Annotated in this window: 62 protein-coding genes, 3 tRNA genes and 1 rRNA gene (1 of these 66 running past the window's edge); 20 read left to right on the forward strand and 46 right to left on the reverse strand. The window is 33.1% G+C overall.

What is annotated here, in order from left to right:
* Positions 1-782, forward strand: the 3' portion of a protein-coding gene (gene rpoN, locus ACHRVX_RS22325; protein ID WP_395336451.1) for an RNA polymerase factor sigma-54. 679 nt of this gene lie to the left of the window's left edge; only the last 782 of its 1,461 coding nucleotides appear in the window; its start codon lies off the left edge, out of view; its stop codon occupies positions 780-782.
* A 508-nt stretch (positions 783-1,290) separates the two neighbouring features.
* On the opposite strand, the gene ACHRVX_RS22330 is transcribed toward rpoN, so the two are convergent.
* Both ACHRVX_RS22330 and ACHRVX_RS22335 read right to left on the reverse strand, forming a co-directional pair.
* The gene (locus ACHRVX_RS22330) at positions 1,291-1,719 is read right to left on the reverse strand and encodes a hypothetical protein (RefSeq protein ID WP_395336453.1); all 429 of its coding nucleotides are present in this window, start codon (positions 1,717-1,719) and stop codon (positions 1,291-1,293) included.
* 30 nt (positions 1,720-1,749) lie between these two features.
* Positions 1,750-2,340, reverse strand: a complete 591-nt coding sequence (locus ACHRVX_RS22335) for a thymidine kinase (protein ID WP_395336455.1) — start codon at positions 2,338-2,340, stop codon at positions 1,750-1,752.
* A gap of 237 nt (positions 2,341-2,577) precedes the next feature.
* Here ACHRVX_RS22335 and ACHRVX_RS22340 point away from each other — a divergent pair, with 237 nt between their 5' ends.
* From ACHRVX_RS22340 to ACHRVX_RS22375, 8 genes are all read left to right on the forward strand, one after another.
* Complete coding sequence (locus ACHRVX_RS22340; protein WP_395336457.1) at positions 2,578-3,615, forward strand: hypothetical protein; 1,038 nt, start codon at positions 2,578-2,580, stop codon at positions 3,613-3,615.
* Between the two features lie 112 nt (positions 3,616-3,727).
* Entirely contained in the window at positions 3,728-4,468 is a 741-nt protein-coding gene (gene rsmI, locus ACHRVX_RS22345; RefSeq protein WP_395336459.1) for a 16S rRNA (cytidine(1402)-2'-O)-methyltransferase, read from the forward strand.
* A 90-nt stretch (positions 4,469-4,558) separates the two neighbouring features.
* Positions 4,559-4,903, forward strand: coding sequence for a HopJ type III effector protein (locus ACHRVX_RS22350; RefSeq protein ID WP_395336461.1), 345 nt, complete (start codon positions 4,559-4,561; stop codon positions 4,901-4,903).
* Positions 4,904-4,930: 27 nt separating this feature from the next.
* Complete coding sequence (locus ACHRVX_RS22355) at positions 4,931-5,416, forward strand: hypothetical protein (protein WP_395336463.1); 486 nt, start codon at positions 4,931-4,933, stop codon at positions 5,414-5,416.
* Between the two features lie 60 nt (positions 5,417-5,476).
* On the forward strand, positions 5,477-7,177 hold the full coding sequence (gene recJ, locus ACHRVX_RS22360; protein ID WP_395336465.1) for a single-stranded-DNA-specific exonuclease RecJ: 1,701 nt from the start codon (positions 5,477-5,479) through the stop codon (positions 7,175-7,177).
* Positions 7,167-8,447: an MFS transporter gene (locus tag ACHRVX_RS22365; RefSeq protein WP_395336467.1), complete on the forward strand. Its 1,281-nt coding sequence runs from the start codon at positions 7,167-7,169 to the stop codon at positions 8,445-8,447. The genes recJ and ACHRVX_RS22365 overlap by 11 nt, the downstream gene beginning before the upstream one ends.
* 175 nt (positions 8,448-8,622) lie before the next feature.
* A complete protein-coding gene (locus ACHRVX_RS22370; protein ID WP_395336469.1) occupies positions 8,623-8,979 on the forward strand; it encodes a hypothetical protein in 357 nt (118 codons plus the stop codon).
* Between the two features lie 83 nt (positions 8,980-9,062).
* Positions 9,063-10,274, forward strand: coding sequence for a cytochrome c3 family protein (locus ACHRVX_RS22375; protein WP_395336471.1), 1,212 nt, complete (start codon positions 9,063-9,065; stop codon positions 10,272-10,274).
* A 3-nt stretch (positions 10,275-10,277) separates the two neighbouring features.
* On the opposite strand, the gene ACHRVX_RS22380 is transcribed toward ACHRVX_RS22375, so the two are convergent.
* The 3 genes from ACHRVX_RS22380 to ACHRVX_RS22390 all read right to left on the reverse strand — a co-directional run bounded on the left by ACHRVX_RS22380 (position 10,278) and on the right by ACHRVX_RS22390 (position 12,487).
* A complete protein-coding gene (locus ACHRVX_RS22380; protein WP_395336473.1) occupies positions 10,278-11,018 on the reverse strand; it encodes a UDP-2,3-diacylglucosamine diphosphatase in 741 nt (246 codons plus the stop codon).
* Positions 11,019-11,139: 121 nt separating this feature from the next.
* Positions 11,140-11,592 (reverse strand): 6-pyruvoyl trahydropterin synthase family protein, encoded by a 453-nt coding sequence (locus tag ACHRVX_RS22385; protein ID WP_395336475.1) that lies wholly within the window; start codon positions 11,590-11,592, stop codon positions 11,140-11,142.
* Positions 11,593-11,722: 130 nt separating this feature from the next.
* A complete protein-coding gene (locus tag ACHRVX_RS22390; RefSeq protein ID WP_395336477.1) occupies positions 11,723-12,487 on the reverse strand; it encodes an enoyl-CoA hydratase/isomerase family protein in 765 nt (254 codons plus the stop codon).
* Between the two features lie 106 nt (positions 12,488-12,593).
* Here ACHRVX_RS22390 and ACHRVX_RS22395 point away from each other — a divergent pair.
* Positions 12,594-12,667: transfer RNA gene (locus tag ACHRVX_RS22395), tRNA-Ala, on the forward strand.
* A gap of 543 nt (positions 12,668-13,210) precedes the next feature.
* Here ACHRVX_RS22395 and ACHRVX_RS22400 read toward each other — a convergent pair.
* Positions 13,211-13,387 (reverse strand): hypothetical protein, encoded by a 177-nt coding sequence (locus ACHRVX_RS22400; RefSeq protein ID WP_395336479.1) that lies wholly within the window; start codon positions 13,385-13,387, stop codon positions 13,211-13,213.
* 161 nt (positions 13,388-13,548) lie between these two features.
* Between ACHRVX_RS22400 and ACHRVX_RS22405 the strand changes: the two genes are divergently transcribed.
* The 4 genes from ACHRVX_RS22405 (at position 13,549) to ACHRVX_RS22420 (ending at position 15,768) form a co-directional block, all read left to right on the forward strand.
* Positions 13,549-14,148: a hypothetical protein gene (locus tag ACHRVX_RS22405; protein WP_395336481.1), complete on the forward strand. Its 600-nt coding sequence runs from the start codon at positions 13,549-13,551 to the stop codon at positions 14,146-14,148.
* A gap of 10 nt (positions 14,149-14,158) precedes the next feature.
* A complete protein-coding gene (locus ACHRVX_RS22410; RefSeq protein ID WP_395336483.1) occupies positions 14,159-14,611 on the forward strand; it encodes a hypothetical protein in 453 nt (150 codons plus the stop codon).
* Between the two features lie 47 nt (positions 14,612-14,658).
* Complete coding sequence (locus ACHRVX_RS22415; protein WP_395336485.1) at positions 14,659-15,012, forward strand: hypothetical protein; 354 nt, start codon at positions 14,659-14,661, stop codon at positions 15,010-15,012.
* Positions 15,013-15,375: 363 nt separating this feature from the next.
* Complete coding sequence (locus tag ACHRVX_RS22420) at positions 15,376-15,768, forward strand: helix-turn-helix domain-containing protein (protein WP_395336487.1); 393 nt, start codon at positions 15,376-15,378, stop codon at positions 15,766-15,768.
* 618 nt (positions 15,769-16,386) lie between these two features.
* Here the strand turns inward: ACHRVX_RS22420 and ACHRVX_RS22425 are convergent.
* From ACHRVX_RS22425 to ACHRVX_RS22435, 3 genes are read right to left on the reverse strand one after another with little or no spacing between them, the layout of a single operon-like run.
* Complete coding sequence (locus tag ACHRVX_RS22425; protein WP_395336489.1) at positions 16,387-17,343, reverse strand: lipid A deacylase LpxR family protein; 957 nt, start codon at positions 17,341-17,343, stop codon at positions 16,387-16,389.
* A complete protein-coding gene (mtgA, locus tag ACHRVX_RS22430) occupies positions 17,333-18,109 on the reverse strand; it encodes a monofunctional biosynthetic peptidoglycan transglycosylase (protein WP_395336491.1) in 777 nt (258 codons plus the stop codon). The genes ACHRVX_RS22425 and mtgA overlap by 11 nt, the downstream gene beginning before the upstream one ends.
* Positions 18,109-19,221 (reverse strand): NAD(P)/FAD-dependent oxidoreductase, encoded by a 1,113-nt coding sequence (locus ACHRVX_RS22435; RefSeq protein WP_395336493.1) that lies wholly within the window; start codon positions 19,219-19,221, stop codon positions 18,109-18,111. Before ACHRVX_RS22435 ends, mtgA begins: the two co-directional genes overlap by 1 nt.
* A gap of 347 nt (positions 19,222-19,568) precedes the next feature.
* Here ACHRVX_RS22435 and ACHRVX_RS22440 point away from each other — a divergent pair, with 347 nt between their 5' ends.
* The gene (locus ACHRVX_RS22440) at positions 19,569-21,470 is read left to right on the forward strand and encodes an alpha/beta fold hydrolase (protein ID WP_395336495.1); all 1,902 of its coding nucleotides are present in this window, start codon (positions 19,569-19,571) and stop codon (positions 21,468-21,470) included.
* A 174-nt stretch (positions 21,471-21,644) separates the two neighbouring features.
* A complete protein-coding gene (locus tag ACHRVX_RS22445) occupies positions 21,645-24,083 on the forward strand; it encodes a hybrid sensor histidine kinase/response regulator (RefSeq protein ID WP_395336497.1) in 2,439 nt (812 codons plus the stop codon).
* Here ACHRVX_RS22445 and ACHRVX_RS22450 read toward each other — a convergent pair.
* The 27 genes from ACHRVX_RS22450 to ACHRVX_RS22580 form a co-directional block, all read right to left on the reverse strand.
* Positions 24,080-25,429, reverse strand: a complete 1,350-nt coding sequence (locus ACHRVX_RS22450) for a sigma-54-dependent transcriptional regulator (protein WP_395336499.1) — start codon at positions 25,427-25,429, stop codon at positions 24,080-24,082. The genes ACHRVX_RS22445 and ACHRVX_RS22450 overlap by 4 nt on opposite strands.
* 130 nt (positions 25,430-25,559) lie before the next feature.
* Positions 25,560-25,856 carry a hypothetical protein gene (locus ACHRVX_RS22455; protein WP_395336501.1) on the reverse strand — a complete coding sequence of 99 codons (297 nt, stop codon included), beginning with the start codon at positions 25,854-25,856 and terminating at the stop codon, positions 25,560-25,562.
* A gap of 11 nt (positions 25,857-25,867) precedes the next feature.
* Positions 25,868-26,173 carry a hypothetical protein gene (locus ACHRVX_RS22460; protein WP_395336503.1) on the reverse strand — a complete coding sequence of 102 codons (306 nt, stop codon included), beginning with the start codon at positions 26,171-26,173 and terminating at the stop codon, positions 25,868-25,870.
* A gap of 45 nt (positions 26,174-26,218) precedes the next feature.
* The gene (locus ACHRVX_RS22465; RefSeq protein WP_395336505.1) at positions 26,219-26,515 is read right to left on the reverse strand and encodes a PepSY-like domain-containing protein; all 297 of its coding nucleotides are present in this window, start codon (positions 26,513-26,515) and stop codon (positions 26,219-26,221) included.
* 26 nt (positions 26,516-26,541) lie between these two features.
* A complete protein-coding gene (locus tag ACHRVX_RS22470; RefSeq protein WP_395336507.1) occupies positions 26,542-26,832 on the reverse strand; it encodes a hypothetical protein in 291 nt (96 codons plus the stop codon).
* Positions 26,833-26,859: 27 nt separating this feature from the next.
* Positions 26,860-27,156, reverse strand: a complete 297-nt coding sequence (locus ACHRVX_RS22475) for a hypothetical protein (protein WP_213299656.1) — start codon at positions 27,154-27,156, stop codon at positions 26,860-26,862.
* 72 nt (positions 27,157-27,228) lie between these two features.
* Positions 27,229-27,525 (reverse strand): hypothetical protein, encoded by a 297-nt coding sequence (locus tag ACHRVX_RS22480; protein WP_395336509.1) that lies wholly within the window; start codon positions 27,523-27,525, stop codon positions 27,229-27,231.
* A 327-nt stretch (positions 27,526-27,852) separates the two neighbouring features.
* Positions 27,853-29,202 carry an acetyl-CoA carboxylase biotin carboxylase subunit gene (accC, locus tag ACHRVX_RS22485; RefSeq protein ID WP_395336511.1) on the reverse strand — a complete coding sequence of 450 codons (1,350 nt, stop codon included), beginning with the start codon at positions 29,200-29,202 and terminating at the stop codon, positions 27,853-27,855.
* A gap of 84 nt (positions 29,203-29,286) precedes the next feature.
* Positions 29,287-29,766: an acetyl-CoA carboxylase biotin carboxyl carrier protein gene (gene accB / locus ACHRVX_RS22490; RefSeq protein ID WP_395336513.1), complete on the reverse strand. Its 480-nt coding sequence runs from the start codon at positions 29,764-29,766 to the stop codon at positions 29,287-29,289.
* Positions 29,767-29,789: 23 nt separating this feature from the next.
* Complete coding sequence (locus ACHRVX_RS22495; protein ID WP_395336516.1) at positions 29,790-30,788, reverse strand: beta-ketoacyl-ACP synthase III; 999 nt, start codon at positions 30,786-30,788, stop codon at positions 29,790-29,792.
* A 173-nt stretch (positions 30,789-30,961) separates the two neighbouring features.
* Positions 30,962-31,156, reverse strand: a complete 195-nt coding sequence (gene rpmF / locus ACHRVX_RS22500) for a 50S ribosomal protein L32 (protein WP_007137315.1) — start codon at positions 31,154-31,156, stop codon at positions 30,962-30,964.
* A gap of 9 nt (positions 31,157-31,165) precedes the next feature.
* A complete protein-coding gene (locus tag ACHRVX_RS22505; protein WP_348079567.1) occupies positions 31,166-31,708 on the reverse strand; it encodes a DUF177 domain-containing protein in 543 nt (180 codons plus the stop codon).
* A 106-nt stretch (positions 31,709-31,814) separates the two neighbouring features.
* A complete protein-coding gene (gene pdxA, locus ACHRVX_RS22510) occupies positions 31,815-32,864 on the reverse strand; it encodes a 4-hydroxythreonine-4-phosphate dehydrogenase PdxA (protein ID WP_395336520.1) in 1,050 nt (349 codons plus the stop codon).
* A gap of 262 nt (positions 32,865-33,126) precedes the next feature.
* Positions 33,127-34,125 (reverse strand): TerC/Alx family metal homeostasis membrane protein, encoded by a 999-nt coding sequence (locus ACHRVX_RS22515; protein ID WP_395336522.1) that lies wholly within the window; start codon positions 34,123-34,125, stop codon positions 33,127-33,129.
* 32 nt (positions 34,126-34,157) lie between these two features.
* Positions 34,158-35,669, reverse strand: a complete 1,512-nt coding sequence (locus ACHRVX_RS22520; RefSeq protein WP_395336525.1) for a helix-hairpin-helix domain-containing protein — start codon at positions 35,667-35,669, stop codon at positions 34,158-34,160.
* Position 35,670: 1 nt separating this feature from the next.
* On the reverse strand, positions 35,671-37,080 hold the full coding sequence (locus tag ACHRVX_RS22525) for a PP2C family serine/threonine-protein phosphatase (protein ID WP_395336527.1): 1,410 nt from the start codon (positions 37,078-37,080) through the stop codon (positions 35,671-35,673).
* A gap of 3 nt (positions 37,081-37,083) precedes the next feature.
* Entirely contained in the window at positions 37,084-38,136 is a 1,053-nt protein-coding gene (locus tag ACHRVX_RS22530; RefSeq protein ID WP_395336529.1) for a TerY-C metal binding domain-containing protein, read from the reverse strand.
* Positions 38,137-38,411: 275 nt separating this feature from the next.
* Positions 38,412-39,047 carry a VWA domain-containing protein gene (locus ACHRVX_RS22535; RefSeq protein ID WP_395336531.1) on the reverse strand — a complete coding sequence of 212 codons (636 nt, stop codon included), beginning with the start codon at positions 39,045-39,047 and terminating at the stop codon, positions 38,412-38,414.
* A 123-nt stretch (positions 39,048-39,170) separates the two neighbouring features.
* Positions 39,171-39,830: a TerD family protein gene (locus ACHRVX_RS22540; protein ID WP_395336533.1), complete on the reverse strand. Its 660-nt coding sequence runs from the start codon at positions 39,828-39,830 to the stop codon at positions 39,171-39,173.
* Positions 39,831-39,850: 20 nt separating this feature from the next.
* The gene (locus tag ACHRVX_RS22545; RefSeq protein ID WP_395336535.1) at positions 39,851-40,402 is read right to left on the reverse strand and encodes a TerD family protein; all 552 of its coding nucleotides are present in this window, start codon (positions 40,400-40,402) and stop codon (positions 39,851-39,853) included.
* 14 nt (positions 40,403-40,416) lie between these two features.
* Positions 40,417-41,382 carry a hypothetical protein gene (locus ACHRVX_RS22550; protein ID WP_395336537.1) on the reverse strand — a complete coding sequence of 322 codons (966 nt, stop codon included), beginning with the start codon at positions 41,380-41,382 and terminating at the stop codon, positions 40,417-40,419.
* A gap of 22 nt (positions 41,383-41,404) precedes the next feature.
* Positions 41,405-42,493 (reverse strand): toxic anion resistance protein, encoded by a 1,089-nt coding sequence (locus tag ACHRVX_RS22555; protein ID WP_395336539.1) that lies wholly within the window; start codon positions 42,491-42,493, stop codon positions 41,405-41,407.
* Positions 42,494-42,501: 8 nt separating this feature from the next.
* A complete protein-coding gene (locus ACHRVX_RS22560; RefSeq protein ID WP_395336541.1) occupies positions 42,502-43,110 on the reverse strand; it encodes a TerD family protein in 609 nt (202 codons plus the stop codon).
* Positions 43,111-43,113: 3 nt separating this feature from the next.
* Positions 43,114-43,668: a TerD family protein gene (locus ACHRVX_RS22565; RefSeq protein ID WP_395336543.1), complete on the reverse strand. Its 555-nt coding sequence runs from the start codon at positions 43,666-43,668 to the stop codon at positions 43,114-43,116.
* 4 nt (positions 43,669-43,672) lie between these two features.
* The gene (locus ACHRVX_RS22570; protein ID WP_395336545.1) at positions 43,673-44,479 is read right to left on the reverse strand and encodes a phosphoribosyltransferase family protein; all 807 of its coding nucleotides are present in this window, start codon (positions 44,477-44,479) and stop codon (positions 43,673-43,675) included.
* Positions 44,480-44,481: 2 nt separating this feature from the next.
* Complete coding sequence (locus ACHRVX_RS22575; RefSeq protein WP_395336547.1) at positions 44,482-45,147, reverse strand: HAD family hydrolase; 666 nt, start codon at positions 45,145-45,147, stop codon at positions 44,482-44,484.
* Between the two features lie 171 nt (positions 45,148-45,318).
* Entirely contained in the window at positions 45,319-45,894 is a 576-nt protein-coding gene (locus ACHRVX_RS22580; RefSeq protein ID WP_395336551.1) for a TerD family protein, read from the reverse strand.
* A gap of 330 nt (positions 45,895-46,224) precedes the next feature.
* Here ACHRVX_RS22580 and ACHRVX_RS22585 point away from each other — a divergent pair, with 330 nt between their 5' ends.
* Positions 46,225-46,815 (forward strand): riboflavin synthase, encoded by a 591-nt coding sequence (locus ACHRVX_RS22585; protein WP_395336554.1) that lies wholly within the window; start codon positions 46,225-46,227, stop codon positions 46,813-46,815.
* A gap of 35 nt (positions 46,816-46,850) precedes the next feature.
* Here the strand turns inward: ACHRVX_RS22585 and ACHRVX_RS22590 are convergent, their stop codons facing one another.
* From ACHRVX_RS22590 to ACHRVX_RS22620, 7 genes are all read right to left on the reverse strand, one after another.
* A complete protein-coding gene (locus tag ACHRVX_RS22590) occupies positions 46,851-47,039 on the reverse strand; it encodes a hypothetical protein (protein ID WP_395336557.1) in 189 nt (62 codons plus the stop codon).
* 377 nt (positions 47,040-47,416) lie between these two features.
* The gene (locus tag ACHRVX_RS22595; protein WP_395336560.1) at positions 47,417-48,319 is read right to left on the reverse strand and encodes a leucine-rich repeat domain-containing protein; all 903 of its coding nucleotides are present in this window, start codon (positions 48,317-48,319) and stop codon (positions 47,417-47,419) included.
* A 54-nt stretch (positions 48,320-48,373) separates the two neighbouring features.
* Positions 48,374-50,551, reverse strand: coding sequence for an alkaline phosphatase PhoX (locus ACHRVX_RS22600; protein WP_395336563.1), 2,178 nt, complete (start codon positions 50,549-50,551; stop codon positions 48,374-48,376).
* 129 nt (positions 50,552-50,680) lie between these two features.
* Complete coding sequence (locus ACHRVX_RS22605; protein WP_395336566.1) at positions 50,681-52,513, reverse strand: cytochrome-c peroxidase; 1,833 nt, start codon at positions 52,511-52,513, stop codon at positions 50,681-50,683.
* A 769-nt stretch (positions 52,514-53,282) separates the two neighbouring features.
* Positions 53,283-53,444, reverse strand: coding sequence for a transposase (locus ACHRVX_RS22610; protein WP_395336569.1), 162 nt, complete (start codon positions 53,442-53,444; stop codon positions 53,283-53,285).
* Complete coding sequence (locus ACHRVX_RS22615) at positions 53,441-53,683, reverse strand: hypothetical protein (RefSeq protein ID WP_395336571.1); 243 nt, start codon at positions 53,681-53,683, stop codon at positions 53,441-53,443. The genes ACHRVX_RS22610 and ACHRVX_RS22615 overlap by 4 nt, the downstream gene beginning before the upstream one ends.
* Before the next feature lie 44 nt (positions 53,684-53,727).
* Entirely contained in the window at positions 53,728-53,892 is a 165-nt protein-coding gene (locus tag ACHRVX_RS22620; RefSeq protein ID WP_395336574.1) for a hypothetical protein, read from the reverse strand.
* A gap of 86 nt (positions 53,893-53,978) precedes the next feature.
* Here ACHRVX_RS22620 and ACHRVX_RS22625 point away from each other — a divergent pair, with 86 nt between their 5' ends.
* The 3 genes from ACHRVX_RS22625 to ACHRVX_RS22635 all read left to right on the forward strand — a co-directional run bounded on the left by ACHRVX_RS22625 (position 53,979) and on the right by ACHRVX_RS22635 (position 55,307).
* Complete coding sequence (locus ACHRVX_RS22625; RefSeq protein WP_395336577.1) at positions 53,979-54,344, forward strand: transposase; 366 nt, start codon at positions 53,979-53,981, stop codon at positions 54,342-54,344.
* A gap of 145 nt (positions 54,345-54,489) precedes the next feature.
* The gene (locus tag ACHRVX_RS22630; protein ID WP_395336579.1) at positions 54,490-54,759 is read left to right on the forward strand and encodes a transposase; all 270 of its coding nucleotides are present in this window, start codon (positions 54,490-54,492) and stop codon (positions 54,757-54,759) included.
* Positions 54,708-55,307, forward strand: coding sequence for a transposase (locus ACHRVX_RS22635; RefSeq protein ID WP_395336581.1), 600 nt, complete (start codon positions 54,708-54,710; stop codon positions 55,305-55,307). Before ACHRVX_RS22630 ends, ACHRVX_RS22635 begins: the two co-directional genes overlap by 52 nt.
* Positions 55,308-55,433: 126 nt before the next feature.
* Here ACHRVX_RS22635 and ACHRVX_RS22640 read toward each other — a convergent pair.
* The 3 genes from ACHRVX_RS22640 to rrf all read right to left on the reverse strand — a co-directional run.
* Positions 55,434-55,519, reverse strand: a tRNA-Leu gene (locus ACHRVX_RS22640).
* A 10-nt stretch (positions 55,520-55,529) separates the two neighbouring features.
* Positions 55,530-55,602 (reverse strand) — tRNA-Phe (locus ACHRVX_RS22645).
* Positions 55,603-55,644: 42 nt separating this feature from the next.
* Positions 55,645-55,734, reverse strand: a 5S ribosomal RNA gene (rrf, locus tag ACHRVX_RS22650); the annotation flags it as partial.

Consider the following 55,734-nt stretch of genomic DNA (forward strand, 5'->3'; position numbering starts at 1 on the left):
CCAAAAAACACTACGATAAATTATTGCAGAAATATGCCGTTTCAAACGAACAGCTTAAAAAAGCAATTCATGAAATCGAAAGATTAAATCCAAAACCGGGTGGATCTTTTACAGGAAACAATAAAGTAACGGAAAATGTGGTTCCTGATTTCGCAATCAGAATTATTGACGGCGAACTGGAATTGACTTTAAACGGAAGAAATGCGCCTTCACTGCACGTTTCTAAGGATTATCAGGAAATGATGCAGACGTATAAAGATTCACGTGATAAATCGTCAGCTCAAAAAGATGCCGTTCAGTTTATTAAGCAAAAGCTGGATTCGGCAAAATGGTTTATCGATGCGATCAGACAACGTCAGGAAACCCTTTTTGTAACCATGAATGCAATTATGCATTATCAGGAAGAATTCTTTTTAGACGGAGACGAAACCAAGCTAAAACCAATGATCTTAAAAGACATTGCAGATATGGTTGGCTTGGATATCTCAACAATTTCTCGTGTAGCCAACAGTAAATATGTTGAAACACCATACGGAACAAAACTGATCAAGGAATTTTTCTCTGAAGCAATGAAAAATGATCAGGGTGAAGATGTTTCGACTTTAGAAATCAAAAAGATTCTTAAAAACACCATTGAAGAAGAAGACAAAAAGAAACCTTTACCAGACGATCAATTGGCAGATATCTTAAAAGAAAAAGGATATCCAATTGCCAGAAGAACGATTGCAAAATATCGCGAACAACTTGATATTCCGGTCGCAAGAATGAGAAAAAAGATTTAAAATCTAAACATTTAAATTTATTTTTTTTAACCATTAAGAGATTAAGAAAAATTAAGTTTTGAGTTTATAACATAGCAAACCCGACAGGTTTTAAAACCTGTCGGGTTTATTTTTTTATATTATTTCGTCTTAAACCGGCCTAAAGTCCGGCCCTACAAATAGTTCGAGCCGAAGGCTCTTTTGTAGTTCCGAAGGAACCAATTATATTGTAGAGCTGGACTTCAGTCCAGTTTAAACAAAAAAACAACATTTTTATACAAACAGAAAAACCGACAAATTCAAAACCTGTCGGTTTTTGTTTATTGAAATCTACATATAATTAAACCGGATTAAAATCCGGCCCTACAATATAGATCGAGCCGAAGGCTCTTCTTAAAGTTCCGAAGGAACCAATTATATTGTAGAACTGGACTTCAGTCCAGTTTAAACAAAAAAACAACATTTTTACACAAACAAAAACCCGACAAATTCAAAATCTGTCGGGTTTCTATTATATCAAATATTCTAATTATTTATACTGCTCCGGCGTTATTGTAATTTCAAACAAATAATCTGCCTTTTTATCATCATAATTATAAATCAATGTAAAATTATTGTCTCGAAATATTTTAAGTCCGGGATTTGCTTTCACCGTACTTATTAGACTTTCCTGAATATTTAGTTTTATTGTATCGATTTCAGCGGTCTGTTTTTCTACATTTAACAAAGTCAAATTATACTGAACGACTTTGTCTTTTGGTAAAGTAACATTATCTAAACGAATTCCCGGCTGAATAGTTAAAGGGCAATTTGCATTGTATTTCTCCACTAATTCAACCATTTCTTTATCTGCAACAGGTTCTTTAAAAGAGTAGTATAAAATTAAAGCCAATGATAACGCTACAACGGCACTAATCACTAAAACAGTTAAATTCCTTTTCTTTGGGGGTTGCTCCATCTTATTGTTTGTTTTTTTTGAAAAAGTGCTTTATTTTTCCTGATTTTTTTTCATTGCATTATAATAAGCCGCACGGCTTAGTGGCTCATATTCTTCGGTTTCACCCAGCATTACCAGTTTATCATTATCGGTTTTACGAAAGCTGTAATTGGCAAGATTTCCTGTTCTGGTACAAACAGCATGAACTTTAGTCACATATTCCGCAGTTGCCATAAGGCCGGGCATTGGACCGAAAGGATTCCCTTTAAAATCCATATCAAGTCCTGCAACTATGACGCGAATTCCCTGATTTGCCAGATCATTACAAACTGTAATAATCTCATCATCAAAAAACTGCGCTTCATCAATCCCCACAACATCGCAACCTTGTGCTAAAATAGAAATATTAGCAGCGGCGGGAACCGGAGTTGAGCGAATTTCGTTAGAATCATGGGAAACTACCATTTCGTCATGATAGCGGGTATCAATAGCGGGTTTGAAAATTTCGACTTTTTGTTTGGCAAATTGAGCGCGTTTTAATCTGCGGATTAACTCCTCGGTTTTACCCGAAAACATTGATCCACAAATAACTTCAATCCAACCAAATTGTTCTTTGTGATTTACTGTATTTTCGAGAAACATTTTGTATTTTTCTACCTTTAAAAATGAATAGTTTTTATTACTTTGTACTGGTAATAAATCGACGTGGAAAATTGCCGTTTTTACACTTTTTCAAAAGTAGAAAATTTTTATCAAATCGAAGATTCGCGAACGCTTATTAACAGAAATAAAAAAATATCTTTCAGATTTCTTCTAAGAATAAAGATATTCAAATACAAAATATACTAAAATACCCTATTCACTATAATTTCAACAGTTATGAAAAAAAAATTGGAAGCCGATTTAATCAGCATTGCACATCGAATTTTAAAGCTTAAAAACAAATCCGATATCAATCAATTGTATCTTGAAACTCAGAAATTATATGAGAAATTAGCCGTTTTAAAATTTGTGGACGAACATTTCAACTCTGCAAAGCCAACAATTGGTCACAGTGAAATCTCTGCAGAAATTGAATCTATATTTGATAAAGAGGAAATAATTCCGTCAGAAATCGTTACAGAGACTCCTGTTGCAGTTGAAGAAACTCCAATTGAAGCAGTTCCTGAACCGGAAATTACCGAAGAAATTAAACCCGAAGAAGTTCAGGAAGAAATCGTTGCTGAAGTTCAGGAAGAAGTAATTCCGGAGCCGGAAATCGAAACTATCCCGGAACCTGTTGCTGAAATTACTGAAGATCCGGTTGTTGAAAAAATCGAAGAACCAATTTTTGAAACAAAAAAAGAAACCGAAACAGAAGAACTTTCGTTTAGGACTATAAGCGATTTAAAACCTATTCCGGACTTTAAACCTGCTTTTGAATTTGATATACCCGAAGAAAAAGAACCTGAGAAGGAACAACCAAAAGAGGAAACTTCATCTAAACCAAGTCCTGTTACAATTTCGTTTGAAGATTTTGGAATGAATTATGCAGATGCGCAGTTCGTAAAAGTAGACAGTTATGAAAACGTAACTCCTACCCCAACTCCGGTTATTAACGAATTTGAAAATAAACAAGAGATTGTTGAAACTAAGGTGATTGAAAAACCAACAGAATCTAAAACAGCAACTTTAAACGAAAAGCTGGCGAAAGGTTTTCATGTTGATTTGAATGACAGAATAGCTTTTACAAAAAACCTTTTCGGAAATAATTCTGAGGATTACAGCCGTGTTTTAAATCAGTTACTGACTTTTGACAATTACAGCGAAGCACAGGAATTTATAGAAAACATGGTAAAACCGGATTATAATAACTGGGAAGGAAAAGACGATTACGCCGAACGCTTCCTGGCAATTGTAGAAAAGAAATTCTCATAAAAAAATAAAACACAGCTTACACGAATTAACACGAATTTTTTTCTTTGTGAAATTTTCAAAAGCACTTTTAATCTGTGTTAATTAGTGAAATTCGTGTTATAAAATAAAAAATATGTCTAAATTATATATCGTTCCAACGCCTATTGGCAATCTTGAAGACATGACTTTTCGTGCGATCAGGATTCTGAAAGAAGTCGATTTGATCTTGGCCGAAGACACTAGAACGAGTGGTAAATTGCTAAAGCATTTTGAAATTGGCACGCACATGCACAGCCATCATATGCACAACGAGCACAAAACAACCGAGAATTTAATTGCGCGTTTAAAAGCCGGTGAAACCATCGCTTTAATTTCGGATGCAGGAACTCCCGCAATTTCAGATCCGGGTTTTTTATTGACACGCGCTTGTGTAGAAAATAAAATTGAAGTCGAATGTTTGCCAGGCGCAACAGCTTTTGTACCTGCTTTAGTGAATAGCGGATTACCCAATGACAAATTTGTTTTCGAAGGTTTTCTTCCTGATAAAAAAGGGCGTCAGACTCGGTTTTTGGCTTTAGCCGAAGAAACCAGAACAATGATTTTATACGTTTCGCCACATAAACTCGTTAAGACTTTAGCTGAATTTATTACCTATTTTGGAGAAGACAGGCAAGTTTGTGTTTCGAGAGAATTATCAAAACTACACGAAGAAAATGTTCGCGGAACGGCAAGAGAAGTTTTAACCCATTTTGAAAAAACAGCTCCACGTGGTGAAATTGTAGTAGTCGTTGCCGGAAAAACAATCATAAAAGAACCGAAGAAAAGTAAATTTTCAAAGGATCAGGAAGAAGAAGAAGAAGAAGAAGAAGATTAAAAAATATTTATGCCACAAATTACACCAATTATCACGAATTAATTAGTGCAAATTCGTGTAATTCGTGGCAAAAAAACTTAAATTATACTCATGAGCATACAAGCCTTTTTAGAAAAAGTAAAACAAACCCCAAACGAAATAACATTTCCTGAAACTATTGCAGTAATTGAGGAAAATTACAACTTTACCCCAACATCTTTTCAAAACGGAACACAGCACAATGCTGCCGGAGAAAACTCTGGTTCTTGTAAATTATTTTCTTTCGCAAAGTTGCAAAACTTAAGCAAAGAAGAAACCTTAACTTGTTTTGGCGCTTTTTATTATGACGAAGTTTTAAAAGATCCAAACGGAACGAATCACCAGAACATTAGAAATTTCATCAAATTAGGCTGGGACGGAATTAAGTTTGAAGGAAATGCCTTGGAGTTGAAATAAATGCTAATACCTTTTTAAAACTACAAAATGAAGGACACATTAAAAGAAATCCCAACTATAATATTTCTCCTCATAATTGGCATTCCTTTATTTGTATTATTTATTCCTTTAGTTATACTGTTTTTAATATTTGAATTTTTTCAGAAAAAGCGATTCAAAAAAAGGTATCATCATTATTTATTATCCCTTGAAGGAAAGAAATTCTTCTGCTATAACACCCGGAAAAACAGCCACCATTATATTGAAAAAAATATCATAGGTAATCTTGCACAAGATATTGAGTATGTTTTTCTGGAAGGTAAAAATTTAAAATCCGAATACACTCGGAAATATATCTCTCACATGTTAAACAATATTTCTGATCGAAAAGGATTTCCATACATAATTAAAATCAGCAACGGAAAAGCATCTGATAAATCCATTAATAGTGAATTTTACAACTTTAAAAACCAAAATAAAAATCCTGACGATTTAATTACTTTAATAAATAAAAGGTTTGATAAATTACATTAATCTCAGCAAAATCTAAAATCAATCCTGATAGCTATCGGGACTAAAATCTACAATAAAAAAATGCGTTGGACATTAAAAACAAAACCTTCTGAAGATAAAATCAAACATTTGGCGCAAGCCTTAAATGTAGAAGATTTTGTAGCAACACTTTTGATTCAGCGTGGCATTGAAACTTTTGAAGATGCCAAAAATTTCTTTCGTCCTAAGTTAGAGCATCTCCATGATCCGTTCCTGATGAAAGATATGGATAAAGCGGTTGCCAGAATAGAAATGGCAATTGAAAATCAGGAAAACATTATGGTTTTTGGTGATTATGATGTCGATGGAACAACGGCGGTTTCTCTGGTTTCTTCCTATTTAAAATCACATTATCCCAATATTGCCACTTATATCCCGGATCGTTATGCCGAAGGTTACGGAATTTCTTTTAAAGGAATTGACTTTGCAGACGATAACGGAATTTCATTAATTATTGCACTCGATTGCGGAATAAAATCAATTGATCATATCGCCTACGCGAAAGAAAAAAACATCGATTTTATTATTTGCGATCACCACAGACCCGGAGAATTTCTTCCGGATGCAGTTGCTGTTTTAGATCCAAAAAGAGAAGATTGCCATTATCCTTACGATGAATTATGCGGTTGTGGTGTTGGTTTTAAATTAATTCAGGCATTAGGAACAAACCGGGGAGAAACGATCGAAGATTTAATTCCATATCTGGATTTAGTTGCAACGGCAATCGCTGCCGATATTGTCCCCATTACAGGAGAAAATAGAGTTTTAGCTTATTTTGGGTTGCAAGTAATCAACTCAGATCCAAGACCCGGAATTAAGGCGTTAGTTCATCAGGTAAAAAAGAAAACATTGGATATTACTGATGTTGTTTTTATTATTTCGCCCAGAATAAATGCTGCGGGAAGAATAAAACATGGCAATCATGCGGTTGAATTATTGACCGAATTTAATTTTGAGCAAGCCCAGCAATTCGCTTCAGAAATTGAACAATACAACTCAGATCGAAAAGATTTAGACAAGCAAATCACTAAAGAAGCTTTTCAGCAAATTATACAAAATCAGGAACAGGAACGATTTTCGACAGTTGTTTTTCAGGAAGACTGGCATAAAGGCGTTATCGGGATTGTGGCTTCAAGATTAATTGAAACCTATTATCGACCTACTTTGGTTTTTACCAAAAGCGGTGATAAATATGCTGCATCTGCAAGATCTGTAAAGGGTTTTGATGTTTACAATGCCTTAGATGCGTGTTCTGAACATTTGGAACAATTTGGAGGACATATGTATGCCGCCGGAATGACCTTGAAAGCAGAGAATTATACAATTTTCAAAGAAGCTTTTGAAAAACAGGTTTCGGTTACTATTTTACCAGAAATGCGAACTCCGGAAATCGAAGTTGACGCCGAAATTGATTTCGTCGATATTACGCCAAAACTAATCAGGATTTTAAAACAATTTGAACCTTTTGGACCTTTAAATATGACGCCGGTTTTTATGACCAAAAATGCAAAAGATACTGGTTATGCAAAAACTTTAGGCGCAGAAGAGGAACATCTAAGACTTTTTATAAAACAAAATAACTCAGACGGAATTGCCGCAATAGGTTTTGGTCTGGGAAAAAAAATAGACATCGTAAAAAATCAACAATCTTTTCAGTTAGCGTATTCATTGGCTGAAAACGAGTGGAACGGGACTGTTTCAACTCAACTTATGCTTAAAGATATCAAAACAAATGACAACTAAAACAAACAAGCAAGATCCTTATCAGGCGTTGCGTTACAGAGAATTTAATGTGTTTTTATTATTGCGTTTCGCGATGGTTTTTGCCTGGTCCATGCAATTTATTGTGATAGAATGGGAAGTGTATAGTTTGACTAAAAACCCGCTATCTTTAGGATTAATTGGTTTGATGGAAGTAATTCCTGCCGTATCAATGGCATTATTTGCGGGACATATGGTGGATCAAAGAGAGAAAAAAGGATTATTGGTAAAGTGTATTCTGGGATTTTCTGTAATTAGTTTTGGGCTATTTTTACTAACCTGGCCAAAAGTAATTGGCAGCTGGTCGACGGATGCTATTTTATATTCTATTTACTTTTTAGTTTTTCTTGGCGGATTGGTTCGTGCTTTTCTTGGACCGACAATTTTTTCCCTATTATCCTTAATTGTCCCAAAAAAAGTATATCCAAATGCTGCGACATGGAGTAGTTCGGTTTGGCAAATTGGTTCGGTTTTAGGACCTGCGATTGCGGGATTTTCTATTAATTACATTGGTGTTCACTGGTCAATGTGTTCTGTTTTTGCCTGTTCACTTTTTGCATTAATCGCATTATCACAAATCAGCAAAAAACCAATACTGAATCCTAAAATTGGTGAACCTATTATGGAAAGCCTTAAAGAAGGATTAAAATTTGTCTTCAATAATAAAACCATTTTAGGAGTACTTTCCCTTGATATGGTTGCAGTTCTTTTTGGAGGAGCAGTTGCTTTGTTGCCTGTTTTTGCACAGGATATTTTGAAAGTTGGACCTGAAGGTTTTGGAGTTCTACGAGCCGCGCCGGCAGTTGGTGCTTTTATTACCATGATGATCTCAGCCTATGTGCCTCTATACAAAAAAGCGGGAATAAAACTTTTAGGTGCCATTTTTGTTTTCGGATTATCGATTATTTTATTTGGAGTTTCGACTATTTTCTGGATTTCGGTTGTGGCATTATTTTTAAGCGGACTTGCTGACGGAATTTCGGTTGTAATTCGCCAAACGATTTTACAACTTAAAACGCCGGATCATATGCGTGGTCGTGTTGCTGCTGTAAATTCGATGTTTGTAGGTTCATCTAACGAATTAGGTGCTTTTGAAAGCGGTTTAACCGCTAAATTGATGGGAACTGTAGTTTCGGTAGTTTTTGGCGGAAGCATGACTTTATTAACCGTTTTAGGCTTTGGGATAAAATCTCCTACATTTAGAAATTTAGATCTTCGAAAAGACATGGAAGATCATCAGAATATGGAGTAAATATTTTCTTCAACCATATAAGTGATATAAGAAATATAAGTTTTCTCGACAATGTTTTTCTTTCTAAATGAACTTATATAACTTATATGGTAAAATATTTCCCTAAACTTTATGAGGTTTTTATTTAGAATTAATATAAATAATATTTATATTTGTTGCAATAAAAGATTTTCTAATGAGAGAAATAGAACAATTATATCATAATAATTTTGGAATCGCTTTTTACTGGAAAAAGGAAAATGAAACCATAACCGATAAAATACAATTGGTTTTTAAAGAAACCGGTTTTTACTTTACAGTTTCAGAACTTAATCACTTTTGTGATTTAATCGAAGACAGCATGATTGAAAATGCTTGTTGCGAAGCTTGTGAATTAAAAAATTCCTGCCACAAATTTTTACTTAAAACCCCTTGCTCTGCCATAGATTTAGCGGTTTCAATAAAAGAATTAAAATCAATTAAGGATTTAGTAGAAGGTTCTTTGTTTAGAATTGAGCTGGATGAATATGTTTACGGAGTTGGCTTAAACTAAGAAGCATTCTAAATATTTTAACATCATCGTTTCATTATTGAAATATATTTTTATTTTCTTCAGAAAAAAGTATATTTACAGCAATGAAAAAAAACCGCATTCTTTTTGCTGTTGTTGTTCTGATCGCTTTTCTCTCAAGCTGTAAAAACGAATCGGACAATTACATTGACCCACGAGGAACAGATTATGCTGGTTCTCAAAGCTGTATTCAATGTCATCAGGCACAGTCTGAATCTGCTTTTCATAATTCACATTTCAAAGCTACAGCTCCCGCTACAAAAGAAAATATTTTAGGACATTTTACAAGTGGCCGTAATACTTTTGTTTATGATAAAGACACTAAACTTGTCATGGAAGAACGCAACGATAGTCTTTATCAGGTTCTTTATAAAAACGGGAAAGAAGTTGAAGCGCATCCGTTTGAAGTTATTTTTGGAACAAAACATGCCCAAACAAGTGCTTTCTGGCAAAATCATTACACATTCGAACTACCAATTTCCTACTACAAATCTTTAAACAGTTGGGCAACAAGTCCGGGATATTCAGCCTCTAAAGTCAACTTTGAGCGTAAAATAGACAAGGAATGTTATGGTTGTCATAGCTCTAATATTGCCAGCAGATACATCACAACAAGTTCAGACAGCATTAATTTTCTAAATCAGGAAGTGGAGGATTTCATGAATCCTAAAACTTTAATTTACGGAATCGACTGTGAACGCTGTCACGGACCTGCGAAACAGCACGTTCAAAAACATTTAAAATTTCCCGATTTAAAGATAGCACAAAACATTACTTCGTTTAAAAAACTAACAAGACAGCAAAAAATTGACGCTTGTGCCCTATGCCATTCCGGAAATGACAAGCTAAAAGTAAAATCCCGTTTTGAATATAAACCGGGAGATAATCTTTTAGAATATTTCAGGGGTGTTCCGGGATCAAATGACAGTATTCATTATGATGTTCACGGCAATCAATTAGGTTTACTTGCTCAAAGCAAATGTTTTAAAAAAAGCGCTACTATGGATTGCATGACGTGTCATAATCCACATGAGAACGCTTCGCAAAATCTGGCTTCTTATTCTAAAATTTGTATGAGTTGTCATAAAGGATTACAGCACAATGCCACAACATTAAAAACAATGCCAGCAAATTTACTGGCACAAAACTGTGTGGAATGTCATATGCCAAAACAAGATTCTAAAGCAATCCGTTTCCAGCAAACTAATAGTAAAACAATGTCAAGTTATTCATTGAGAACGCATAAAATGGCAATTTATCCCAACAACAAAAAGTAATAATTATTCGAATTTCTGAAGTTCAAATGTTTCACCATCAAAAACTCCATAGGTAAAATAGCCAATCCAATCGCCTAGATTTACGTATTTAGCATCTTCGCCAACCGGAATTATCATGGGTAAATGGCGGTGACCAAAAATAAAGTAATTATAATGTTGCGTTTCGAGTTTGCGTTTGGCATACAAAACGAGCCACTCATTTTCTTCCCCTAAAAATTTCACATCTTCAGCGCCGGAAATTAGTTTATTTTTAACCGATAAATATTGTGCTAAACTTACTCCAACATCCGGATGTAACCAACGAAAAAGCCATTTTGAAAACGGATTTGTAAATACCTTTTTCATTCGCTTATATCCTTTATCTCCGGGACCTTTTCCGTCGCCGTGACCTATTAAGAATGTTTTTCCGTTAAAAGTAAATTCTTTATTATCATGATAAACCGGAATATTCAATTCGGTTTGAAAGTAATCGTTCATCCATAAATCGTGATTCCCCACGAAAAAATAAATCGGAATGCCACTATCCCTAATTTCGGCTAATTTGCCTAAAACGCGAACAAAACCCTTTGGAACAACGGTTTTATATTCGAACCAAAAATCAAATAAATCACCTAATAAAAAAATAGCTTCGGCATCTTGTTTTACAACATCTAACCAGGCGACAAATTTTTGTTCGCGCGGTAAACTCAACTCGGGAGTTGGAGCACCAAAATGCTGATCAGAAGCGAAATATACTTTTTTCATTTATATGTGATTTGTGAAATGTAAGACGTGAAATGTGGTTATGATGTGTGAGTTGTCGATTAAGAAATTAAACTGCAATTTCAGAAACTTTCGACTTTTCACATTTTACATATAACTTTTTTTACAAATTATCAGATGCGTACCATTCTGCAAACGAAGATTCTGTTTCCTGAAGTTTAAGTGAAAACAACGAAATATCTTTTGGCAAACGTGCGATGATTCTATCGGCAAAATCAACAACCATATTTTCGCTTGTTGGCTGATAATCTACTAAAATAACGTGATGTCCACGATTTTGTAATTCATTTGCCAATTCTAAATGTGGTGTTGTTTCATTAAAAACCGTTGCATGATCAAACTGATCAACAATTTCTTCTTTTACAATTTTCTTTAGATCCGAAAAATCAATTACCATCCCGAATTTCACATTCGACCGATCCGTGATTGGTGAACCAATAACCGTAACCGATAATTTATAACTGTGCCCGTGAACGTTTTTACATTTTCCGTCGTAACCGTACAAAGCGTGTCCGGTTTCGAAACTAAATTGTTTTGTAATTCTGATATTACTCATCGATTTTAATTTTAGGTTGCAAATTTACAAATTAATAACCGTTTAAATAATAAATTCCAGATAAAGAAGAATCCCAAATTCCAATAATAACTGAATGTCATTGGAATTTGTAATTGGATTTTGCTTTTTACTATTTTTTAAATTGTGTCAAAGCATTTCTGCTAAAATCAGACAAGACTAATTTTCCTGTAATTGAGGCACGTTCTATCAGTAATGATTCCCAATGTTCCGTTCCTTCCCAGATAATTTTCTTCATTTCCTGTAAAGCTTCGGGATTGTACGAACTTAATTTTTGAGCGAAAGTTGCAACTGCATTGTCCAGATTTTCTGCGTTATGTATTTCCGAAAATAATTTGTTCTGCAAAGCCCATTCTGCTGATTTCCATTCGTGTGCAGCCAATGTCATTTCGGCCATTGCAGCTTTTCCTATTTTACGTGAAACCGCTGGTTCAATTACAAACGGACCAATTCCGATTGCTAATTCAGATAATTTAATGGCACTTTCCGGTGTAGCCAAAACATAATCACAAGCCGAAATAATCCCAACTCCTCCTCCAACAGCTTTTCCCTGAACGCGTCCGATAATTAGTTTCGAACAATTACGCATTGCGTTTAATAAATGTGCAAAACCAGAAAAAAACTCTGTTCCCTGAACTTCATTTTCTACCTGCAGCAATTCATCAAACGAAGCGCCTGAACAAAAAACTTTTGCTCCTTCGCTTTGCAAAACAATAACCGAAACAGTTTCATTGAGACTTAAAGAATTGATTTCGGCTGTCAAACGATTCAATAATTCCCTTGGAAAAGAATTACTCGCCGGATGACCAAATTGCACTGTTGCAACAGTATTATTAAACGTAGTTTGTAAAGAACCGTTTTGATTTTCTGAACTCATAAAAATAGATTTGATTGTAAAGTTACAATTTTGACAACTATTTTTAATCGAAGCGTATTTGAAATTTGTTTTTTGAAAAATAATTGACTTTATTTGCTAACGCTTTGGGGGATTAGCTCATTTGGCTAGAGCGCTTGCCTGGCAGGCAAGAGGTGATCGGTTCGAATCCGATATTCTCCACAAAAAAACCGTATTACTTAATTGGAATACGGTTTTTTTTATTTTAACCCACTAATAATATATTTGTAAAACAATTTATTTAATAGATGGAAGAAAAAACAAGTAGAAGCTTTCTACACATAATACAATCAACACTTGTTTCATTAGCAATGATAATAATTGTTGGTGTTTTTATTACATATCAAAATAATCATACTATACAAATTAGAAACTTTTTTACTGGACCACTTATTACTTTTTTATTTTTTTTCGCGATAATAAGTATCCTTTTCTCAGGGATTTTTTATTACCTCAATACAAAGATGTCTATGATATTTTATTTAATCCTCTTCTTTTTTGGCTTGTGGGTAGCGCTTTTTATTTTATCAAATTCCGTTGCAAAAAAATCTACAAATGAAATAACTGATATAATGGATGGTCTTTCAGAATACATTACTATAACTTTAATCAAATTGATTTTTATACTACTAATTTCAAATTTTACAATAGTCCTGAAAAATTGGTATCTTATTAAGAAAAATGATGCTTTACACAATTAATAATTTACCTTTCACCAGCATCATTATCAGGATTCGGTTCATCTTCATCCTGTTTCTTAAAATCATTATTTAATAAATCTGTGAGCTTCTTTTTTTCTTTCAGATTCTTTTTGGCTGTAAATAATACTAAAACAATTACAACCGCAACTACAATTCCTATTATTATCCAATTGATTTCCATAAGTTCAATTTTTTCTTAAAGTTAACAATTTAAAGTTTCAGATCATTATCATAACGTTAAGTATTGAAAATAAGCTCAATATAATTATAACTTTTTTAAAGATATTTCTTTTACTGAGGTTTTATATTTTTGTACTAATTGTTTTAAATTTTAAACAAACTATGAAAGAGGAAATAGCACTTCAAATTCAAAAATTAGGCGGAAACATCGACAAGCTAAAAGGAAAATCACTACAAGAAGATTTGCAGTCAATTGAATTTAAACATCCTTTATATCCCAATGATTTCGGAGATGAATTGTTTGGTGTTGATGAATTTTATAGTAACAATCTGCAGTTATACTCTACTGACAAAGAAACTTTTTATAATACCTTACTGGATCATTTTTTTTCTGATCATGAAATTCCATACGGACAATCATTTTATAGAAAGTTCCTGTTTACGCCATTTAAAAAAGATTCTGCTGATTTTGACGAATTAGATGGGCTTGTAGAGGAACATGAAATCAGGGAAACTGTAATTGCGGGAGATTTAGAGTTTATATGCATTTGCTATTCTTACGGATTTCCGGATCAATATTTTGTCTGTTTGACGGATCCTATTCCTGAAAACCCAACCGTTTATGGAACAGATCATGAAGTTTTTTTTCAGGAAATAAATAATGAAGGAACTTTAGAAGAATTCTTTAAACGCTTTTTAACCAAAGATGAGTTTTTAAAGATTGTAGAACATTATATTGAGAATGTAAAAACCGACAAATAGTTTAAAATAAATGACATTACTTTCTCAAAATAAAACAATCCAATTTTTAAAGAAAAACCTCTTACTTGGATTACTAATTTTCATCTCAACTTTGTTAGAAATTTACTGGTCTGTTGGAAAATTTTCTACCAGAATATCAAGCGGATGCTTAGATTGTTCCTTTTTTCAGGATGCGTTTTTTATGTCATTGATAACAGGCATTTTCCTAACGCTCGTTTTTCTGATGGTTTCGTTGATTAAAAACATCACTTTAAAAAGTATAATTAAAGTAATATTCTTAATTTTAGTTTGGTATTTCTGGAATTATACTGTTTTTGTAGATCGTGAATCGTCATGGAGCACTTATACATTTAAGGAAGAACTTTATTATACACTTTCGATTTCCGTTTTCCCAATTTCGGTTTTATCAATTATTACGGTACTAGTTTCAAATTTTATCACAAAAAGTAATAAACACAAATAAAAAATCCAGTTTCAAAAACAATTGAGTTAAACTAAAAACGAAACAATATGACACTATTACTTCGCTGGTTGCTAATTCCTATAATCGGGCTGATTGCATTATTATTCTGGAAAGGAAGTCCCATACTTATAAAATCAGCGTTATTGATTGTTCCGCTTGCACTTATTATTGCGTGGTTTGGACACGAAGGCGCATTTAGCGGAAGCGGCGGATTAGAAAAACTCTATGGTTTATTAGTGGTAATAGCATTTTTATTGTGTTATGAAATCGGATTGTTAATTCATCGATTTTCGCTCGTTAAAAAAAATATTCCCACAATCGAAGATGATATTTTACTTATTATTGGATTGATTTTATTAATTGTATCTATTGTATTTTTCCTAATTGTAGTTTCAAAATAGAAAAATAATATCAGATATAAACATTACGAATTATTATCTGAAAAATCAGGAGCAGAAATTCTACTTTTCAAAAGACCAATTTGTCCCGCTGTTCACTATATCTTTTTCCTGTTGAAAAAACAGTAAAAAGGATATCGCTTCCATCGGGGCTAGATTAGCGGTTTTGGTTTTATAAGAACTCTTGTAGGTTTTGATTACGGAAAGCAATTCAGAAACAATTATTTTATATAAGAAAATTTGTATTTTTATTATCATGGAATTTTAGTCCATAAAATAAAAACCATATTAAATTGTATAAAACCCAAACCATCTTGTTTATTACCAAAACCCATTTTGTAAAAGAATTTTAAATATCTTTGAATTATGAGCACAGCAACAAAACCCAAACATATTGGCCGAAATATCAGCCGTATCAGAGAGCTAAGAGGCATGAAACAAGAAGCACTTGCTATGGCAATGGGCTTAAGCCAACAAGCGATTTCTAATATTGAAGGAAATGAAAATATTGACGACGAAAAACTATTAGAAATCGCAAATGCACTTGGCGTAAGTACAGAAGCTATCAAAAGTTTTTCAGAAGAAAATATGATCAATTATTTTAATACTTTCCACGATAGTCAAGGCAACTTTGGAAATTTTGGAAATAACACTTGCAACTTTAATCCTCTTGACAAAGTGGTTGAACTTTACGAACGTTTAGTTCAGGTTGAAAAAGAAAAATTTGAATATGTAGAGAAGTTATTGAAGGAAAAATAGATTCAAATTATATTTTAGATCAAAGAGCCAGTCTAATAGACTGGCTTTTTATTTATATTATAATGAACAGATGTCAAATATTCTAAAACATTCAATTTTAACTCCTCTACTGTCATTTATCTATCCAAAATCCTTCCATATTCTTAGGATTTCTTCTTAAAGTTTGCTTATTTTTTTTGATCTGGATCTTGTTCTAAGATTTCTGCAATTGAAATTAATCTAATTAATTCATATGACATGGTGTAACGGTTCACGAGTGGGACACTCGTGCTCAATGTCATTAAGTTAAGCTTTGTTTGATAATTATGAGTAATGCAACCAAGAGTTGAAATGTGCCGTTAGGCACTAAATATTGGTAGTTAATATAGATTAGAAGTACGTTGGCGTGCCGTAGGTACGCAACAAATGATAACTATTGCGTACCTACGGCACGCTATATTTATTTCCATTTCATATTAACTACCAATATTTAGTGCCTAACGGCACAAATAGTAAGTTTTCAAATCGTGATTGTCAATTTTCCTTTTATTCGAAATGAAATATTAGCCATTAATAGCAATAAGAAAAAGAGAAAACTTAGAATCTTAGTTTCTCAGAACCTAAGTATCTTAAAAAACCCTACTTCAATAAATACCCAAACCGAATCGATCCATAAAAATATCCTGAATTGGTATTCGTTTCAGGATCTTTTAATTCCCTGCCTCGATAAATAAACGAATACGACATATTGAAGTTATTATGGCGGTATTTTAAACCAAACTCTGCATTAAAACGAAGTGGTTCCAGATCAAAAGTTACGGGACTTGTATTACTAAACATACTTCCTTGGATTGTGGCATCATAAAACTGATAGTTGACACTTGGCATTGCATAGAAATAAAATTCTCTGATATTATATTGCGGTTGAAAACTTATCGAAGCGTCGTGCAAATTAGAATCATAAATAGGCAATAATTTCTTAAAACCAATTCGGGTTAAGAAACCTGTTGAAACGCCATCGAAGATAGTTCCCAAATTAGCTTCGGACTGAAAATGAAGATCGATAAAATCATTGTGTTTTGTTGGAAACATTTTCTTCGAATACATCACATGTGCCTGAACGGCAAAAGCATTATGCAACTGATTTTCCCAACCAAAAACTTCTTTGTAACCAATAATATGATGAAAACTTTCCTGAGTTTCTCTTCCTAAAGCATTTGGACCCATGAAGCCCAACTGGAAATCTGTCTTTAAAACCGATTCGCTTTGGTAGAAAAAGCTTCTTCCCGCTTCGGCAAAAAGATATCCCGTAAAAGGACGATCGTTGATATCTACGGCAGTTTCATTAATAAATCTCGGATTATAGATATATTGCCCAACTCGGAATTCGGTAATTTTCTTGTTGATTTTTTCGTTGTTGTTTTTTGATAAAAAACGATAAAAAAGCTCTAAACCATTTGTATAATACATATCATTTTTTGATGATGTGTATAAATCATTGTCGGTAATAAAACCAATTTCGGTTGTTTTTCCCTGACCAAAAGCCAAAGCAGATGCCAACACGAAGAGCGCAATAAAAGATTTTTTATTTCGCATTATAGTTTATTTTTCCAACAGCCCGCATTTCACGAACAATTCTTTGTTTGCGTCTGTTGATATAACTTGAAGAACCTGTTGCTTTAAATTTTCTTGGGTTGGGCAAAATTGCCGCAATTCCCGCAGCCTGCATTGGCGTTAAACTTGATGCATCACGACGGTACCAATGTTCTGTTGCGGCATAAGCGCCGTAAACTCCATCACCCATTTCGATACTATTAAGGTAAACCTCCATGATACGTTCTTTACCCCAAATTACTTCAATCAAAACCGTAAAATAAGCTTCCAGACCTTTACGGAAATAACTTTTTCCCTGCCATAAAAATACGTTTTTGGCCGTTTGTTGTGAGATTGTGCTTCCGCCACGAATTCGGCGTCCGCGTTCGTTACTTTTATATGCTTTTTGAAGTGCTTTAAAATCAAAACCGTTGTGCGTTAAAAAAGTTCCGTCTTCACTGGCAATTACCGCTTTTTGTAAATTCATCGAAATTTTCTCAATGGGTTCCCAATCGTGATCGAAATAAACTTCTTTTCCTCCAAATTTATTTTCAATGGCACGAATCACCATCAACGGTGTAAAAGGAACCGGTATATATTTAAAAATGATTACGGATGCAATCGAGATTCCGAAAAACCATAAAAATAGCTTTATAAAAAACCATTTTACTTTTTCACCAAAAGAGCGTTTACCTTTTTTTGGTGCCGTTTTTGGTTTCGGTTTGTTTGCGGTTGTTGTTTTTGGTATTGGTTTTTTGGTTACTGCCATTATATTAAATCTGCTAATTCTGTTCCTATTAAACTGCCAATTGCTACTCCCATTCCACCTAAACGCACTCCACAAAACACGTTTTCAGACAGTTGAGCAACAACCGGATTTTTACTGTTTCCTATTCCCATAATGCCGCTCCAACGATGGGCAATCTGGAAATCCTGATTTGGTAAAATTACATTTTTAAGTAAATCCTCCAATTTATTTTGCACAATTTTCGTCTGACCAAATTCTGTTGTTGTTTCAGTTTCAAAATCCAGGTTTCTTCCTCCGCCGAGTAAAATTCTGTTGTCTATATTTCTGAAATAATAATAACCGCGATCGAGATGAAAAGTACCCCGAATATCTAAATTCTTTATAGGTTCTGTAATTAAAACCTGCGCCCTTGCGGGTTTTACAGCTCCGTTTGTGATTGTATTTGCAAAACCATTTGTTGCAAAAAGTATTTTTTGAGATTTAAAACTAAAATCATTCAATACAATTTCGACGTGACTTCCTAAATCGGCATATGAAGTTACGGTTTGCTGATTTAAGATTAATATCTTTTCAGAAACCGCTTGTCTTAACAATTCCTGCATCATATTTCCGGTATCAATTTGGGCTTCAAAAGGATTGAATATTAAATATTCCTGAATATTTCCAAACCCAAAACGATCTGTTTCTTTGGTAAAAACATCGGCTTTAAAAAGTGGTTTTAAAATTTCATTGATAAAAGACAATTTCGAAATACATTCGCTAAATCCACTTTCATCATCTTTCAAAAATAATTCATATCCTCCGTAAGGTTTAAAATCAATTGCAGCATCTCCCAATCTTTTTCGGAGTAATTGCAGCCCTTTCCAGCGTTTTTCGATCAAATTAATTACATCTTCTTCTGAATGTGTTTTTAAATCTTCCATAATTTCAGAAAGACTTCCAAAACAGGCAAAACCCGCATTTTTGGTACTCGCGCCTTGCGGCAACATTCCTTTTTCAAGTACCAGAATTTTAGCCGCCGGGAATCTTTCGCGTAAGCGTAACGCTGCATGTAATCCTACAATGCCACTGCCTACAATTGTATAATCAACATTTGTAAACCAATTTTTAAGTTCCCAATAACTTAATTCCATTTTATCTTAAATAAATTCCAATCTTTTAAATTCCAAATTCCAATTTAGGAAATAAATTTAAAACTTTATTTTCAATCGCCACGTATTCACGAATTTTCATTTTCAAGGATTATCAAAAAAAATCAGGAATCCATCGAGGAAAACTTTGGGATTTTTAAAATTTTTTAGGATTTGACTACCTGAATTTATCATCGTACTGATTGGAATTTGGAATTTATTTATTGGAATTTATTTTAAAAAATTGGAATTTAAATGAACTTATATTTCTTATATGGTTTAATAATTTTTAACATTTACTTGCTAAATTATATTCGTATTTTTAGCGTCACGAATATTAGAATTTTATTATGAAAAAAGTATTATTTACAACCTTAATAATGATGAGTTTAAACGCTATCGGTCAGAATGTAATGTCTCCGGAATTGTTATGGAAATTAGGACGAGTGAGCGCACTTGGACTTTCAAAAGATGCAAAAAATGTTGTTTTTAAGGTTTCAACTCCTTCGATTGAAGAAAACAAATCGTCTTCTAAATTTTACATTGTGCCTGTAACCGGCGGAAATGCAACTGAAATTAAAGACACAAAGGAAGTTTTGGCAGACAAAAATGTTTCGCCTGACGGAAAATTTTTAGTGTATAATGAAGAGGTGAAAATTGACAAAGTTTTAGGTAAAGATTTCTATCCAAAAATGGACAAATCTGATGCTCAAATTTATGACGGATTGGATTATCGTCATTGGGACACGTGGAACGAAGGTAAATTCAACCACGTTTTTTATAAAGAAAATAAAGAAGGAGCTGCCGGAATTGACATTTTAAAAGGTGAAAATTTTGATTCTCCGCAAAAACCTTTTGGCGGTGACGAAGATTATATCTGGTCGCCAGACGGAAAAAGTATTTTGTATGTGTGCAAGAAAAAAGCAGGAACTCAATATGCAATTTCTACTAATACGAACATTTATGAGTACAATTTAGAGACTCAAAAAACCATCAACAGAACCGAAGATAATTTAGGTTATGATATGGCACCTCAATTTTCTCCAACAGGAAATTTGACTTGGCTGCAAATGAAACGTGATGGTTATGAAGCTGATAAAAATGACATTATTGTTGAATTTAAAGGAATCAAAACTAACTTAACTGCTAATTGGGACGGAACTGTAGATAATTTTATCTGGAGTAAAGATGGTAAAAATGTATATTTTGTTGCACCGGTTGATGGTACAAAACAAATTTTTACTGTAAACTTTCCGGGATTGACAAGAATCGCAATTCAGGTTCGTCAATTAACAAATGGAGATTTTGACGTAAATGATCTTGTTGGTTTTGCCGGCGATGATATTATTGTTACAAGAAACGATATGAATCACGCTCCCGAAATTTTTTCTTTTAACCTGAAGAAAAATACATGGAAACAATTATCAAATGTAAATACTGAAACTTACAAAACGTTAGCAGTTAGCAAAACCGAGAAACGTTATGTTACTACTACAGATGGCAAAAAAATGTTGGTTTGGGTAATTTTACCTCCAAATTTTGATGCTTCAAAGAAATATCCAACTTTATTATTTTGTCAGGGAGGACCGCAAAGTCCGTTAACACAATCGTATTCTTTCCGTTGGAATTTTCAATTGATGGCTGCTAAAGGTTATGTTGTTGTTGCGCCAAACCGTCGTGGAATGCCAGGACATGGTGTTGAATGGAACGAGCAAATTAGTAAAGACTGGGGCGGACAAGTTATGGACGATTACTTATCTGCGATTGATGATGTATCTAAAGAAAACTATGTTGACAAATCTCGTTTAGGCTGCGTTGGTGCAAGCTACGGAGGATATTCTGTGTTTTATTTAGCGGGAATTCATAAAAACCGTTTTAAGACTTTTATCGCTCACGATGGAGTTTTTAATACCGTTAGTATGTTAGGAACTACCGAAGAAGTTTTCTTTAACAACTGGGATTTTGGTGGTGCTTACTGGGAAAAAGACAATGCCGTGGCTCAAAAAACATACAATGCTTTTAATCCTGCAACACTGGTTCAAAACTGGAACAAACCTATTTTGATTTTCCAGGGCGGAAAAGATTTCCGTGTACCAATTGGGCAAGGACAAGAAGCTTTTCAGGCTGCGCAATTAAGAGGAATCAAAAGTAGATTTGTGTATTTCCCTGATGAAAATCACTGGGTTTTACATCCGCAAAATGCTCAGGTTTGGCAAGGCGAATTTTTTAAATGGTTAGACGAAACGCTTTAATCAAATTATGACCTATAAAAATAGCCGTAGATTTATATAATCTACGGCTATTTTATTTCCAGGCATTTCAATTATATAAATATTTGGTTTGTTTTTACTTTTCTGAAATGAATTTTTTAAATAAATTGCAGAGAATTCCAATATCAAAAACTTCGTCAACCCCAGATAAATATTATGGAGAGCAAAAAAAGTTACACAGCACTCAAGGTTTTATTCAGTTATGTGGCTTTACTGGCTCTGGTTGTTACTGTAGGTTGGTTTTTATATTCTGAAAATGTAGTTTACAAGAAACTTGAAGATAAAATTGCTTTTGAGAAAACAAAAATTCTTAGGGTTAGTAAATTGTTTTCGAATGTGTACAAAACCGAAAGTCTGGCGAGAAAAACAATCCAGAATAACTCTGAACAGGATTTTAAAAGTTATCTGATTGAAACCGATTCCCTAAAATCAAGAATTGATACTTTAAAACAAATTGTTACTACGCAATATCAAAAAACGTTACTGGACAGCGTTACGTATTTATTGTCTGAAAAAACAAAAAATATCAGGCAGTTAAAAACTATAAAAAACAAAGCCGAAGATGAAGTTTCGGTCAATACTGCAATTGATGAAATTACTAAAATGGAGTTTAAACTACGAAAATTAGAACTTCAGGATTTCAATAAAAACCCGAACCAATTGGGAAGTTATCAGCGAAATGTACTTCAAAAATATGTTGACTATCTCAACCAGAATATTCCGGACGACAGCACGAATACTTTGAGTAAACAAGCATCAGATTCTATATTAGCGAATTCAAAAAAACTTTTAAGCAATGTAAAAATCAAGGCTGAGAAGAAAAAAGAATCACTAAATTTTGAAGAGAATAAGTTGCTGAAGAATGAAATTGCAATTTCGGACCAACTCCGAAAAGTTCTTCGAATTATTGAGCGTGAAATTATTATCAACTCTATAAAAAACAATTCATTAAAAGAGAAATCGCTCAAAAAAGTCAACGAAATCGTAACGGCTTCGGCAATTATTGGTTTGATCCTGACGTTGTTTTTCTCGATTTTAATTGTGAGCGATTACTCAAAATCGCAGGTTTATAAAAAGCAGCTCGAAATTGCCAATTTCAAAACAAAGAATTTACTAAAAAGCCGTGAACAATTAATTTCAACGGTAAGTCATGATTTAAAAACGCCTTTGAGTACAATTGTGGGATATTCTGAGCTTTTAGGAAACTCTGATGTAAATACAAAACAATCATATTTTATTAAAAATATCAAAAATTCATCTGAATATATCACACAGCTGGTTCAGGATTTATTGGATTTTTCTAAAATTGAAGCAGGTAAAATCAGTATTGAGAAAGTACCCTTTTTACTACCCGAAGTTATTGATGCAGTTGCAAAAAGTATTCAAACCGTTTACAAGCAAAAAAATATCGATTTGATTATTAATATAGACGAAAAACTAAATACCAGAATTGTTGGAGATCCTTTCCGTCTCAAACAAATCTTGAGTAATATTATAGGGAATGCCTATAAATTTACGGAAGAAGGCTTTATAAAAATTAGTGCTTATACGGATCAAGAGGATCGATATATTATCACAATTCAGGATTCAGGAATTGGAATTGAGAAAGGAAACCTGAAATTAGTCTTTGAAGAATTTGCTCAGGCCAATGAAAATATTGAAAAAAAATACGGCGGAACTGGTTTAGGATTGTCTATTTGCCAAAAAATAATATCGATTTTAGGCGGAGATTTAAAACTTGAAAGCACTTTTGGGAAAGGAAGTACATTTGAAATTCAGCTTCCTTTGCAATTTGACAATAGTCCTGTTATTTTACCGGAAGTTAAAAAACCCGTGGTTCGCAATACTAAAAGACAAACTTTTATTGTGCTGGACGATGATATTAATCTTTTAAATTTAACGAGTGGTGTTTTGAAACAGGAACAGCATCAGGTTTTATCTTTTAACAGCGCTGTAAAAGCTTTAGAAGCGATTCAGAATACAAATTTTGATTTTGTAATAACGGATATCCAAATGCCGGAAATGGATGGTTTTGATTTTCTTAAAAAATTAAAAAGTTCAGGATATGCCACTTATAATAATCAACCTGTAATTGCCTTAACAGGAAGAACTGATCTTGACGCTGATGTATATAATGAAGCCGGTTTTACAACTGTGATTCAAAAACCTTATTCGCCTAAAATATTACTGGAAACGATTCATCTAATTTTAGAAAATGATACATTACCTAATGTTGATATTAATGAAAATGAACAAAAAGCGAGTTCCAAATTATACTCTCTTGAAACTTTAAAAGAGTTTTTAGGAAATGACGATGAGGCTTTAAAAGAAGTTTTAAAATCATTTATAGAAAGTAGTTCTGAAAACCTGAGTTTATTAGAAAATGCCATGATTGAAAAACATATTGTCGAAATTAATTCAATTGCACATCGAATTGCACCTATGTTTAAACAAATTCAGGCGCGTGAAATTGGTGAAATATTAAAAGTTTTAGAAAACAAGAATCTGGAAACTTCAGACTTAAATGATATTTTTAAAGTATTGCAATCAAAAACAGATGTGCTTTTTGCCGCTTTAAAAAAGGAAATAGTTTAGTCTATATTGTATTGTTTCAACTTATTGTAAAGTGTTTTTCTGGTGATTTTAAGCAATTTTGCTGCTTCAGATTTATTATTCTGTGCTTTTGATAAGGCATGAATAATGGCTTCTTTTTCATTTTCAGACAAGGAAAAATTTCCATTGTTGGTTTGTTGCTTTTGGATCTGAAAAAATTCTGCAGGTAAAACATCGCTTTCAATAAAATCTCCCTGCGATAAAAGTGTTGCACGTTTTACGCAGTTTTGTAATTCACGCAAATTTCCGGGCCAGTTATAGTTTTGGAAAATGGCAACAACTTCGGGTGAAAATCCAATAATATCCTTATGCAGTTGTTGATTGGCTTTTTCCAGAAAATAATCGGCAAAAACCATTAAATCTTCGTCCCTGTCTTTTAAAGATGGGGATTGAATTGAGAATTCATTGATTCTATGGTATAAATCTTCTCTAAAATCACCGTTTTTTACTGCTTCACGTAAGTCTTCGTTTGTAGCTGTAATGATTCTGATATCGACATTTATTTCTTTGTTGCTTCCAACAGGTTTTATTTTTCGTTCCTGAAGCGCTCTTAAGAGTTGTATTTGATTTTCGTAAGACAGATTCCCTATTTCATCTAAAAATAAAGTTCCGCCGTTAGCCGCTTCAAAATAACCCATTTTGTCATTAATTGCCCCTGTGAAAGATCCTTTTAAATGTCCGAAGAATTCACTTGCTGCCAATTCTTTTGGAATAGCGCCACAATCGACCGCAATAAAATTGTTGTTTTTTCTTAAACTTTGCTGATGGATGCTTTTTGCAATAATTTCTTTTCCGGTTCCGCTTTCCCCAATTATCAAAACCGACATATCTGTTGGACTTACCAAATGAATGTGATCTAATAATTTTTTTGAAGCAACAGAAATTCCTTTTACAAATTCATTTTCAGTATTTGGAGTTGGCTTTCTGACCGCTTTTTTTTCCTTTACCGGAATTTCTTCTTCTGCTTCCGAAGTTTTTAAAGCATTTGTAATTACCAATAAAACCTCATCAGGATTGAAAGGTTTCGAGATGTAATCTGCGGCACCATTTTTAATTGCTTTTACGGCAGTATTTACATCTGAGTATCCTGTCATAAGTATTACAGGAATTTCAGGATAAGAACCTTTAAATTCAGACATTAATACAATACCATCAGAATCAGGCAAACGAAGATCTGTCAAAATCAAATCGAAAGATTCATTTTTGATTGCTATTCTTGCTTCGGCAGCAGAAAAAGCAATGGTTACTTCGTATGCTTTTTTTACTAGAAATTTCTCTAATAATTTGCAAAACGAGATGTCATCTTCTATCAGTAATATCTTTGGCATTTGTTTTTAGGGTCTTTTTTGCTAAAATAATACTAATAAAATTGTCTTTTCATAAAATTATGCAAAAAAAAAGAGATTGCGGTACGCAATCTCTTTTTTCACCAAAAACATAAATCTAAATTCACCTAATTTATATCTTCAACCAGTTGCCATTGACATCTGAAAAAACAGTAGCCTTTTGGTCACCAACCGATATTTCGAGTTTATACTCTTTTTTTTCATTCACAAATGCTTTAACTAGTTTTGCACCAGGATAAGCAGTTTGTAAAGCGGTTTTTATTGCAGGCGGCACAGCCTCCGCGCTAACTTCTGTATACTCTGACTGAAGAGACACAGCAACTTTAGTTTGCTCCTGAGTTATAGCTGTACTTGCATAAATTGATAAACTTCCTAAAATAACTGCTACTGATAAGATCAACTTTTTCATAATACTTTTTTTTAATATTTTGGTGCGATGACTCCTTTGTCATCTGTAAAAACAAAATGTTTATCCTGACCTTCGCCAGAATTAAGTTCTAATTTATATTGCTTTTTTGGGTTTACATAAGCCTTTACAAGCTTAGAACCCGGAAAAGATTTCTCTAAAGTAGCTTTTACTTCTAAAGGAAGAGCATCCAATTTAATCTCTTTATAGCTGTCTTGAAATTTTACAATGTTCAAGACAGCTTTTTTAGATATTGCTGCTTCCGCATTCATAAATAATCCTCCTAAAATAATTACAGCTGACAGAATTAATTTTTTCATAATGTTTGATTTTTTTAATTAGTATTAGCTGATAAAATTAGGGAATTATTTTTTTATAATATTTCCTGAAGCATCTGTATATACAGTATACTTTTTGTCACCACTTGAGATCTCTAACTTGTACTCATTCTTCTCGTTTTTAAAGGCTTTTTCAAGCTTAGTGTTGGGAAAAGATTTTTCGATAGTTGATTTCACAGCTGCCGGAACAGCATCTGCACCAATCTCAGTAAATTCATCCTGAACATTCACTGACTGGGTCACTGAAGTTTTTATTTGATGATTACCAGCCTGAACTGATAAACCTCCCAGAATGATTGCTGCTGACAAGATTAACTTTTTCATAATATTAGTTTTTATGGGTTACTTAATTATTTTTTAATTATAGTACCAGAAGCATCAGTATACACCACAGATTTTTCACCTCTTACGGTTACTTCTATTTTGTATTCTTTTTTAGAGTTTACATATGCTTTATCCAATTTTACTCCCGGATAAGCATTATCTAATGATGTTTTAATTGCTGCCGGAACAGCATCAACTTCTTTATAATCGTCCTGAACGTTTATTGTTTGAACCATTGAACTTGTCACGGTCACATTTTTCGCTTGCATTGACAACCCTCCTAACAGGATCGCTGCCGATAAGATTAACTTTTTCATAGTGATAGTTTTTTACGGTTGTTTTAATTATTTTTTAATCCAGGTTCCATCTGCATTAGCATATAGAGAACCTACTTTGTCACCTGCTGTAACATCTAGCTTATATTCTGATTTTGCATTTTTATATGCTTTTGTCAAAACTGCATCCGGATACGCTTTTTTAAGAGCATCTGTTATTGCAACTGGCACTTCTACAACTTTAATTTCAGTGTATTCGTCCTGAATTGAAATTGTTTTTACGATTGTATTTGTAATTGGAGAAGTTGAAGCAAATGATGTTAAACCTCCCAAAACGATTGCGGCTGATAAAAATAAATTTTTCATAATGTGTATATTTTAATATTGTTAATTTTATTTTAGTATTGTGAAATTGAATTTTCACGGTAATCTACCTGATTATTTTTTAATCCAGGTTCCGTCTGCATTAGCAAAAAGATTTCCTACTTTGTCACCAACGGTAACATCTAATTTGTATTCTGCTTTTTCGTTTTTGTATGCTTTAGTAATTACAGCATCCGGATACGCTTTTTTCAAAGACTCAGCAATTGGAGCAGGTAATTCTTCTAATTTTATTTCTGTGTATTCATCTTCAATTGAAATCGTTTTTACGATTGTATTTGTAATTGGAGAAGTTGAAGCGAATGAAGTTAAACTTCCTAAAACAATTGCGGCTGATAAAAATAGATTTTTCATAATGTGTATATTTTAATTATTTATATAGTTGTTTACGCTTTAGATAATGAAATTATTGTGCCGTAACTTAACGATCCCCTACCAAACCGTGAAATCCCTTATAAATAAAGGGTTTATGTAAGTTGTGCCAAAAAACAAGATTGTAAAAAAGTGTGTAATATTCTAAAACAGTGTGTAAAAAGTATACACAAATAGTGTTTACTTAGTGATTTAAACAACAAAACCCGACAAGCTTTTAAACTTGTCGGGTTTGAATAATGCCTTAAAACAATAAAGGCTGTCAAAATTGACAGCCTTTATATTATTGTTCTAATATAATCTTCTATATTATTCTTCTATAGGTTTCATTTTAAATGTATCCATAAATGCAGTAGTGTAATCTCCTGCAATATATCTTGGATCATCCATTAATTGTCTATGGAAAGGTATTGTAGTTTTAACTCCTTCAATAACAAATTCATCTAAAGCTCTTCGCATTTTGCTTATTGCTTCTTCACGAGATTGTGCAGTTGTAATTAACTTTGCAATCATTGAATCGTAATTTGGCGGAATTGTGTAGCCCGAGTAAACGTGAGTATCTAAACGGACTCCGTGACCTCCCGGCATATGAAGTGTAGTAATTTTTCCTGGTGAAGGACGAAAATCATTATAAGGATCTTCGGCATTAATACGACATTCGATTGCATGTAATTCAGGTAAATAGTTTCTTCCGGAAATTGGAATTCCAGCTGCTACCATAATTTGCTCACGAATTAAATCGTAATCAATAACCTGTTCTGTAATTGGGTGCTCGACCTGAATACGGGTATTCATTTCCATGAAATAGAAGTTTCTGTGTTTGTCCACTAAAAATTCTACTGTTCCTGCTCCTTCGTATTTAATGAATTCAGCCGCTTTTACAGCCGCTTCTCCCATTGCAGTACGCAATTCGTCAGTCATGAAAGGTGAAGGTGTTTCTTCAGTTAATTTTTGGTGACGACGCTGAACTGAACAATCTCTTTCAGAAAGGTGACATGCTTTTCCGTATGAATCTCCAACAACCTGAATTTCGATATGACGTGGTTCTTCAATAAGTTTCTCCATGTACATGCCATCATTTCCAAATGCCGCAGATGCTTCCTGACGTGCACTTTCCCAAGCTTTCAATAATTCTTCTTCTTTCCAGACGGCACGCATTCCTTTTCCACCACCACCAGCAGTTGCCTTAAGCATTACCGGGTAGCCAAATTCTTTTGCTAACTGTTGTGTTTGCTCAAAAGATTCTAATAAACCCTCAGAACCTGGTACACATGGAACTCCTGCTGCTTTCATTGTAGCTTTTGCAGAAGCTTTATCTCCCATTTTATCAATCATTTCAGGAGCGGCACCAATAAATTTGATTCCGTGTTCCTGACAAATTTTTGAGAACTTAGCATTCTCAGAAAGGAAACCATAACCTGGATGAATTGCATCTGCATTTGTAATTTCTGCAGCGGCAATAATATTTGACATTTTCAAATACGATAAGTTACTTGGAGGAGGACCAATACAAACCGCTTCGTCAGCAAACTTAACATGTAGACTTTCTGCATCGGCTGTAGAGTAAACTGCTACAGTTTTGATTCCCATTTCTTTACATGTACGAATTACACGAAGTGCAATTTCTCCTCTATTCGCAATTAATATTTTTTTAAACATCTTACTTATATTAAAAATTACAAATTCCAATCTCCAAATTCCAACAATTGGATTTTGTGATTTCTCTATTGGAATTTTTAAAAATTATGATGGATCAACTAAAAATAAAGGTTGGTCAAATTCTACAGGAGACATATCGTCAACAAGAATTTTTACAATTTTACCTGAAATTTCTGATTCGATTTCGTTAAATAATTTCATTGCTTCAATTACACAAAGAACATCACCTTTAGAAATAGTACTTCCAACTTCAGTAAACACTGGTTTATCCGGAGATGGTTTTCTATAGAAAGTTCCAATAATTGGAGATTTGATAGTAATGAATTTAGAATCTTCTGCCGGAACAGATGCCTCACTAGTTACACTTACAACTGCTGGAGCTTGTTGAACAGCAACTTGTGGTAATGCAGCCTGAGCAGGCAATTGTTGTACATAAGTAGTTTCAGCATTTCCTTCTAAAGTTGTTCTGATGGTAATTTTTACATCATCCATTTCTAACTTTACCTCTGCAACTCCCGAATTTGCTACAAATTTGATTAGGTTTTGAATTTCTTTTAAATCCATAATGATTTGTTTTTAGTTTTAATTTATTTCTTATCGTAAGCCCATTTTAGGTAAATAGATCCCCAAGTGAATCCACCACCAAAAGCGGCAAAAATGATATTATCTCCTTTTTTGAATAAGTGCTCAAAATCGCTCAACACTAATGGCAATGTAGCCGAAGTTGTATTACCATATCTTTCGATATTCATTAATACTTTTGATTCTTCAAGATTCATTCTGCTTGCCGTAGCATCAATAATACGCTTGTTTGCCTGATGTGGCACTAACCAGCTAACATCTTCATTAGTCAAATTGTTTCTTTTCAAAATCAATTCGCTTGCATCAGCCATGTTCGTTACAGCATATTTAAAAACGGTTTTCCCGTCCTGAATAATATTGTGTTGTCTGTTTTTTACGGTCTCTTCAGTAGTTGGAATTAGAGAACCTCCGGCAGGAATTTTAAGAAAATCACGTCCTACACCATCGCTACGTAAGTATTCATCTTGTAAGCCTAAGCCTTCATAATTTGGTTCAAACAGAACGGCTCCCGCTCCATCCCCAAAAATAATACAAGTTGCTCTGTCTGTATAATCTACAATTGATGACATTTTATCTGCACCAATTAATAATACTTTTTTGTATCGACCTGACTGTATGTAAGCAGCAGCAGTCGACATTCCGTATAAGAAACTTGAACACGCAGCCTGCAAATCATATGCAAATGCGTTTGTAGCTCCAATTTCTGTTGCAACATAAACTCCTGTAGAGGCTACGGGCATATCTGCTGTAGCTGTTGCCATTATAATCATATCAATCTCTAACGGATCAATATTTGCTTTCGCAATCAAATCCTTTGCTGCTTGTATTGCAAGGAACGAGGTTCCTTTTTCAGCATCTTTAAGGATTCTTCTTTCCTTAATTCCTGTACGAGTAGTAATCCATTCGTCATTGGTATCTACCATAGTTTCTAAAACTTTGTTCGAAAGTACAAAGTCAGGAACATAAGCTCCAACAGCGGTAATTGCGGCTGTGATTGTATTCATTATATTCTATTATTTCGTTTCAAATACAATGTATTTGAAAAATTTTTAAAAGACTTGAAAATTACAAAAAAAAACGAAATGAATTTGTATGCATTTTCTTAAAAACAGAAAATTATAACCAACAAAAAAAACTCTCACTATGTGAGAGTTCTAGTATCATTTACAAAAACGTATTAAGCAACCGCTACAGATTTATCGATAACAACTTGCCCTCTGTAATACATTTTACCTTCATGCCAGTAAGCTCTGTGGTATAAATGTGCTTCTCCAGTAATAGGACATGTAGCGATTTGAGCTACAGTAGCTTTATAATGTGTTCTTCTCTTATCTCTTCTTGTTTTCGAGATTTTTCTCTTAGGATGTGCCATTTTACTATATTATTTATCCGTTAATAGTTTTTTTAATTTGTCCCAGCGCGGGTCAATATCTTCTTCTTTTTTACTCTCTTCTTTAACTTCTTTGACTGTTAGTTCATTTAGTTTTTTCAAAGCTTCAGTTTGCAAACTGCCGTCTTTTACTCCTGGATGAACTCTTTTTAGCGGTACCGAAAGTGCAATCATTTCATAAATGTATTGTGCTACATCTAATTCATGTTCTCCGTGCGGCAAGATCAACAACTCTTCGTTATCGTTATTGAATTCATCTCCAAACCGGACAATTAATTTCATTTTCCCTTTTATCGGGAGATCAAAATCTTCGCCTGTCAGATCACAAGGTACATTTACAGTTCCTTTATGTTTGAATTCCAACTCTAACATGTTGCTTTTCTTATCTAAAACTAAACCTACTTTGATATCAGAACTTTGAAATTCTTCGTAATCAAAGTTCTCAAAGAACGCGTTACTTATTTGATACTCAAAATGGTGTTTTCCCAGCTTTAATCCCATGAAAGGAATTAAAAATTCTTTTGATTTGCTCATCTCAACATCAATTTTGTCAACTCATATCTAAAAATCAGATACCTGAATTGGGGTGCAAAGATATAAAATTATTATAAAACTAATAATCTTATTCACCTTTTTTTGTTTATAACTGTTTTTCTTTTATTTTAAGAGGTTTTTGAGTAATCTCATCATGCTGATTTCTTGCATTAAAAATATCAATTGCAAGATAAACCGCCTCTTTAAATGAATTGTAATCTGCCATGTCTTTTCCAGCAATATCATATGCTGTACCGTGATCCGGCGATGTTCTTATTTTATTTAAACCTGCTGTATAATTTACTCCTTTTCCAAAAGACAATGTTTTAAAAGGAATTAATCCCTGATCGTGATATGTGGCTACAATGGCATCATATTTTTCATATTGACCACTTCCAAAAAATCCATCAGCAGGAAAAGGTCCAAAAACCATTGTTCCGGCATCAAATATTTTCTTTAAGGCGGGTCTTAAAACAAGATCATCTTCCTTTCCTATAACGCCGCCATCACCTGCGTGTGGATTTAATCCTAAAACAGCAATTTTTGGTCGCACTATACTAAAATCCTGAATTAAAGATTTTCTAATGGTTTCAATTTTTCTTGTAATTAACTCTTCGGTTAAATTTGCAGAAACTTCGCTTAACGGAACATGATCTGTCAATAAACCAACTCTTAAATTATCCTGCACCATCATCATCAATGCATTTCCTTCTAATTCCTGATCTAAATAATCTGTATGTCCGGGAAATTTAAAATCCTCTGACTGAATATTGTATTTATTTATTGGAGCCGTAACTAAAACATCGATCAAATCCTCTTTTAAAGCTTTTGTAGCTGCAACAAATGATTTAATGGCATACTCGCCTATTTTTTCATTATTTGTACCTAAATTGATATCAACTCCTTCTTTCCAAAGATTCAATACATTTACTTTTCCCGTTACGATTTGATCTAACTTATCGATTCCATGAAACTGAACTGTAGATGTAAAACTTTTTTTAACAAAGGAAAGTACTTTGGCATTTGCAAAAATAACCGGCGTACACATTTCTAACATACGTGAATCTTCGAATGTTTTGAGTATAACTTCGCTTCCAATACCGTTTAAATCTCCTATTGAAATTCCAACAATTATATTTTCTGCTTTTTTATTCATGAGCTCAGGCTATTTATTAGGTGTTTGATTATGTTTTCCCTTCAAAAAACATTCTTTTTAGTTTAAGATAAAACAGAATAGCCTACAAAAGATAGTGGCTTTTTTCATCTGTTTTGACTGCAAAGATAGGAATAAATAATATGAATATAATCACGCTTACTATAGCTATTGAAAATCAAGTTTTAAATTAATGCATTTATAAACAAAAAAAAGGATGAAAATTTACTACAACTTTCATCCCTTTTTTTAAAACTTCCTTAAACTATACTTCTTTTGGCTCCGGTAATAAAATTGAAGCTATTACAGATATTATAAGAACTGCTCCAATAACCAGTAATGAATAAAGCGACTCAATGTGGTAGAATGGAGAAATAATCATTTTTACCCCAATGAATGCTAATATAATTGCCAAACCATATTGTAATTTGCTGAACAGGTGAATAAAGTTATCCAATAGGAAAAACAATGCTCTTAGTCCCAGAATCGCAAAAATATTAGAGGTATAAAGTATAAACGGATCATTTGAGATTGCAAAAATTGCCGGAATTGAATCTACCGCAAAAAGTAAATCTGTAAATTCTATTACTGCAACTACAACTAATAAAGGCGTTGCCAGTTTTTTTCCGTTTTCGAATGTAAAAAATTTGTCTCCGTCGTACTTATCGCTTACGCTGAAAAATCTTCTAATTAACCTTGCTCCTCTTGTATTGTTGTAATCTTCGTCATCATCTTCATCTCCAGCAGACCATGATTTTATTCCTGCATATACTAAGAATAATCCAAACGCTGTCATTATTAAGTTAACATCATATTTAAATCCTGGCATTCCTACTAAACTTAAAAGCTTGTTTAAATAAGTAAGTTCAATTAAAAAAGCACCTGAGAATATAAAAATCGCTCTTAAAACTAAGGCTCCAATAATTCCCCAAAACAATACTTTATGTTTATTTTGATTGGCTACATCAAAAAACTTAAAGACCAATATAAACACAAAAAGATTGTCTACAGAAAGTGCTTTCTCAATCCAGTAAGCCGATTGAAATTCATAAAACTTAGCCGATCCTGCATAGTAGTAAACCAAACCGCTAAAAAGCATTGCCAAACTAATCCAGACAAGCGACCATGTAATTGCTTCTTTGTTTGTTACAACGTGACTTTTTTTATTAAAAATACCTAGATCCAGTAATAGCATTATAAGAACTGCAATCGCAAAAACAGCGATTAATCCTGGATGTTCCGAAAAAATAGGGTGTTGATTCATTTTGATTTAATTAATTATTATTGGTTTTACTTTTATTTATTTGCCATTGTAATTACGATTATTCTTCCGCCATCTTCTTTTGAAAGGAGCAATTTTTTTCCATCAGTCAATTCTACCATTGAACCTATAGGAATTTCCTTATCTTCCGTTAGATCCTTCAAAGATGCCATTTTTTGGTTTACCAATACCCATGCATTATTAAAAAATGTAAAATAACCTACAGGGACTTTTTGTGCAGGCGTTATTTTTTCGTTTCTGGTGATATTTCTGTTTACGTGCCACTGAAATAAATACTGATCGTTATAAACCATCAATCTATGATTTTCAGGTTTCCAGACTGATTCCTGAAATTGATAATACAAATCCAAAACCGGTAATGTCCCTTTGTGCGCTGTTCCACAAAACGGACATTTGGGTGTATTGGTGTTATCAAAAACATACCATTTTTGCTCGCAGTAAACATTATGGCATTTCTGCATTAAATCGGTTGTTTTTAATAACGCTGTTTCCCATTCTTCTGCGGTTGGTCTTTGCATAGGATTGTGCAATCCGTCTATAAAAACCTTATCAAACAATGCTTTTAAGTATGGTCCTGTAATTGTATATGGCAGTTTATTTATGTCCGCCCAAGGCAAATCCCATTTAGAAATCTGATCCAGTTTTGGTCGGTTTGCAGGATTTGTTGGGTGTTCTATAAACATTGCTTTTTCGCCCATTGAAAGCAAATCATCTGTTTCTGTATCCAGATCATGTACTTTCCCACCTTTTAAAGGATGCCTGTGCAATAAAAACATATAAATCAGAACTGGTAAAGCATGCAAATCGGTTAAACGATTTGGCAATTTTCTGTTGGGATCTGTTTTATTTAAATGTTTGGTCGAAAGTACTTCGGGGGCAATAAATTCAGCTGTTCCAATAACCTCAGCCTGAAAAACACCAGGCACAACTAATCCGTCAAGGTCAATCATACACGCTGATTTTTCAACCGGATCTATTAACACATTGTTATACGACAAATCGGAATGTGCCAATCCCATCGCATGCATTTTTTTTACACCGCGCGTTAAATTCACACAAACCTGAAAATAGCTCAGCCAATCTCCCAATTCTGAATTAGCAACTCTAAGCGGAAAATGTGGATTCCTGAATTTAGGCCCTGCAAACCACTTTCCGTTTTTTTCTTTTCCCTGAATCAAATCGCTTGTGGCATATCCCTTTTTAAAGAAAAATTTTGAATTATATATCGGGACAATTATTCCGGTCAAACCTTTGTATTCTATCACATCAGTTGGCCATCTGTAAACTTCATTCAAATAATAATCGCCGGCTTCTCCGTTCTGAATTTGAGATAAATATTTATTTGTTATTTTTTGAAGTCGTTCTTTTTGGTTAACATCTAATTGATCTCTAAAAATGGCAACTACATATTTCTTGTCCGGACTAAAATAAACATCTTTTACGCCACCACGCATAGGTTCACCATTATCAACAAACTGATATGATTTTGTAGTGTCGTTAATTGATTTTACAGTAATTGTACTCATACTAGTAAATTATGGCAAGCGTTCTGTCGTCATGATTTCCGGGACTCCAGAAATCCATCCAGGTCGAAAGCTGATGGGCGATTTCAGTATTTCCGGTACTAAAATCGACTTTATTTCCGTCTTCATTATTTCCTTGTAAGTCTCCTAAAAATTCATTCCATTTTTCTATTTTTTCCAAATTTGCTTCAACAACAAATTTAGGATCATAAATTCCGTCTGTCATTAATACCAGATAAGAAAAATCATCGATTAGTTTAAAACCAAAACGCGATGAAAAATTGTCACTTTGAAATATTTCAGGCATGGTAATAAATCGGGTTCCGCCACCAAAGTCTCCAACATCGAGCCAATTCATCAGTTTAATCTCTGTCAATTCTTTATTTAATAATCCAATAGGGCAATCTCCAACACCAAATGTCAGCAGTACATAACCGAAATCATATTTTTTAACCAAAGCAAAAATAAGCGTTGCATGAAAATTAACTGATTCGGTTTGATTTTTTATTGCAAATTCCTCTATTTGATTATTCGCAAAATGAGCGGCTTTTGACAATGAATTATAAACTAAATGATTTATTTTTTCAGCTGAATTTTCATCTGATTGTTTATGATGAAGCAATAATGTTTCGTCAAATTCTTTTAAGTTTTCTTCGGTAAAATTTTCCTCAAAATATTGAATAACTGCATCGCAGGCAAGTTTTGAACCTTTTCTGGACAAACGTGCTGATCCCGCTCCATCTGAGACGGCTAATAAACTCCAACCGGTTTGATTGATGTTTTTAAAGGCAAAATCATCTTCTCTAAACGAACCTGCATTTGCATGACTTCTTCCTCGTTTTGAAGCTACTACAATATTTTTATCTAAAAATTTACCTGAAACGGCAACATTATCTTCTTTCCAAAAAGGATCATTTTTATCGCTATCCAAATTTTTCCAAAGCGATTTTGGATCCGGATTTATAATTAACGTTAGTATTTTTTCATTCAAAGCAGTATCTTCCAGTTCACCTTCAATCCTAAATAATATCTTTATTTTTAAATCTCCGCTTATTTCGGGAGTTCCGGAAAGCATTTCTTCTTTTGCATCAAATTGAAGTCCGGTATTCTCTAATCCTTTTATTTCAAAAGCAACAATATCCTCCCAACCCAGTTTAGTGAAATCAATTTTTGCTTCGTATTTTTTATTTACCGTGCCATTTGGTATTGACACCGCTTGTATCATAATATCGTCAATTCTTGTTTTCAACTTCCAATTTTCCATAATCCTTCTTTGGTTTTCCTGAATTATTTTTACGGAATTCACATTGTTTTCATCAGTAATAAATTCTTCAAAAAGAGACAATTTACCTGATGGGATTTCTATTTTGTTTTGCGTCAAAAAGGCTTTGAGATATCGTTTGGTTTCGTCCATGAATTATCCTTGTGTTCTGTTGACATCAAATCCGCCTTCGCCACTGCCATAACTTCCCTGATTGCCGCACCACGGGCAAGTACTTATATCTTCATCACCAATACAGTGTATTTTATCGCAAACGCAAACTGCGAAAGCCACCTGATTGCCGCAGCAAGGACATGTTGGTCCGCCAATAAGTTCATCTGTATTTACCTTATTGCTAAAATTAGTAGTATCTGCTAATTCAAAATAAGCGTTATCAACCTGATAAGCGCCAACTAATTTGTAATTTTTAGAGGACAATTCGATTCCGGCATAAATTGATTCTGCAATTGTTTTACGGTATTTCATTAAATACGGTCTTTTGGTATTTTGACATTTACCATTGAGTACCACAAAATTATCATCTACATATTGACGGTTGGGATCTACTTTAGTCAAATCAATTTTTGATAGTGTTTCGCCATCTAATTTTGCCAATTCAAAACCTGTCGAATTATTTTCAACACTTATACTGCTTGTTTTTAGGGAATCTGTGACCCATCTAAAAAACTCTTTGTATGATTGTACATTGGTGTTTTTAAAATGCAATACATTTTCTGTCAGCTCGCCAAGTATTTTGGTATCTGTTTCATTCCCGAAAGAAATCGCAATTAAATTAGCTGTTTTTTGCCAGTTTTGTTTCCATTCGTTTATCGCTGCCTGACTATCATCTGTAGGAACTCCATCTGTAAATAAGAACACAATAGGTTTCCAGTCGCCTTTTACTTCATATGTGGTTTTAACAATATTATTTCTTAATTCATACATCAAATGCCCCAAACCTTTGCTTAAAGATGTTCCGCTGCCGATTGGGAATTTAGGCGGATAAAAACTCACTATTTCCTGTAACGGAACTAATGTTTTGGGCTGACCTGCAAATACTATTATGGAAACAAAAACGGTTTCAAGTGCATGCGGATCAGTTTTTAATGCCTGAATTATGGTAGCTAATCCTTCCTCAACTTGCTGAATGGGTTCTCCAACCATTGACTCAGAAATATCTATCAAAAAATATATGGGTAATCTTCTCATGTTAAAGGAAATTTAATAGCATTAAAAATAAATCTGCTTTATATCAAGTAGTAATTCAATGTATCGTGAAACGTTTATCACTATTTAAGAAAATTGAATATGGACAAAATATACTATTGAAAAAATCGAAAATAGTTAGTTAGGTATTGAGAATTTAACTTGTCTTTGAAGACAATAATTTTGAATTAAAAATAGTCTGAAATTTTATAATCTGAATAAATTCGATTAAAAAAACGGGTATACAAATACTGATTAAGAATTGATTATCTGACTACTTATATCACTACAATTATTTCACTTGGCGGAGGTGGCAGCATCACGCTTTCTCCGGTTCCCTGACTTTTATTTCCTTGTTCTATGGTTTCAGAAACCCATTTGAAAAACTGTTTCAATGTCGTACTATCGGCTGAAGCCAAATGCACAACATTATCAGTCAATTCCTTTAAAATATCGTCATTTGCCATATGTCCGGCTGCACAACCTACAACAGCACCAAAATTCAGATTTTTTATTTCCTGGATTTTTTGTCTGTACAATTGAATATCCGAAGGTTTGCCATCCGTAAAAACAAAAAGTAACGGTTTCCAGTCTCCTTTTTGTGTTGAGGATCCTTTTATAACATCTGTTTTTACTTTTTGAATAACAAAATCAAGACCTGCACCGGTATTTGTTGGTCCGCTTTGAGGACATACAATTTCCGGAAGCTGAAAATCTACTAATTCCGTCAGAGGCACAATTTCTTTTACTTCTCTGTCAAAAGTTATAATACTAATCCAAAGCGAATCCAGCGCCTGAGCATCTGAACGCAAGGTATTAATCATTCCGCTTAAGGCATTATTCAAAGCTTGAATAGGCTCTCCGTACATGGAACCGGAAGTATCTAATAAAAAATATACGGGTAGTCTTCTCATATTACTTTAAAAATAATTTTAATACTAGATTATATTTTATAACAGAATGACAAATTTTGTCCAATAGACTTTTCTTAAAGATATTTTAATGAAAAGTCTATTGGACTAAAATGCTATTTTAAACTACAGGTAGGACTGAACTATTTTATGAATCGTTTGCCCTAAAAATGTATCATCTGTTGGATCACCAATGGCACTAAATTTCCATTCGTTGTTTCTCTTATATAATTTACCCATAATAATAGAGCGTTTGTTTACATATTGAGGATCTGCAGAAACGTTGTAAGAAGCAAATTCAGATACTACTTTTATAGGCGTACCTTCGTACATTCTGATTTTTGCATAAGGAATTTGAGAGAAATCTTCTTTTCCGGCGTTATTTAAAAAGAAAAATATCTGAGTCACTTTAGCATCAACTTTAGACAAATCGACAGTTATAATTTCGTTGTCTAAACCATCATCTCCACCTGTGTCACCTTCAAGGTCATCACCGGTGTGTTTTAAGGCACCGTCAACAGTTAATAACTTACCTACCGGTAAACCAAATTGCTGTAAAACTTCGGCTCTGTATAATGGAGAATACAAATGATCGCAAAGTTTGTTTTGATCGTCAATTAAAATACAGCTTAAATCTAAGTCGATATTAATAACGTTTTTTGACAATCCTAAAAATCCTCTGGTTTCAATTGCGCCCCAGTTTACACCAACGCAAAAGTTTGTTAGTGATTCACCGCTTGATTTTCTTAAATCAATTTTTTGTCCTTTTGTTAAGTTAATTGCCATGCTGTTTTATCGTGTTTAAATTAGTTGTATTTATTTAAATAATCCTGTAAACCACCTTTCATTCCTATTCCAACAGCTTCAAATTTCCACTCGTTGTTTCTTTTATAAATTCTTCCAAATTCAACAGCTGTTTCTATAGAAAAATCTTCATCAAGTTCATATTTTACTAATTCGGTATTGGTTTGATCGACAATTCTGATAAATGAATTTCTAATCTGCCCAAAATTTTGTCTTCTTGTATCAGCATGGTGAATGGTTACTACAAACGAAATTTCAGTAATATCCGGAGATACGGTCGATAAATCGATTTGTATTTTTTCATCGTCTCCGTCACCGGCTCCTGTTAAATTATCTCCTGTATGAATTACTGATCCATCAGGTGATTTTAAATTATTATAATAAACAAAATGGTTATCATTTGGAATTTTTCCGTTAGCACCAATTAAAAAAACCGAAGCATCTAAATCAAATCCTTCACCTGTACTGCTGGAATTACTATCCCAGCCAAGTCCTACAATAAATTTTGGAGCATCAATACTCTGTCTTTGACCTTTTTCTAAATTAATTGCCATTTTTATCTATTTTTTTATTTAATATTAATATTTAACATTGTTTTTAAAATGTTCGTTTGTTCGTCGACATTTTGTAAATCTTCAATAAAATCAATTGACGAGATTTTATTTAAATAATCTTTCAGTACTTCATTTACATTTTCGGGAAGTGATGTTTTTACTGTACTTAATTCTGATTCTAAACTGGCATTTTTGTTTTTCAACTGCGTTATAATCTCTCCTTTGACTGAGTCATTTTTTAAGAGATTAATTTCGTCTTCCATTTCAGTTTGTAAAAAGTAAAATGCTTTTTCATTGGCTATAAAAACAAATTTGTCGTTTGAATCCCTAAATTCATACACTTCAATTATTTCATTATTGCAAACTAAGCCACATGAAAATTTAATTTTAAAATTCAGGACATTTAATCTTCCTAAAAGTTTTTTCTCGAACTTAGAATATTTATTTTCATATAAACCCTTTTTTGAAGTCGCCAGTTTTTCATACTGCTCAATACTAATTTCTCTGTAATATTCTGTTTTAATACTATCCGAAAAACTTATTATTTCATTCCAGTTAAAAAACGCTGCCTCTTCTGTAGAAAACATCTGATAAAGTTCTTCAATTTTCCTGGACATATTTTGAGCATGATTCCTTAGCAATTGAGGGAATTTTGAATCTCCTATTTCAGTTTTTAATTTTGATATAATATCCTGATTGATATATATTTCATCAGAAATTAAAACGTATTGCTGTTCTTTTGATTTTTTTAATTTCTGAAATAAATCAATAAAACTACTGGTATACTGGATATGAAATAGTTCTAATTTATTTATATCTAATGTTTTATTATTTTCAAAGAGCGTATGAATGATTTTTGTCTTTATCAAAACACCAACAAAATCCTTGTGATTAAAGAAATTGGATAACAATTCTAAAATCACAAGTTTTCTATTACTATCTTTTATTATTTGAACGTACCGTTCCTCTTCCTCTTGCATTTAATCAATTTCTTCTGGTCAATTAGCTTGTAACTCCTTTTCTAAGCTCAGCTTCAAGGCTTTGTAATCCGGCATCCAATTGTCTTCTGGTTTCCGTACCCTGATCGTGAATTTGTTTTACTTCGGTTAGAGTATCAATTAATGATTTTGTTGTCATTTTCAATGTTTCCAGAGATACGACCGTATTTTCATTTTCTTTTGCTACTTCAATACTGTTTTGTTTCAGCATTTCGGCATTTTTCTGCAAAATTGTATTGGTTGTTTCAGATACTCTTCGTTGTATTTCAATGTTTTGTTTTTGTCTTTGTAAAGCCACTGCAAGCGTTAACTGATTTTTCCAGACAGGCATTGTTGTTGTCAGGATCGATTGTGCTTTTTCGGCAATTGAAGTATTGTTATTTTGCACTACACGTATTTGTGCCAAAGACTGAAGCATGATAAAACGAACAATTTTCATATCGGCTAAACGTTTGTCCAGACGATTAATGAAATTTCTTTTATCAGATATTTGATAATCCTGATATTGCGTAGGATTTCCTTCCATTACGGCAAGTTCTTCGTTTAATTCCTTAAATCGAATTTGTCCTGCAATAATGTGTTTTTCCATTTCTTTGATGAGGTTCACATTACCATCAAACATCGTCTGAAGAGCGCTGTTATCTTTCACGGAATTGATCATTCCCGCTTTTACTTTGTTACTGATTTTATCAATATTTACAGTAATCTTATCGTATTGCTGGAATAATTTTTTTACGTCAATTACGAATTTATTAAGCAACGGAATTTTAGACAAAAAGCGTTTAAACGGTCCCTGATCCAGCTGGTCAACATCTACGTAATTTAATTCTGTAAGCAAATCGTTTATTAAAGTTCCTACTTCACCAGAATTATAGGTTCTGACGTTGGTTAAAAACGTATCACTTTGTTTTGCAATCGAATTTTGAATTTCGGCACCATAATTCAGAATTGAATTGGCATCGTTTTCATTTAACTGATTTGAAATGGATTTGTAATTGCTTACTTCAGCTTCTGTAATTGAGGCTAAATTCACATTTCCGTCCTTATCAATTAAAGCAGTATTTTCCTGAGGAACTAATTGATTCTCTGACATAGTTTATCTTATAAATGATTCTGTTGAATTGTAACAATAGTTTGTTCCAGTTTTTTATCGCTTGTTGGAACTCCAATTGCGCTAAATTTCCATTCGTCATTTCTTTTATAAAAAACACCTAAAACCATTGATACATTTCCTGCGAAAGAAGCGTCATTTGCAATATCATAACGTGCAAATTCCTGAGTTACTTTTGTTGGAGTTCCTTCATAAATCCTGATAGATGCAAACGGAATATCTTTAAAATCCTGACCTCTGAAACTATTAATAAAAAACGCAACGTGGTTTGCAGCCGGTGATAATTGAGAGAAATCTAAAGTAATTACTTCATTATCTAATCCGTCGTCACCATTTAAATCTCCTGTTAAATCATCACCACTATGTTTGATAGCGCGATCATTTGAAATTAATTTTTTGAAATTTACGGAGTCAATATGTTTTTTCTGATCATCATAAACGGCACAACTTGCATCTAAATCTACCGCTTCTTTTTTTGTTCCAAATAAACCTTTCTTTTCAATTGCACCCCAGTTTACTCCAACACAAATGTTGACTAATTTAGTACCATTACTTTTTTCAAGATTAATACGTTGTCCTTTTTCTAAATTAATTGCCATATCTTAGTTATATTTATTTAAGTAATCCTCTAATCCGCCTTTCATTCCTGCGCCAATAGCTTCAAATTTCCATTGTCCGTCTTTATTGTAAATTCTTCCAAATTCAACTGCTGTTTCAATAGAAAAATCTTCCTCTAATTCGTATTTCACCATTTCAGTATTGTTGCTGTCATCTACAATTCTTATAAATGAATTTCGAACTTGTCCAAAATTTTGTTTTCTGTTTACCGCATCGTGAATCGTTACAACAATACAAATTTCTTTTACTGCTGCATTGATTTTGGTCAGGTCAATTTTTACCTGTTCATCATCTCCGTCTCCATCTCCTGTTAAATTGTCTCCTGTGTGTATTACTGAATCGTCCGGTGATTTTAAATTGTTATAAAAGATAAAATGAGAATCAGATATTATTTTTTTATTATCGCCTAAAATAAAAACCGAAGCATCAAGATCAAAACCTGATCCGGTACTGCTGCTGTTTGTATCCCAGCCTAAACCTATTGTAAATTTAGGAGCGTTAATGTTTTCACGTTGTCCTTTTTGTAAATTGATAGCCATAGTTTTAATCTATTTTAATTACATTAATGTTCGTTTTATATTCTAAGATTTGATGATAATTATTGCTTATTGCCAGATGAAATAAATCATTACTGTTTTTAGTCGAAATATTTTCAACCAAATAATTAAACTGATCTTCGTTTAAGCTTAGAATGAATTTCACGATTCTGGTATTGTATTGAAAATGTTCGCTGTTTATTATCGCAACGATATCTTCGACGTTTTTAACCGAAAAATAATTATAGTGATTTTCTATTTTAGGATGAATTTCTTTGTTTGCCAATTCGGCAAAATAAACAAAAACAAAATCACCATTCACGTGATACTGGTCCAGGATTTTATTTACAGTATGTTCATGACTTCCTGTTATTTTGATGTCATCAACAAAAATGCAAAGTTTACCTTCAATAAAATTGCGATCAATATAATACGTATCGTTTGAAATTAGTTTCACTCTTTCGCTAAAATCTAAATTTCCGTAATCTGTTACATACGTCTGATTTCTGTATATTTTAGATTCGATACTTGCCTTTTTATTATTTTTAAACAAAAAACTATTAAGCTCCTTTTTAAAATAGTAACATAAAAAATTTGAGGCTGTTGGTATTGATAAATACGGACTTGGCAGAATTACGATTTCCTGCTCTGATAAAATTAAATCTCTAAATTCATTGACAAATCCTTCAAATAATTCTTTTGCAAATTTCTCTGCATAGAATTTATCTCCAAATTTGAATTTACTGTATTCTTCTTCTCTAAACGGACAGTTATCTTTTTCGAGAATTTTGTGTAAACTGTAGCTCTTATTCACTTTTATATTTTTAATAGATGCGCATCAAATCCATATTTTAACGCACCGTTATAATCTGCAATACTGTTGTCTCCAATATGCAATATCTCTTTTTTTTCTACCTTTTTAAATGCATTCACTTCATCAAAAACCAATTGAAAAATTTCATTATTGGGTTTTGAAAAACCAACCTCATCAGAGTAAATCTGAAACTTAAAATAATCTGCTAATTCATAATATGCCAATAACTTTCGTAAAGTTCTTCCTTTGATAAAAGCAGTATTACTTAAAATATTAATCGACTTATTTTCCTGTGTTATTTCATGAAACAATTCCTTAATATTTGAAAACATCAAAACTGGTTTGTATTCCATAAATAAACGTTCGGTTTCATCATAAAACTGACTTAATTTATCCGTTCCGTATTTATTAATATCAACTTCGAGCGCGTTTAAAATTAAATAATAAATTTCATACGTATTGATATTTAGTCCCGTTTTTTCATTAATGTTATTACACAAAACGTCGTAATAGCGTATTACTTCACTCACTTTTTCAATTGTAGCATCTATTTCGAAAAAATCCCTAAACATCAAATTTCTCTTTATTTTAAATTCAGGATGCGATTTTATCAAGGTAAGCCATAAATCAAATGAAAGATGACTGTAATCTATGTAATTTATTTTCAAATCTTCTTTTTTATAATAACAGCATTACCTGTTTGCGTTTTTCAAATTTATATTTTCCAATTAAATTTTGTGATTTCTTTTTAAAAATCCAAATCAATCAGATTATCAACATGTTAAATAATGAAACCTATTTTATTTTATAAACAAATAGTCAACCTGCAGACGTAATGCTTATTTAATGATTTGTCCTGAAAAGTATTTTTCAAGAAAGAAACTTAAATCTGCTTTATATCCAATTCCCGAAGCTTCAAATTTCCAATTCCCGTTTCGTTTGTACAATCTTCCAAACTCAACTCCTGTTTCAATTGAAAAATCTTCATCTAATTCATATTTGGCAATTTCCTGTCCGGTTGCGTCATCTACAATTCGGATATAAGAATTTCTTACTTGTCCAAAATTTTGTTTTCTTCTTTCAAAATCCTCGATTGTAACTACAAAAAGGATTTCCTGAACATTGGCATCAATTTTATGCAAATCAACTTTTATCGCTTCATCATCATCTCCGTCGCTATTACCGCCGGTAGGATCATCTCCGGTATGTTCTAAAGCGCCATCTGGAGACGTTAAGTTGTTGTAAAAAATAAAATAATCTTCGCCAAGAAGTTTACGATCAGAGTTGATCATAATAGCAGATGCATCTAAATCAAAATCATTTCCTGTTCCTTCGTTTGGATCCCAACCTAAGCCAACAGTTATTTTTGATAATCCAATATCAATTTTTTGCCCTTTTTGTAAATTTATTGCCATTTTATTATCTCATTTATATTTATAAACATACAATGATACAAAAAAGGGCAGTAAGTAGGAATGAGGGTTCCCGTAAAAGCCGAAATATTTATCAACAAACTACCTAAATATAATATAAAAAAGCTTTTTCGAACCCAACATCCATAATAATAAACAACTTTCAATTATTTTATGCATAACTCGGTATTTTAAAGACCTTCAGCATTTTTTTTCAACTACATAAAATTTCGATTTATTAAATATCTCACAACATCAATTATGGTTTTGCTTTTTTAATCTAACTTTGTGGCAATACCCAAAAAAACTTCATTAAAGTAAATTAAAACGACAATGTTTACAGGAATTATAGAAACCCTTGGAAAGATTCACGAGATCCAAAAAGATCAAAGTAATCTTCATATTACAGTAGATTCTTCTATCACAAATGAATTAAAAATAGACCAGAGCGTTTCACATAACGGAATTTGCCTGACAGTTGTAGCAATAAAAGATTCCTTTTATACTGTTACGGCTATCGATGAAACGATTTTAAAAACCAATATTGGAGACTGGAAAGCCGGTGATGTTGTAAATCTGGAAAGAGGAATGAAACTTGGCGATCGTCTTGACGGACATATCGTGCAAGGGCATGTTGACCAAACCGGAACCTGCATTAAGATTGAAGAAGCAAACGGAAGCTGGAATTATACTTTTGAGTACGATAAAAACCTGAGTAATATTACAATCGAAAAAGGCTCGATTACAGTAAACGGGGTTAGTCTTACGGTTGTAAACTCTAAAACAAATGAGTTTAGCGTTTCAATTATTCCGTACACTTATGAAAACACAAATTTCAAAAACTTTGAGGTTGGAACAAAAATAAATCTGGAATTTGATGTAGTTGGAAAATACATTTCGAGACTTTACTCTATCAATAAGTAAAATTCAAAATTATTTTATAAAAGAAAAGCTTCAATTTATATTGAAGCTTTTCTTTTTAAATTATATTTATAAATAGTATGCATACCAAAAATCAATGCACATACTAACAATAAAACTATATTTTGATTAATATCACTAGTTGGAGGGTTAACAGGAGCATTTACTGCATTTGCCGACATAGGAGCAGGCGGAGGCGTAACCGGTGCAGCAATTATACTTGACAAATTTAACAAAGTCAAAAAACACACAAAAAAAACAGTCTTTATCTTCATAATTTTAACATGCTGCTATACAGCAAGGTAGGTTGATAAATATTATTCATTCTAATATAATTCGCACAAAAACAGGGGCTTACGCTCAATTATTCGACAAATGTATAGGTTTTTTGCCAAAACACAAGATTTAAAGCAAAAAAAGTTCATAAAAATAACCTTTACTTAATCACGTAAGAAATAAACCTGAAAATACAAATTCACATTTCTACTACTTACGTATATTTTTACAATTTAGATTTTACCAGAATAAAAAAAGCTGCCAAAAATGACCGCTTTATTTTGGTTCTACTTTTATTTTACCCTAAAATAGTGATTAATGTTTTAATTTAAAAATAAATATTGGTGTCCGGCATCAGCGCTTTCACCTTATTTATTGTTTCCTTACTCATAGGATTTCCAACTAAAATCAGGGTTTTAAGCTTTTTCATATATTGAATTTCGCTTGGCAGGTCTTTTAATTTATTATTGGCCAGATTTACACTTACAGCATTTTTTAATTTCATAATCTTTGGAGAAATCCGGGATATTGCGTTATCACTCAAATTTAAGTATTCTATGTTTTGAGCTTGAAACAATGTCTCAGGAACTTCTACAATACTGTTTTTTTGCAATTCAAGGTATTTCAGTTTTTTAGGCAGTTTCATTTTACCTAAATCATTAATTTGATTGGCGGAGAGGTTGAGGTATTTTAAACTTTTTATTTTATCCAAACGCTCTGAAACTGTACTGATTTGATTGCTATTAAGGTTTATTTCTTCAAGCGAAGGAATATTTAAAAGAGCTTCAGGAAAAACACTTAAATTATTTGATTCAAAACTGACCACCCGTAAGTTTTGAAGTTTTGCAATATTTGGATTGATAGCTGTCAGACTGTTCAGGCTTATCGAAAATGATTTTAGCTTTTTTAATTTACTTATTTCATCCGGAATAAATCTGATGCTGTTTTCATTAACATTTAAAATTTCAAGTTGTTTTAGAGTAAATATTGCTTTATCCATTTTCTCTAAATGATTTGCCATTAGATTTAGAAAAAAAAGAGAATCCATTTTTACAAGATCAGGAGGAAGATTATATAATCCTTTGTCTCTGAAACTTATACTGTACACCGTTTTTTTACTCAAAAGTGCTGCATCAATATCTGTATAAGTCGGATATTTAACCGGATCAATTTGGGCTTTAGCATTACAAACCGAAAAAACAATGGTAATAAATAAAAGTATTTTTTTCATAAATATAAAAAGCTGCCGACATTTCTATCGGCAGCTAAAAAATAAAATTAGTGCTTATTTTTTTAGAAGTTTTACAGTTTTCTGGAAACCGTCTGCCTCTATATTTAAAATCAACATATTTGAAAATTGAAGTTGCGCTGTCAAATCTAATTCTGTAACAGCATTAGTTTGTGAAAAAGCTTTTTTATAAACAATTTGTCCCAGCATATTGTAAGCGGTAACTTGCAGGTTATTAAGATTGCCTGAAGTAATCTGTACCATACCTGAAGTAGGATTAGGAGAAACTATAATCTCATTTTGATTATGATCAATAACACCCAATGAACCATCTACACCTAAATTTTGCTTTAATGCAATAACGATTGTAGCTGATTTTCCTCTGTAATCAATTGTTTTTCCTGTAGCATCAATATCAGTATCAATACCTGCACCAGGATGCTGAATAGAGAAAAATCCGAATTTATGATCTGGTGTAAAAGTAAGACCTGTAGGCTCAGATCCGGCTGGCATAGAAGCAAAAAGTTTCACTTTTGGATTTGCCTGAGTATGATCCGGTGCTATTACCCAAATATAATTTTTTCCTCCATCCTGAAGAACCCAAAGATTTCCTAACTCATCAAAAGTTAAATTATCATTTCCGTCTCCCCAAGATTCTGTTTTAACTCCATCTGGTGTATATAATGTGTAAACAGTAGATCCGCCACCTACAAAAACTTCTACTTCTGACGCCGTTGTTCCGTTATCTTTCATACGATACACTTTGTCTAACCCTTTTGCAGTAAAATATATTTTACCATCTAATGGACTTATTTCAACATCTTCTATTCCGTTGAATTTTGTTCCACCTAAAGATTCCGCCAAAGAAGTTGTATTGTTTTGATCTGCTTGTGTTTTATTTGGAACCTGAATCCACACTGCTGTTGTAGCCACCGGGTTTCCGTTTGTTAAACCCTGATCCAATTTTAAAACATATAAATTTCCTGACGAAAGGTCATTTGGAGTATCCATGGTGTATTTATATACCATGTGCGTTCCTCCATCTTCACCATAATAAGCTGTTGTTCCGGCATTGTTAATCACAACATTTTCGTGATTCATGATTCCCATTTGCCATAATTTACCTTTGGTTCCATTCGCATTTTTCGAAGAAACCTTAGCCGTTGCAGGATCTATTTCAACTAACCATCCGTAATCCTTGTAGCCATCACCATTGATATCATTACCAGTCACAGATTCTTCTGCAGTAACAATTGTTCCCCAAGGTGTAACGCCTCCGGAACAGTTTCTAATAGTCTGAACCAAACTTGCTGATGAAAAATCTACCGCTCTTGATTTTGTTAATGCCCAAAGTTTTGTTGTTGCATTATAATTAATTTCGGCCATGGTAACACCGCCTGGATTTGTTTCATGGTTTACAGAAAGATATCCGTCAGTACTGCTTGCTACACCGCTTGTTTTTTTAGCTACATAACCCGTAAAGTCATTTTGCCCGCCAACAAATCCTCCTCCTTCTGTATAATTATCTCCTTCTTTAAGGATCATTTGATATTTATGCTGTGTAGGAATAATCAATTTAGAAGTTTGCACTGTAGGCACAATAGAGGTAAAACAGCTAATGTGATTTCCGTCATTACATGATGTATCTGGTGGTACTACTACCGGAGGGATTACTACCGGAGGAGCTGCGTTTTTAAGATAGGCATCTACTCTTAAGTCAGAACTGCTTGCTCCGCGGTTGTGTAGTTCAATCGAAATCCTGTTAACTCCCTCTACAAATTTTGATTTTGGAATAGAGAAAATATTATAAGTACTCTCTGCTGCTCCATCTACTGTAGTACTTGAAAGTGTATTGTAGTCAATAGCGCCCGCCGGCATATTATCCCTAACAACCTCAACACCATTCAGGAAAACAATTATACCATCATCTCTCATTACTCCAAGCTCCATTGTTGCGCTCAAATCTGATAAATTAACGGTAAAATCTTTAGTAAAATAAGCCGTGTTTAAAGGTTTTTTGATGGTAGTTACCACAGGATCACCATATCCTAATGGTCCATTTCCTGATTTCCAGGCCGAAATATCAAAACCAGGATTCTTCCATTGGTCGACCAGCTGAACACCATTGTCATCAAAGCTCCATGACGAACCCTGATCAAAAATGGCAGTCTGAGCCTGAATTGCTGAATTTGTTATTAGTAAAAGAGTTGCAATTGATAGTAATTTTTTTTTCACGGTATAGTATGTTTTGTTGTACACTGCGAAGTTATTTTTCTAAATTGTACTTTATATTATGCCTACTTTAAATAAACACATCAATAAATTAGCAAATCTTAAACTTAATGTTAATGAGTTAATATTAAGTTAGTATTGCGCCTTACTCACATCGGTTAAGGAATTAATAAAAGCAATAATCTGCTTAATTTCTTTTTGATCCAGATTAAGCTTATCGGGAGACAGGGTTTGATTGTTAATTGCAAGTCCCATTCCTTCCGCTCCGCCTTCGTTATAAAAGGCCAAGACCTCGTCTAATGTTGAAAAGGCCCCATTATGAAAATAGGGTTTTGTAAGCGCTGCATTTCTTACCGTCATTGTTTTAAAAGAATTTTCATAAATCCATGAATTCTCTTTTTTTACGTTGCTGTTTATTCTGCCTTTATCCTCGTCTATTTGAACTGGTAAAAATTGCAGTGGTTTGCTGGTTACACCCAAAACTTCGGATTCATTTTCATTATAAAACGGAGGAACTAATCCTGAAAAATTCGGGGCAAAATGACAGGTCGCACAGGCTGCTTTTCCCATAAAAAGATTAAAACCTTTTTTCGCATCTTCAGAAATTTCCTTTTCATTTCTCATAAATTTATCAAAATCACTATTAAAGGAATATAATGAAGCGACATAAGAGCTCAGCGCTTTAGAGAAATTTTGTTTATCAATATCACCATCTTTAAAAGCCTTTTTGAAAGCTTTTTTATATTCCGGCTTTATTTTTAGTTTTTTGATGATGCTTTCGTAACTGGTATTAAATTCCTGTTCATTATAAATTACATGTTCTACCTGTTGTTCCAGATAGTAAGCACGCATATCATAAAAGAATCTTTTGGCAAAAACAGCATTATATAAGGAAGGGGAATTTCTTAAAACTGTTTTGCCTTCTACATTACTTAGTGATTTGGTTTTTAAATCAGTAAAAGCATTTTCAGGCAAATGACAGGAGGCGCAGCTCATTTTTGTAGTATTGCTTAAAGTTTGATCATAGAAAATCTCTTTCCCTAAAGATCGTAATTCGGCATTATCTTCAGATGGTTTTAAGAGTGTATAAAAATAGGGATCCAGAAAATCATCACTGAAAAAATTTTTATTGTTGATATTCCAACCTGAGATTTCTTTTAAATCGTCCGGAGAATTATCCCAATTTCCTAATTCTTCATACAAAGGCTGAAGGTAAGTTTTGTAAAACTCTATCCGGTCAAAAGTTTCAAAATTGGTGTTTTTGGAAAGATATTCTATACTTCCAGCCAATAATTTTATCGCTTTTTGAGTGTCTGCCTTTTTAAAATAATCATCTTTTTTTATGTAATTGTCAATTCCCCTCAAAGCATGAATAGATTCTTCAAAAACATTAAGTGATCCTGGTGTATCAAACCCCGTAACGCCCATGGTGTAGATCCTGATGAGTTCGATACGCAATGGCAGCGTTTTATTTTTTTCTTCAGATAAACCGTTTTTTATCGAACTCAGGTAAAAATCATTATAACTGTTATAAAGGAAATCCGATATTTCGACTATTTTATCTTTTTCGATATTGGCTTCCTCAGAGAATATAAGCTCGTCTAAAACCTGTAATCCTTCAGGAGGTAAAGTATTTGCTGCTGTTCCGGTACTTTCTATATGAAATAGTGGCGCAGCATTAATATGAGTTTTTGAAAATTCAGTGTAATGATATGCAATATAAAATTCTATTTCCTTATATGAATTTCTGGTTTTTTTTAGCGACTTCTGCAAATCTTCTTTTGAAATTTTATTGTCCTGAAACAAATGGGCATCAGATTTTAAAATGGCTAACTGCTCTTTAAAAGTTTTTAATCCTTGATTAATTATAGCATTTGTAGTTATATATTCAGTATCACCAGGATTAAAAGACATTATTGCAAAACCTATAAAAAGCGTAATAACGAGAAACGAAAAAGATTTCATGTTTTTTATCTGCAAAAGTATTGTGTTCAGATTATCCTAATTTTAAATCTGGATTAAATAATCTGCCTTTCTTGGTTAAATAAAAAATTAGCAATATTTAACTCCTTACGTAGTAACAAAAATATTTGGGAGAAATAGGGCATGTCGCTAAGTTAAGCTTTTAGAAAATAAAATTATTGCAAATCAAATCCGTCTTTATCCGTGTTTTTACGAAGTAAATCTGTTTTGTCTGCATCAAAATTAAACGCTGATTTTACTAATTCGCTAATGCAAAACACCGATAAAAACGAATTTTTCTAATTACTTTTTTGTTTAAAATATTAAGTAATTTTATAGATTTCACCGTTGCTTAATGACATTTAACCTAGGGACCGCTCTACCAATATCAACTCCTAATGGAGTCACAAAAATGTCTAAGAAATTACATTTATATGCTGGGTGATTTTTACCAAAAGATTCTGTGTTGATTTCCTAATAAATCTAAATTTTATTTTTTAGGTGCCTTGTTATATTTATCTTTTATTATTAGATTTGCAGTCTTAGTCAGCCATAGAGCTAGACTGTATAGCGTGTTTATGCATTTTTATGCTGGCACGCTATTTTTTTTTTTGATTCAAAATCTTCATCATATACTGCTAATTTTCTCTGTACAGCTAAACATCCTTTCATTTTAATGCCATTTTTTTCTACTATTCTAGTGTATTGATCGCGAAAATTCTCATCCCATTTTATAGTGCTTAAAGCTGGAAGATACAAGGCAGCTTCCTAACTATCTATTACCTCTTTTGAATATTGACGGCTTACCTTTTACCGAGCTTCCCGAGAGTTTCTCCTTTACATCCAATCCTGCATAAGTTGTGAGCTGTCTTTTACTGCGTATAACCTCAATCCGTTTGTCTCGCTGATAAATATTGATGGAATCAAAATTCATACACCCGGAATTGTACAGATATTAATAATATCTTTAGCAAGTTCTTTGTTCTCTTTTATACTGCCTTCGATCTCGTTTTTAATTTCTTTTTCAAGGGTGTTTAAAAAAACTATCCTTCTCTTTGAATGTTCAATACTTGAAAAATCTGGCATTGCTTCTGCCTCTTCGGCATGCAGTTGGTTCTTTATCCTTGTTCTCTCCTCTTTAATTTGACGACGTTCAAGTGTGAGCTGTTTCAATGTTTTGTAAATCTCTTTTGGCTTTTCCAGTTATCGGGTTTTCTTTACAGTCCAAATCTGTCAATTGCCTCAGAACACATTTTATCTGTACTTGTTTTGACATCAAGGGTTCGTATGTAATTGCTGATTTTGTTGGTAGTACAATACTCAGGTCTTCCTTTTTTTATCAAGGTAATATGCAAATTTTGGTAAACTCCTGTAGCTTCCATTACATATCGAACTTTTGTCGGATCAATCCATATTGTCGTGGAAAAATATTAAAATCTAGATATTTGTATTTTCAAATTATACCCTAATGCAAGATTCTTTTATCGATATCCTTAAACCATTGTTACCTGAGATAATAATAGACTATTTTCAACTTACTACTTATAAAAAAGAAGGCGAAACACTTCATTTGTACATAAAAGAGATCTATTCAATTCCAAAAGAATATCGAGGATACAAATTAACGTCAAACGAATTCTTTGAAGAAATAACGGTTCAGGATTTTCCTATTCGAGGACATCACGTGTATTTACATATAACCCGAGGAAGATGGGTTAACTCATACACTTGTAAAGTGGTATTTAAGGATTGGAATTTAGTAGCAGACGGAACTCGTGTCACACAGGAGTTTGCGTCTTTTTTAAAAGAGATCAATAGATTCCAAACCAAATGATTGTAGGGCTATTGCTTCTTTCTATGGAGTTTCTGGTAGAAATCTGCAGTCTCAATATAAAGATTTCCTGAGTGATTTTAAAGCCTGGGATCAAAAATCGCATGCTAAAAAATGGCTTCTTTTTCCAAAGAACATCGCCAAACGCTTGTCAATAGATGAAACTTGCCTTTCCAATGGTGAACTCTATACTATTTTAACCAATAAATCAGCTAAAGGAAGAAAAGGAACAATTTTGGCTATGGTTGCCGGAACTAAAGCAGAAACAGTAATTTCAGTTATTGAAAAAATACTTGTCAGAGAAAGAAATCTAGTACGGAAAATCACTTTGAATATGGCTGGAAATATGGGATTGATTGCCCGAAAATGTTTCCCAATGCAATTCGTGTCACTGATCGTTTTCATATTCAAAAGCTAGCTGTAGAAGCATTACAGGAAATTAGAATCAAATATCGTTGCGAAGCCATAGATCAGGAAAATGAACCTATGGAAAAGTCTAAGAAGTCAAATGTGAATTTTGAATCCAAAATACTTCCCAATGGGATACACTTAAACAGTTACTTGCCAAAAGTCGTTATTTCTTATATAATAACAACTCTAAATGGACTCCAAAACCAAATAAAACGGACTATTCTATTATTTGAATTATATCCTGATATTCAAAAAGCATACAATCTAACTCAAGAGCTTCGAGGTATCTTTGAGAATACAAGAGATAAAATTATTGATTTTGCTAAACTAGCCAAATGGCATGAAAAAATAAATCAATCTGGCTTTAAGTCTTTCAATACAATCTCTCGAACAATTATGAATCATTATCAAAGGATCTTAAATTATTTTGATAACAGAAGTACAAATGCATCGGCAGAATCTTTTAATGCAAAAATAAAAGCTTTTAGATCGCAATTCAGAGGTGTAAGGAATGTAGAATTTTTCCTTTTTAGACTAACTAATATTTATACTTAAATTTTATCGCTCCACAGGTTTTCGTGTTGATCCAACTTTTGCACCTGATCCGTTAAACTTAATCAAATAAATATTAATTTTTAGACAAAAAAAACTTCAATTAGCATAGCCAATTGAAGTTTTTAGTACTCAGAGCGGGACTTGAACCCGCACGAACATTGCTGTTCACTGGATTTTAAGTCCAGCGTGTCTACCAATTTCACCATCCGAGCATTAATTATGTGGTACCTCCAGGGATCGAACCAGGGACACATGGATTTTCAGTCCATTGCTCTACCATCTGAGCTAAGGTACCGATATAAAACACCCCATCCAATTTGGATAGGGTGTTTCAAAAGAAAGGCGACGACATACTCTCCCACATAACTGCAGTACCATCTGCGCAGGCGGGCTTAACTACTCTGTTCGGGATGGGAAGAGGTGAGCC

The sequence above is a fragment of the Flavobacterium sp. FlaQc-47 genome, assembly GCF_044006475.1.
Taxonomy (GTDB): domain Bacteria; phylum Bacteroidota; class Bacteroidia; order Flavobacteriales; family Flavobacteriaceae; genus Flavobacterium.

What these genes read in the sequence shown, in the direction of transcription:
- ACHRVX_RS22520 (WP_395336525.1), bottom strand. Translation starts at nt 35,669, where the DNA reads ATGAGTACAATTACTGTAAAATCAATTAACGACACTACAAAATCATAT.
- ACHRVX_RS22550 (WP_395336537.1), bottom strand. Translation starts at nt 41,382, where the DNA reads ATGCAAGAGGAAGAGGAACGGTACGTTCAAATAATAAAAGATAGTAAT.
- ACHRVX_RS22620 (WP_395336574.1), bottom strand. Translation starts at nt 53,892, where the DNA reads ATGGAAGCTACAGGAGTTTACCAAAATTTGCATATTACCTTGATAAAA.
- ACHRVX_RS22435 (WP_395336493.1), bottom strand. Translation starts at nt 19,221, where the DNA reads ATGGAATTAAGTTATTGGGAACTTAAAAATTGGTTTACAAATGTTGAT.
- ACHRVX_RS22475 (WP_213299656.1), bottom strand. Translation starts at nt 27,156, where the DNA reads ATGAAAAATTTATTTTTATCAGCCGCAATCGTTTTGGGAGGTTTAACA.
- ACHRVX_RS22440 (WP_395336495.1), top strand. Translation starts at nt 19,569, where the DNA reads ATGAAAAAAGTATTATTTACAACCTTAATAATGATGAGTTTAAACGCT.
- accB (WP_395336513.1), bottom strand. Translation starts at nt 29,766, where the DNA reads ATGGATTTAAAAGAAATTCAAAACCTAATCAAATTTGTAGCAAATTCG.
- ACHRVX_RS22495 (WP_395336516.1), bottom strand. Translation starts at nt 30,788, where the DNA reads ATGAATACAATCACAGCCGCAATTACCGCTGTTGGAGCTTATGTTCCT.
- ACHRVX_RS22340 (WP_395336457.1), top strand. Translation starts at nt 2,578, where the DNA reads ATGAAAAAAAAATTGGAAGCCGATTTAATCAGCATTGCACATCGAATT.
- ACHRVX_RS22380 (WP_395336473.1), bottom strand. Translation starts at nt 11,018, where the DNA reads ATGAAAAAAGTATATTTCGCTTCTGATCAGCATTTTGGTGCTCCAACT.
- ACHRVX_RS22540 (WP_395336533.1), bottom strand. Translation starts at nt 39,830, where the DNA reads ATGGCAATTAACTTAACAAAAGGACAAAAAATTGATTTAAGAAAATCA.
- ACHRVX_RS22530 (WP_395336529.1), bottom strand. Translation starts at nt 38,136, where the DNA reads ATGAGAAGATTACCCATATATTTTTTGATAGATATTTCTGAGTCAATG.
- ACHRVX_RS22385 (WP_395336475.1), bottom strand. Translation starts at nt 11,592, where the DNA reads ATGAGTAATATCAGAATTACAAAACAATTTAGTTTCGAAACCGGACAC.
- accC (WP_395336511.1), bottom strand. Translation starts at nt 29,202, where the DNA reads ATGTTTAAAAAAATATTAATTGCGAATAGAGGAGAAATTGCACTTCGT.
- ACHRVX_RS22355 (WP_395336463.1), top strand. Translation starts at nt 4,931, where the DNA reads ATGAAGGACACATTAAAAGAAATCCCAACTATAATATTTCTCCTCATA.
- ACHRVX_RS22525 (WP_395336527.1), bottom strand. Translation starts at nt 37,080, where the DNA reads ATGGACGAAACCAAACGATATCTCAAAGCCTTTTTGACGCAAAACAAA.
- ACHRVX_RS22545 (WP_395336535.1), bottom strand. Translation starts at nt 40,402, where the DNA reads ATGGCAATTAATTTAGAAAAAGGTCAAAGACAGAGTATTGATGCTCCA.
- ACHRVX_RS22450 (WP_395336499.1), bottom strand. Translation starts at nt 25,429, where the DNA reads ATGCCAAAGATATTACTGATAGAAGATGACATCTCGTTTTGCAAATTA.
- ACHRVX_RS22585 (WP_395336554.1), top strand. Translation starts at nt 46,225, where the DNA reads ATGTTTACAGGAATTATAGAAACCCTTGGAAAGATTCACGAGATCCAA.
- ACHRVX_RS22560 (WP_395336541.1), bottom strand. Translation starts at nt 43,110, where the DNA reads ATGGCAATTAATTTAGAAAAAGGACAACGTATTAATCTTGAAAAAAGT.
- ACHRVX_RS22420 (WP_395336487.1), top strand. Translation starts at nt 15,376, where the DNA reads ATGAGCACAGCAACAAAACCCAAACATATTGGCCGAAATATCAGCCGT.
- ACHRVX_RS22460 (WP_395336503.1), bottom strand. Translation starts at nt 26,173, where the DNA reads ATGAAAAAATTAATTCTGTCAGCTGTAATTATTTTAGGAGGATTATTT.
- ACHRVX_RS22610 (WP_395336569.1), bottom strand. Translation starts at nt 53,444, where the DNA reads ATGAATTTTGATTCCATCAATATTTATCAGCGAGACAAACGGATTGAG.
- ACHRVX_RS22635 (WP_395336581.1), top strand. Translation starts at nt 54,708, where the DNA reads ATGTTTCCCAATGCAATTCGTGTCACTGATCGTTTTCATATTCAAAAG.
- ACHRVX_RS22350 (WP_395336461.1), top strand. Translation starts at nt 4,559, where the DNA reads ATGAGCATACAAGCCTTTTTAGAAAAAGTAAAACAAACCCCAAACGAA.
- ACHRVX_RS22415 (WP_395336485.1), top strand. Translation starts at nt 14,659, where the DNA reads ATGACACTATTACTTCGCTGGTTGCTAATTCCTATAATCGGGCTGATT.
- ACHRVX_RS22595 (WP_395336560.1), bottom strand. Translation starts at nt 48,319, where the DNA reads ATGAAAAAAATACTTTTATTTATTACCATTGTTTTTTCGGTTTGTAAT.
- ACHRVX_RS22375 (WP_395336471.1), top strand. Translation starts at nt 9,063, where the DNA reads ATGAAAAAAAACCGCATTCTTTTTGCTGTTGTTGTTCTGATCGCTTTT.
- recJ (WP_395336465.1), top strand. Translation starts at nt 5,477, where the DNA reads ATGCGTTGGACATTAAAAACAAAACCTTCTGAAGATAAAATCAAACAT.
- ACHRVX_RS22330 (WP_395336453.1), bottom strand. Translation starts at nt 1,719, where the DNA reads ATGGAGCAACCCCCAAAGAAAAGGAATTTAACTGTTTTAGTGATTAGT.
- ACHRVX_RS22465 (WP_395336505.1), bottom strand. Translation starts at nt 26,515, where the DNA reads ATGAAAAAGTTAATCTTGTCAGCAGCAATCATTCTGGGAGGTTTATCA.
- ACHRVX_RS22480 (WP_395336509.1), bottom strand. Translation starts at nt 27,525, where the DNA reads ATGAAAAATCTATTTTTATCAGCCGCAATTGTTTTAGGAAGTTTAACT.
- ACHRVX_RS22605 (WP_395336566.1), bottom strand. Translation starts at nt 52,513, where the DNA reads ATGAAATCTTTTTCGTTTCTCGTTATTACGCTTTTTATAGGTTTTGCA.
- ACHRVX_RS22410 (WP_395336483.1), top strand. Translation starts at nt 14,159, where the DNA reads ATGACATTACTTTCTCAAAATAAAACAATCCAATTTTTAAAGAAAAAC.
- ACHRVX_RS22335 (WP_395336455.1), bottom strand. Translation starts at nt 2,340, where the DNA reads ATGTTTCTCGAAAATACAGTAAATCACAAAGAACAATTTGGTTGGATT.
- ACHRVX_RS22625 (WP_395336577.1), top strand. Translation starts at nt 53,979, where the DNA reads ATGCAAGATTCTTTTATCGATATCCTTAAACCATTGTTACCTGAGATA.
- ACHRVX_RS22470 (WP_395336507.1), bottom strand. Translation starts at nt 26,832, where the DNA reads ATGAAAAAGTTAATCTTATCGGCAGCGATCCTGTTAGGAGGGTTGTCA.
- rsmI (WP_395336459.1), top strand. Translation starts at nt 3,728, where the DNA reads ATGTCTAAATTATATATCGTTCCAACGCCTATTGGCAATCTTGAAGAC.
- ACHRVX_RS22455 (WP_395336501.1), bottom strand. Translation starts at nt 25,856, where the DNA reads ATGAAAAAGTTGATCTTATCAGTAGCAGTTATTTTAGGAAGTTTATCA.
- ACHRVX_RS22405 (WP_395336481.1), top strand. Translation starts at nt 13,549, where the DNA reads ATGAAAGAGGAAATAGCACTTCAAATTCAAAAATTAGGCGGAAACATC.
- pdxA (WP_395336520.1), bottom strand. Translation starts at nt 32,864, where the DNA reads ATGAATAAAAAAGCAGAAAATATAATTGTTGGAATTTCAATAGGAGAT.
- ACHRVX_RS22370 (WP_395336469.1), top strand. Translation starts at nt 8,623, where the DNA reads ATGAGAGAAATAGAACAATTATATCATAATAATTTTGGAATCGCTTTT.
- rpmF (WP_007137315.1), bottom strand. Translation starts at nt 31,156, where the DNA reads ATGGCACATCCTAAGAGAAAAATCTCGAAAACAAGAAGAGATAAGAGA.
- ACHRVX_RS22390 (WP_395336477.1), bottom strand. Translation starts at nt 12,487, where the DNA reads ATGAGTTCAGAAAATCAAAACGGTTCTTTACAAACTACGTTTAATAAT.
- ACHRVX_RS22535 (WP_395336531.1), bottom strand. Translation starts at nt 39,047, where the DNA reads ATGAGAAGACTACCCGTATATTTTTTATTAGATACTTCCGGTTCCATG.
- ACHRVX_RS22425 (WP_395336489.1), bottom strand. Translation starts at nt 17,343, where the DNA reads ATGCGAAATAAAAAATCTTTTATTGCGCTCTTCGTGTTGGCATCTGCT.
- ACHRVX_RS22505 (WP_348079567.1), bottom strand. Translation starts at nt 31,708, where the DNA reads ATGAGCAAATCAAAAGAATTTTTAATTCCTTTCATGGGATTAAAGCTG.
- ACHRVX_RS22515 (WP_395336522.1), bottom strand. Translation starts at nt 34,125, where the DNA reads ATGAATCAACACCCTATTTTTTCGGAACATCCAGGATTAATCGCTGTT.
- mtgA (WP_395336491.1), bottom strand. Translation starts at nt 18,109, where the DNA reads ATGGCAGTAACCAAAAAACCAATACCAAAAACAACAACCGCAAACAAA.
- ACHRVX_RS22365 (WP_395336467.1), top strand. Translation starts at nt 7,167, where the DNA reads ATGACAACTAAAACAAACAAGCAAGATCCTTATCAGGCGTTGCGTTAC.
- ACHRVX_RS22565 (WP_395336543.1), bottom strand. Translation starts at nt 43,668, where the DNA reads ATGGCTATCAATTTACAAAAAGGACAACGTGAAAACATTAACGCTCCT.
- ACHRVX_RS22580 (WP_395336551.1), bottom strand. Translation starts at nt 45,894, where the DNA reads ATGGCAATAAATTTACAAAAAGGGCAAAAAATTGATATTGGATTATCA.
- ACHRVX_RS22400 (WP_395336479.1), bottom strand. Translation starts at nt 13,387, where the DNA reads ATGGAAATCAATTGGATAATAATAGGAATTGTAGTTGCGGTTGTAATT.
- ACHRVX_RS22445 (WP_395336497.1), top strand. Translation starts at nt 21,645, where the DNA reads ATGGAGAGCAAAAAAAGTTACACAGCACTCAAGGTTTTATTCAGTTAT.
- ACHRVX_RS22555 (WP_395336539.1), bottom strand. Translation starts at nt 42,493, where the DNA reads ATGTCAGAGAATCAATTAGTTCCTCAGGAAAATACTGCTTTAATTGAT.